The 57,671-nt window shown below is 55.5% G+C and carries 52 protein-coding genes (2 of these 52 only partly in view); 19 read left to right on the top strand and 33 right to left on the bottom strand.

Features of this window, described 5'->3' with window-relative positions:
• The 4 genes from IAE55_RS13220 to IAE55_RS13205 all read left to right on the top strand — a co-directional run.
• A protein-coding gene (locus IAE55_RS13220; protein WP_200632788.1) for a YheC/YheD family protein crosses the window boundary here: on the top strand, nt 1-189 show its final stretch. 570 nt of this gene lie to the left of the window's left edge; 189 of the gene's 759 nt are visible here — the last part of the coding sequence; the start codon falls outside the window, past its left edge; the stop codon is at nt 187-189.
• Nucleotides 190-362: 173 nt separating this feature from the next.
• Nucleotides 363-845, top strand: coding sequence for a DUF2975 domain-containing protein (locus tag IAE55_RS13215; RefSeq protein ID WP_200632786.1), 483 nt, complete (start codon nt 363-365; stop codon nt 843-845).
• A gap of 10 nt (nt 846-855) precedes the next feature.
• Nucleotides 856-1,080 carry a helix-turn-helix domain-containing protein gene (locus IAE55_RS13210; protein WP_105441995.1) on the top strand — a complete coding sequence of 75 codons (225 nt, stop codon included), beginning with the start codon at nt 856-858 and terminating at the stop codon, nt 1,078-1,080.
• Nucleotides 1,081-1,102: 22 nt separating this feature from the next.
• Nucleotides 1,103-1,873: a DUF817 domain-containing protein gene (locus tag IAE55_RS13205; protein WP_105442005.1), complete on the top strand. Its 771-nt coding sequence runs from the start codon at nt 1,103-1,105 to the stop codon at nt 1,871-1,873.
• A 122-nt stretch (nt 1,874-1,995) separates the two neighbouring features.
• Here IAE55_RS13205 and IAE55_RS13200 read toward each other — a convergent pair whose 3' ends face one another.
• The 6 genes from IAE55_RS13200 to IAE55_RS13175 form a co-directional block, all read right to left on the bottom strand.
• Nucleotides 1,996-2,409 carry a DUF6508 domain-containing protein gene (locus IAE55_RS13200; RefSeq protein WP_200632784.1) on the bottom strand — a complete coding sequence of 138 codons (414 nt, stop codon included), beginning with the start codon at nt 2,407-2,409 and terminating at the stop codon, nt 1,996-1,998.
• 138 nt (nt 2,410-2,547) lie between these two features.
• Nucleotides 2,548-3,672, bottom strand: a complete 1,125-nt coding sequence (locus IAE55_RS13195) for a response regulator (protein ID WP_200632782.1) — start codon at nt 3,670-3,672, stop codon at nt 2,548-2,550.
• Entirely contained in the window at nt 3,650-6,799 is a 3,150-nt protein-coding gene (locus IAE55_RS13190; protein WP_200632780.1) for a hybrid sensor histidine kinase/response regulator, read from the bottom strand. The genes IAE55_RS13195 and IAE55_RS13190 overlap by 23 nt, the downstream gene beginning before the upstream one ends.
• A gap of 346 nt (nt 6,800-7,145) precedes the next feature.
• Nucleotides 7,146-7,646, bottom strand: a complete 501-nt coding sequence (locus IAE55_RS13185) for a CYTH domain-containing protein (RefSeq protein WP_200632778.1) — start codon at nt 7,644-7,646, stop codon at nt 7,146-7,148.
• Nucleotides 7,647-7,941: 295 nt separating this feature from the next.
• Nucleotides 7,942-9,822: a cyclic nucleotide-binding domain-containing protein gene (locus IAE55_RS13180; protein ID WP_200632771.1), complete on the bottom strand. Its 1,881-nt coding sequence runs from the start codon at nt 9,820-9,822 to the stop codon at nt 7,942-7,944.
• A gap of 87 nt (nt 9,823-9,909) precedes the next feature.
• On the bottom strand, nt 9,910-10,512 hold the full coding sequence (locus tag IAE55_RS13175; protein WP_145164126.1) for a hypothetical protein: 603 nt from the start codon (nt 10,510-10,512) through the stop codon (nt 9,910-9,912).
• Nucleotides 10,513-10,826: 314 nt separating this feature from the next.
• Between IAE55_RS13175 and IAE55_RS13170 the strand changes: the two genes are divergently transcribed.
• Complete coding sequence (locus IAE55_RS13170) at nt 10,827-11,576, top strand: class I SAM-dependent methyltransferase (RefSeq protein ID WP_200632769.1); 750 nt, start codon at nt 10,827-10,829, stop codon at nt 11,574-11,576.
• A gap of 126 nt (nt 11,577-11,702) precedes the next feature.
• Here the strand turns inward: IAE55_RS13170 and IAE55_RS13165 are convergent, their stop codons facing one another.
• Nucleotides 11,703-12,296, bottom strand: coding sequence for a TetR/AcrR family transcriptional regulator (locus IAE55_RS13165; RefSeq protein ID WP_200632767.1), 594 nt, complete (start codon nt 12,294-12,296; stop codon nt 11,703-11,705).
• A 221-nt stretch (nt 12,297-12,517) separates the two neighbouring features.
• Between IAE55_RS13165 and IAE55_RS13160 the strand changes: the two genes are divergently transcribed.
• On the top strand, nt 12,518-13,393 hold the full coding sequence (locus IAE55_RS13160; RefSeq protein ID WP_200632765.1) for an NmrA family NAD(P)-binding protein: 876 nt from the start codon (nt 12,518-12,520) through the stop codon (nt 13,391-13,393).
• Between the two features lie 410 nt (nt 13,394-13,803).
• Nucleotides 13,804-14,781 (top strand): ring-cleaving dioxygenase, encoded by a 978-nt coding sequence (locus IAE55_RS13155; RefSeq protein WP_145164134.1) that lies wholly within the window; start codon nt 13,804-13,806, stop codon nt 14,779-14,781.
• Between the two features lie 34 nt (nt 14,782-14,815).
• On the opposite strand, the gene IAE55_RS13150 is transcribed toward IAE55_RS13155, so the two are convergent.
• Nucleotides 14,816-16,309, bottom strand: a complete 1,494-nt coding sequence (locus IAE55_RS13150; RefSeq protein WP_200632763.1) for an FGGY-family carbohydrate kinase — start codon at nt 16,307-16,309, stop codon at nt 14,816-14,818.
• A 185-nt stretch (nt 16,310-16,494) separates the two neighbouring features.
• Nucleotides 16,495-17,373: a hypothetical protein gene (locus IAE55_RS13145; protein ID WP_145164138.1), complete on the bottom strand. Its 879-nt coding sequence runs from the start codon at nt 17,371-17,373 to the stop codon at nt 16,495-16,497.
• 429 nt (nt 17,374-17,802) lie between these two features.
• On the opposite strand from IAE55_RS13145, the gene IAE55_RS13140 reads away from it, so the two are divergent.
• Nucleotides 17,803-18,228, top strand: coding sequence for an exosporium protein C (locus IAE55_RS13140; RefSeq protein ID WP_145164140.1), 426 nt, complete (start codon nt 17,803-17,805; stop codon nt 18,226-18,228).
• Nucleotides 18,229-18,318: 90 nt separating this feature from the next.
• On the opposite strand, the gene IAE55_RS13135 is transcribed toward IAE55_RS13140, so the two are convergent.
• From IAE55_RS13135 to IAE55_RS13065, 15 genes are all read right to left on the bottom strand, one after another.
• Nucleotides 18,319-20,490 (bottom strand): Sip1-related alpha-galactosidase, encoded by a 2,172-nt coding sequence (locus IAE55_RS13135; protein ID WP_200632761.1) that lies wholly within the window; start codon nt 20,488-20,490, stop codon nt 18,319-18,321.
• A gap of 178 nt (nt 20,491-20,668) precedes the next feature.
• Entirely contained in the window at nt 20,669-21,712 is a 1,044-nt protein-coding gene (locus IAE55_RS13130) for an ROK family protein (RefSeq protein WP_325168633.1), read from the bottom strand.
• The gene (locus IAE55_RS13125) at nt 21,679-22,308 is read right to left on the bottom strand and encodes a D-sedoheptulose-7-phosphate isomerase (protein WP_145164146.1); all 630 of its coding nucleotides are present in this window, start codon (nt 22,306-22,308) and stop codon (nt 21,679-21,681) included. The genes IAE55_RS13130 and IAE55_RS13125 overlap by 34 nt, the downstream gene beginning before the upstream one ends.
• Complete coding sequence (locus IAE55_RS13120) at nt 22,292-23,821, bottom strand: four-carbon acid sugar kinase family protein (RefSeq protein ID WP_200632759.1); 1,530 nt, start codon at nt 23,819-23,821, stop codon at nt 22,292-22,294. The genes IAE55_RS13125 and IAE55_RS13120 overlap by 17 nt, the downstream gene beginning before the upstream one ends.
• Complete coding sequence (locus IAE55_RS13115) at nt 23,818-24,483, bottom strand: class II aldolase/adducin family protein (RefSeq protein ID WP_105444279.1); 666 nt, start codon at nt 24,481-24,483, stop codon at nt 23,818-23,820. The genes IAE55_RS13120 and IAE55_RS13115 overlap by 4 nt, the downstream gene beginning before the upstream one ends.
• 1 nt (nt 24,484) lies before the next feature.
• Nucleotides 24,485-26,914 (bottom strand): alpha-mannosidase, encoded by a 2,430-nt coding sequence (locus IAE55_RS13110; protein ID WP_200632757.1) that lies wholly within the window; start codon nt 26,912-26,914, stop codon nt 24,485-24,487.
• A 51-nt stretch (nt 26,915-26,965) separates the two neighbouring features.
• Nucleotides 26,966-27,895 carry a class II fructose-bisphosphate aldolase gene (locus IAE55_RS13105; protein ID WP_200632755.1) on the bottom strand — a complete coding sequence of 310 codons (930 nt, stop codon included), beginning with the start codon at nt 27,893-27,895 and terminating at the stop codon, nt 26,966-26,968.
• 137 nt (nt 27,896-28,032) lie between these two features.
• The gene (locus IAE55_RS13100; protein ID WP_200632753.1) at nt 28,033-28,749 is read right to left on the bottom strand and encodes an aspartate/glutamate racemase family protein; all 717 of its coding nucleotides are present in this window, start codon (nt 28,747-28,749) and stop codon (nt 28,033-28,035) included.
• 7 nt (nt 28,750-28,756) lie between these two features.
• Nucleotides 28,757-30,145 (bottom strand): sedoheptulokinase, encoded by a 1,389-nt coding sequence (locus IAE55_RS13095; RefSeq protein ID WP_200632751.1) that lies wholly within the window; start codon nt 30,143-30,145, stop codon nt 28,757-28,759.
• A gap of 240 nt (nt 30,146-30,385) precedes the next feature.
• The gene (locus IAE55_RS13090; protein WP_200632749.1) at nt 30,386-32,437 is read right to left on the bottom strand and encodes a hypothetical protein; all 2,052 of its coding nucleotides are present in this window, start codon (nt 32,435-32,437) and stop codon (nt 30,386-30,388) included.
• Nucleotides 32,438-32,491: 54 nt separating this feature from the next.
• Nucleotides 32,492-33,745 carry an amidohydrolase family protein gene (locus IAE55_RS13085; protein WP_200632747.1) on the bottom strand — a complete coding sequence of 418 codons (1,254 nt, stop codon included), beginning with the start codon at nt 33,743-33,745 and terminating at the stop codon, nt 32,492-32,494.
• Between the two features lie 98 nt (nt 33,746-33,843).
• Nucleotides 33,844-35,151 carry an ABC transporter substrate-binding protein gene (locus tag IAE55_RS13080; protein WP_200632745.1) on the bottom strand — a complete coding sequence of 436 codons (1,308 nt, stop codon included), beginning with the start codon at nt 35,149-35,151 and terminating at the stop codon, nt 33,844-33,846.
• A 174-nt stretch (nt 35,152-35,325) separates the two neighbouring features.
• Nucleotides 35,326-36,147, bottom strand: a complete 822-nt coding sequence (locus tag IAE55_RS13075) for a carbohydrate ABC transporter permease (protein ID WP_145028812.1) — start codon at nt 36,145-36,147, stop codon at nt 35,326-35,328.
• A 14-nt stretch (nt 36,148-36,161) separates the two neighbouring features.
• Nucleotides 36,162-37,034, bottom strand: a complete 873-nt coding sequence (locus IAE55_RS13070) for a carbohydrate ABC transporter permease (protein WP_200632743.1) — start codon at nt 37,032-37,034, stop codon at nt 36,162-36,164.
• Nucleotides 37,035-37,056: 22 nt separating this feature from the next.
• On the bottom strand, nt 37,057-38,079 hold the full coding sequence (locus tag IAE55_RS13065) for a LacI family DNA-binding transcriptional regulator (protein WP_200632741.1): 1,023 nt from the start codon (nt 38,077-38,079) through the stop codon (nt 37,057-37,059).
• A gap of 647 nt (nt 38,080-38,726) precedes the next feature.
• Here IAE55_RS13065 and IAE55_RS13060 point away from each other — a divergent pair.
• Nucleotides 38,727-39,161: a ferritin family protein gene (locus IAE55_RS13060; RefSeq protein ID WP_105444268.1), complete on the top strand. Its 435-nt coding sequence runs from the start codon at nt 38,727-38,729 to the stop codon at nt 39,159-39,161.
• A gap of 35 nt (nt 39,162-39,196) precedes the next feature.
• Here the strand turns inward: IAE55_RS13060 and IAE55_RS13055 are convergent, their stop codons facing one another.
• Nucleotides 39,197-39,919 (bottom strand): SDR family oxidoreductase, encoded by a 723-nt coding sequence (locus tag IAE55_RS13055; protein WP_200632739.1) that lies wholly within the window; start codon nt 39,917-39,919, stop codon nt 39,197-39,199.
• A complete protein-coding gene (locus IAE55_RS13050) occupies nt 39,919-40,293 on the bottom strand; it encodes a MerR family transcriptional regulator (RefSeq protein WP_105444267.1) in 375 nt (124 codons plus the stop codon). Before IAE55_RS13050 ends, IAE55_RS13055 begins: the two co-directional genes overlap by 1 nt.
• 282 nt (nt 40,294-40,575) lie before the next feature.
• On the opposite strand from IAE55_RS13050, the gene IAE55_RS13045 reads away from it, so the two are divergent.
• The 3 genes from IAE55_RS13045 to IAE55_RS13035 all read left to right on the top strand — a co-directional run bounded on the left by IAE55_RS13045 (nt 40,576) and on the right by IAE55_RS13035 (nt 43,001).
• Entirely contained in the window at nt 40,576-41,508 is a 933-nt protein-coding gene (locus tag IAE55_RS13045) for a copper amine oxidase N-terminal domain-containing protein (protein ID WP_234489510.1), read from the top strand.
• A 98-nt stretch (nt 41,509-41,606) separates the two neighbouring features.
• A complete protein-coding gene (locus tag IAE55_RS13040; protein ID WP_200632737.1) occupies nt 41,607-42,155 on the top strand; it encodes an AAA family ATPase in 549 nt (182 codons plus the stop codon).
• Nucleotides 42,156-42,197: 42 nt separating this feature from the next.
• Nucleotides 42,198-43,001: a CPBP family intramembrane glutamic endopeptidase gene (locus tag IAE55_RS13035; RefSeq protein WP_200632735.1), complete on the top strand. Its 804-nt coding sequence runs from the start codon at nt 42,198-42,200 to the stop codon at nt 42,999-43,001.
• Nucleotides 43,002-43,118: 117 nt separating this feature from the next.
• On the opposite strand, the gene IAE55_RS13030 is transcribed toward IAE55_RS13035, so the two are convergent.
• From IAE55_RS13030 to IAE55_RS13020, 3 genes are all read right to left on the bottom strand, one after another.
• Nucleotides 43,119-43,487, bottom strand: coding sequence for a sensory rhodopsin transducer (locus tag IAE55_RS13030; protein ID WP_105444263.1), 369 nt, complete (start codon nt 43,485-43,487; stop codon nt 43,119-43,121).
• A 161-nt stretch (nt 43,488-43,648) separates the two neighbouring features.
• Nucleotides 43,649-44,809, bottom strand: a complete 1,161-nt coding sequence (locus IAE55_RS13025; protein ID WP_200632733.1) for an MFS transporter — start codon at nt 44,807-44,809, stop codon at nt 43,649-43,651.
• A gap of 122 nt (nt 44,810-44,931) precedes the next feature.
• Nucleotides 44,932-45,483, bottom strand: coding sequence for a PadR family transcriptional regulator (locus IAE55_RS13020; RefSeq protein ID WP_105444309.1), 552 nt, complete (start codon nt 45,481-45,483; stop codon nt 44,932-44,934).
• Between the two features lie 317 nt (nt 45,484-45,800).
• On the opposite strand from IAE55_RS13020, the gene IAE55_RS13015 reads away from it, so the two are divergent.
• The 5 genes from IAE55_RS13015 (at nt 45,801) to IAE55_RS12995 (ending at nt 52,517) form a co-directional block, all read left to right on the top strand.
• Nucleotides 45,801-47,549, top strand: a complete 1,749-nt coding sequence (locus IAE55_RS13015) for a cache domain-containing sensor histidine kinase (protein ID WP_200632731.1) — start codon at nt 45,801-45,803, stop codon at nt 47,547-47,549.
• A 1-nt stretch (nt 47,550) separates the two neighbouring features.
• The gene (locus IAE55_RS13010; protein ID WP_200632729.1) at nt 47,551-49,116 is read left to right on the top strand and encodes a response regulator; all 1,566 of its coding nucleotides are present in this window, start codon (nt 47,551-47,553) and stop codon (nt 49,114-49,116) included.
• A 118-nt stretch (nt 49,117-49,234) separates the two neighbouring features.
• Nucleotides 49,235-50,575 (top strand): ABC transporter substrate-binding protein, encoded by a 1,341-nt coding sequence (locus tag IAE55_RS13005; RefSeq protein WP_200632727.1) that lies wholly within the window; start codon nt 49,235-49,237, stop codon nt 50,573-50,575.
• A gap of 197 nt (nt 50,576-50,772) precedes the next feature.
• Nucleotides 50,773-51,672 (top strand): carbohydrate ABC transporter permease, encoded by a 900-nt coding sequence (locus IAE55_RS13000; protein WP_200632725.1) that lies wholly within the window; start codon nt 50,773-50,775, stop codon nt 51,670-51,672.
• A 5-nt stretch (nt 51,673-51,677) separates the two neighbouring features.
• The gene (locus IAE55_RS12995) at nt 51,678-52,517 is read left to right on the top strand and encodes a carbohydrate ABC transporter permease (RefSeq protein ID WP_397351520.1); all 840 of its coding nucleotides are present in this window, start codon (nt 51,678-51,680) and stop codon (nt 52,515-52,517) included.
• 90 nt (nt 52,518-52,607) lie between these two features.
• On the opposite strand, the gene IAE55_RS12990 is transcribed toward IAE55_RS12995, so the two are convergent.
• The gene (locus IAE55_RS12990) at nt 52,608-53,042 is read right to left on the bottom strand and encodes an Rrf2 family transcriptional regulator (RefSeq protein WP_200632723.1); all 435 of its coding nucleotides are present in this window, start codon (nt 53,040-53,042) and stop codon (nt 52,608-52,610) included.
• 174 nt (nt 53,043-53,216) lie between these two features.
• On the opposite strand from IAE55_RS12990, the gene IAE55_RS12985 reads away from it, so the two are divergent.
• Nucleotides 53,217-53,993 carry an alpha/beta fold hydrolase gene (locus tag IAE55_RS12985; RefSeq protein ID WP_200632721.1) on the top strand — a complete coding sequence of 259 codons (777 nt, stop codon included), beginning with the start codon at nt 53,217-53,219 and terminating at the stop codon, nt 53,991-53,993.
• Nucleotides 53,994-54,146: 153 nt separating this feature from the next.
• On the opposite strand, the gene IAE55_RS12980 is transcribed toward IAE55_RS12985, so the two are convergent.
• Both IAE55_RS12980 and IAE55_RS12975 read right to left on the bottom strand, forming a co-directional pair.
• A complete protein-coding gene (locus IAE55_RS12980) occupies nt 54,147-54,524 on the bottom strand; it encodes a hypothetical protein (protein ID WP_084204087.1) in 378 nt (125 codons plus the stop codon).
• A 582-nt stretch (nt 54,525-55,106) separates the two neighbouring features.
• Nucleotides 55,107-55,709 (bottom strand): hypothetical protein, encoded by a 603-nt coding sequence (locus tag IAE55_RS12975; RefSeq protein WP_234489508.1) that lies wholly within the window; start codon nt 55,707-55,709, stop codon nt 55,107-55,109.
• 279 nt (nt 55,710-55,988) lie between these two features.
• Between IAE55_RS12975 and IAE55_RS12970 the strand changes: the two genes are divergently transcribed.
• Entirely contained in the window at nt 55,989-56,435 is a 447-nt protein-coding gene (locus IAE55_RS12970; RefSeq protein ID WP_145948386.1) for a DUF6843 domain-containing protein, read from the top strand.
• Between the two features lie 212 nt (nt 56,436-56,647).
• Here the strand turns inward: IAE55_RS12970 and IAE55_RS12965 are convergent, their stop codons facing one another.
• On the bottom strand, nt 56,648-57,671 hold the 3' portion of the coding sequence (locus tag IAE55_RS12965; protein ID WP_200632719.1) for a DEAD/DEAH box helicase. The gene runs 470 nt beyond the window's last position; 1,024 of the gene's 1,494 nt are visible here — the last part of the coding sequence; the start codon falls outside the window, past its right edge; its stop codon occupies nt 56,648-56,650.

The following is a 57,671-nucleotide window of genomic DNA, read 5'->3' as shown; positions in this document are numbered from 1 at the left end:
AAAAATTTTGACCGCCATCTCAAAGGATTTCAGGAACTGGGTTTGGATGTAGCGGTGGACAACAAGGAGAAGCTGTGGATATTGGAGGTCAATACACGGCCCCAAATTTATCCGCTAAAACATTTAAAAGACAAAAAGTTATACCATCGAACCCTATCTTATGCAAAGCAATATGGGAGGCTCAAATAACCGCCAGCAAGACGCCATGAGCAAACATGGCTTTTTTTGTTATACATCAATCGTTCGAGGAGATCCTTAACTCGACTAACAACAAAATGATAATATTATTCATTAATTATTTATTGTAAAACGATAAATGATGTGCTAAATTCGAGGAACAATAATGATTAAGAGGTGTTTTTATGAAACGGGTGTCGACTCTCTTCTTAAAGGTGGCTGTGTTTCTGATCGGAATGCCGATCCTTGCTTTGTGCATCTTTGTGGTGCCCGGGATCGCGAATTTCGCAGCAGAATTGTATCCGGATCATGCCTATCTCAAATATCTCGTGTTTGTTGACTTGTATGCATCGGCGGTCCCTTTTTACCTCGCTCTGTATCAATCCTTTAGACTGTTGATTTATATCGACAGAAATGAAGCCTTCTCGGAGTTGTCCGTAAGTGCGCTAAAGAATATCAAATACTGTGCAGTCGCTATCAGTATTTTGTATGTGGCCGGCTTGCCCCTCCTATATCTGATTGCGGAGGCAGACGACGCTCCGGGTGTCATTTTAATCGGACTAGTCATTATTTTTGCATCCATGGTGATCGCTTTCTTTGCTGCTGTTCTTCAGAGGCTTTTGAAAGAAGCGATCGATATCAAATCGGAAAATGACTTAACGGTCTGAGGTGAAAACAATGGCTATCGTAATCAATATCGATGTAATGCTGGCAAAAAGAAAAATGAGCGTAACCGAGCTGTCGGAACGGGTAGGAATCACCATGGCTAACCTGTCTATATTGAAGAACGGGAAGGCGAAAGCGATTCGATTATCGACGTTAGAGGCGATTTGTAAGGCGTTGGATTGCCAACCCGGAGACATTTTAGAGTATCGGAGTGATGAAGAACATGATGGATCATAGCCGAATGATGGAGTCACCGGTCATCAGAGCGTTCAAGCAGCTCGTTCGATTCGGTTGGGAGCAGGCTTTATCCTGTTTGTTCCCGGTCGTGATTTTTGCCTCCTTGGCTTTGACGAAAATCATCCCCCTCCCCTTTCTGCCCAGGTATGATTGGCTGCTGATCATTTGCCTCCTGATGCAGTGGTGGATGGTTCGCTCCGGACTCGAAACACGGGACGAACTCAAGGTGATCACGATGTTCCATCTGATCGGGCTGGCTCTTGAACTTTTCAAGGTACATATGGGCTCTTGGTCATACCCGGGAGAAGGATATTTTAAAATATTCGGAGTCCCTTTATACAGCGGGTTCATGTATGCCAGCGTAGCGAGTTATCTTTGCCAGGCGTGGAGAAGACTCAAGGTTGAACTGGTGAATTGGCCGCCGTTTGCGGTCGTTGTCCCCCTTGCGGCTGCGATCTACTTGAATTTTTTCATACACCATTTCTGGATTGATGTCCGTTGGTGGTTGTCCGGGCTTGTCATCCTTGTCTTTTGGCGGTCCTGGGTTCAATATGAGGTGAACGGAACGCGTTACCGTATGCCGCTTGCCCTGTCCTTTGTACTTATCGGATTTTTTATTTGGATCGCAGAAAATATCGCCACGTTCTTTGGCGCTTGGCAATACCCTAACCAGGCCGAGGCCTGGAGTCTCGTTCATCTTGGAAAAGTAAGTTCATGGCTCTTGTTGGTAATCGTCAGTTTTCTGATCGTAGCGACGTTAAAGCAGGTAAAAGGAAAAATCCCATCGGAGTAGACCGAGGACATTTAAGCGATGATTATCGCAAGCCCGGAAGTGAGTTTAAAAAAGAAAGGCGGCCGGATGGGCCGCTTTTTCTATTCCAGCGTATGTTTTTCGGATAGTCCCGTCGTTCCCCATTAGGTTCCCGGCCTTGATCCCCGCTCAGCCTCCCGCAGCTTATACAAAATGCTCAGGAAAATGCCTTCCCGGATCGCCTTCTCCCATAACCCGTCGCAAAAGCGTTCCTGCCGGACGAAATAGGTCAGCGCCGCCCGCAGCAATTCCATATCCCGGGGCATCGTAAGTCCACTGATCGCTTCCGGCGCAAGAGCATCCCCCTTCTCAAGCTGCTGCAAATAATCCTGCATCATCAGTCCACTGCCGCTGACGGCTGCGATGAAGCGCTGAACACCGGCATCGTATACCGGATAAGGCATCGTCATCACGCCTGCCTCGCTTTGGGTGCCTCCGTCCCATGTGCAGAAGGACGTGTTTTTATTTTCAAAATAACGGATCCATTCCTGCAGCTCCTGCTCCTGAAAACCCACCATTGCCGATCCCTCCTTGGTTCTAACATATCACAGCTGCCGTAAGCTGCGCTTCCCGAAAAGGACATTCGATTGGGCGATTCATACAACCTGGTCATTGGGTGCGCCTATATCGGTCCGACGTGAGGTGTACCTGTACGGCTAGAAAATTTGCTCCGCCAGCATCACCGTCTCCAGCTCCGGCTCAGCGTCCAGCTCCTCGGACAGGACCCGTACAAACGCATCGTAATGCCTCTGTGCCTCGCCTGTTTCGCCGGCCTGAAGGTAACTGAGCAGAACTTTCCGGCATACCTCATCCGAAAAAGGCTCGACGCTCTGCAGGCCCAGCAGCCGGTCCAGGGCCCTGCGCGCCTGTCCGACGGCTTGTTCATATTCGGCGGCCAGCAGGCTGGAACGCACAAATTGGCGCCGAAGCTCCTCGCGGGCCGACATCGCCCAGCCGTAATCATGCTCCTCAAGATAGTCGCCCTGATATTGGGCCAGTCCGCTCTGCAGGCGCTGCAAGTCGCGCAGGTCACGGATTTCTTCCATGGCGGTATCCCTCAAGAACCGGTCCACGTCCACCTCGACTTCCCGCTGAACCAGACAATAGCTCTCATGGGAATAATCCACGGTGGAGCCCAGTCCCCAGGCTTTCAGCATTTTGCGGACCTGGTACACGGAAGTATGCAGCTGGGTCACCGCCTTATCGGCAGAGAGTTCCGGCCATAGGGTCATCAAAATCTGGTCCTTCGCGATCCACCGGTTGCGGTGATGCACCAGCAGGGCGAACAGCTCCTGCGCTTTCTGCGTCCGCCATTTGAGCCGGCTGCCGCTCCCCGTGCCATCCAATACCTCAATCCGCTTAAAGCAAATGATTTGGGGATCCTGCCGGATAAGGACAGGTGCCGCCGTCTGCTGCTGGGGCGCCAAACGCGCCTCGAGCCGGCTCACGGTTTTGGCAAACCGTTCGGGATCGACCGGCTTCAGCAGATAGTCGATCGCGTTTACCTCGAACGCTTCAATCGCGTACTGATTGTACGCCGTCACGAACACCACCTGAATGCCAGGATGCATAGCGTGCAGGCGTTCCGCCGCCTCCAGCCCGTTCAGACCGGGCATCTCGATATCCAGAAACGCGATGTCAACCGGAACCCCCTCGACATGCTCCAGTGCCGCCCGGACCTGCGTAAATTTGCCGGTGATCTCGATTCGCCCGTCCCCTTGAGTCAGCCGCGCCAACTGAAGCAGCGCCGGATTTTCGTCATCGACCAATATCGCTCTCATGCCTGTCCTCCTCTTGTGTCATCCGAGAGTCACGCTGCTTCTGCTTCGGCACATGGAACCGGACCACGGTTCCCCGCTCCGGATCCCTGTCGATCATAAGCTCTGTGCCAAAAAGCGTCAGCAGGCGGGCGTTAATATTTTTCAGCCCTACACCGTTCCCGGCTCTGCCTTCCCGTACAGCTTCCATCCGCTCCGGGGTCATGCCTGTCCCATTGTCCTCGACTGTTATCTCCAGCCGTTCCTCCAGCTCCTGCACCGATATCCGAACCCTGCCGCCCTCTTCCTTACGCATGATCCCGTGCCTGACCGCATTCTCAACGATCGGCTGGATCGTGAGCGGGGGCACCAGACGATTCATATCCGCCTGAATGTCGTAGTCGACCTGCATCCGGTCCTCAAACCGGGCCTTCTCCAGGTTTAAATAGGACGTAACCAAGGCCATCTCCTGACGAAGGACGGTCAGCTGGTCCCGGTTGCGGAAATCGAAGCTCCCCCGCAAGTATCGACTGAGCTCGTGCAGCAATTCCGACGTCTTCTCCGGGTCGATAGGCAGCAGGGCGATCATCGTATTCAGCGCATTATACAGAAAATGCGGCTTAATCTGGGCCTGCAGAAAGGCCATTTCCGCCGAAATGGCGTTCCGGACCGACCTGCGCAGCTCCAGCAGCGTTCTGACCCTGGCCCGCAGCTCTTCGGCATCAACCGGCTTGCGGAGAAAATCGTTCGCTCCGGCCGACAGCCCGATGCGAACATCCTCCGGCAGGCTTCTGGCCGTCAGAAGAAGAATGGGAAGGGCCGACAGGGAAAACTGCCGTCGCACGCTTCGGCACAGGTCGAGGCCCGACATACCCGGCATCATCCAATCGGCAATGACCAGATCGATCGACTGCCCGGACTGGATCTTAGCCAGCGCCTCCTGCCCATTGCTGGCCGTCATCAACCGGTAGCCCTCGAGTGCCAGCAGATTACGCAGCACCTGAAGATTAACGGGATCGTCGTCCACCATCAGGACAGTTGCGCGTTCCACCCCGGGATCAGGCATCTGCGGATCGGCAGGCGCCAGCGCCGCAGCCGTTTCCTCGCGGATGCGTTCCGAAGAGATGCCGGCTGCTGCGCGATCTGCCGTTTTTGGTCTTGGACCGGCGGCGGGAACGGTGAAGTGAAAGGTTGAGCCCCGTCCCAGCTGCGATTCGACCCAAATGCGGCCGCCGCTCAGCTCAACGAGCCTTTTGGTAATGCTGAGCCCAAGGCCGGTGCCGGAAGATTCGCCGGCCTCCAGCGTGTCCAGTTGATCGAACGGGGTAAAAATAGCCTCCAGCCGCTCCGCCGCAATGCCAATCCCGGTGTCGGCCACTGAGATATGCACGGCGTCGCCCCGTTTACCGGCCGCAATCCGGATGCTTCCGCTGGAAGTATTCTTCACCGCATTGCCAAGGAGATTAAACAAAATCTGCTGAAGACGGTCCTCGTCCGTCAGCAGGAAAGGCAGATCCTCCGGCAGGCTTTCCTCCAGCATGATTCGTTTGCTCCCCGCGAGATTGCGGATGATCTCCAGCACGGAACCGGTCACCGAAGCCAAATCGACGGGCTGCCTCCTCATGACGATCTCCCCGTTCTTCAGCTTGGCAAAATCCAAAATATCGTTGATCAGGAGCGTCAGCCGCTTCCCTGTCGTCATGATCAGCTTGAGATTGCCGCGCTGCTCCCGGTTCAGTTCCCCGGAGGCCCCTTCCAGCAAGGATTGGGCCATGTTGACCATTCCGTGCACGGGTGTCCGCAGCTCATGGGAGGTGTTCGCCATAAACTCATCCTTTAAACCATCCAGGGTCAGGAGCCTGCGGGACAGCTGCTCCACTTCATTAAACGTCCGGTCATAGCGCCGGGCGAGCAGGGCCGACTGAGTCACGACGAAGATCAGCATTTCTACGGGAGTAAAAACCATGCCTTCGTAGACCCCGATTAACGGGAGCAGGTTGGTGATAATAACCATGAGGATGCTGATGATGCCGAGAATCGTCAGCAGGTATTCTCCCGAATTTCGCCGCCGGCGGAGGTCCCGCAGCATGATGCCGATAATGTAGGTGATGCACAATGCTGAGAAGGCAACCAGCAAAGGTTCGATTTTGGAGAACAAAATACTGGGAAAAATAATTGCAACCGCGATGGATGCCCCGCCGAGAAACGCGTAGGAACGCATAACGATGGGATGAACACCGCCTCGTACTGAAGCGGACACAAACTTTAATAAAAAATAGTAGATCAGTGCGGATATTATCAGCTGGCTCTTCAAGACCCACTCATAAGATAGGCCCGGCCAAAAGCCTGAGATCAGCTTCTCCCCGTGCAGCAGGACATAACCAATCGCCGTCAGACAAAACAACCCCAGATGCAGGGAGGCCGGCTCCTTCTTGCGGATTTGCTGAAATCCGAGAAAATATATGGCGGCTGTAAAAAATCCGGCGATCGTCATCCAGTCGGCGAACAAATACATCTCCTTGCTCTGCATAATCGCGTGCTGCTCCCCGAACAGGATCGGTGTAAATACGCCGCCGGTGGTATACAAGTAATTGGCGACCTGAACGATAATTTCTATTCGTCCGCCTGAAAGGGTGGCAAAACCCAAGAAGGGAACGTTATTCTGAACGCCGTCATCGGAGGTACGCCCAGGATTTCCGCTGGCTCCAATCTCGTAACCGCCCATAAACACCCGGCTGGCGGAACGGATATTGTTGGTCTGCAGGCCGTACGTCAGCGCTTGCCCCGGCTTGACCTGAACGATCAGGCGAAACGTCCCGTAGCCCGCGGCCATTCGCTGTCCGTCCTCCGCAATATAATCGTTCCAGGCGCCCGGCAGGCGTGCCATCCCGGACAGCCTTGGACGCTCGTCTTCCTTCACGGTGATGCTGCGGTCAAAATCTTTTGGGGTCAGCAGCTGGCTCCGGTAAAATTCCCATTCCCCGTTCAAGCTGATCGCTCCATGATGCCCGAGGTCCAGCTTACTGAGGTCAAGGACCCCTTCCACCGCCGAAGGCTGCCTGTCCATCACGAACTGCTGCCAAACGGCGTACACCGGCAGAAACAGCACCAGCAGCATGCCGATGATAAAAATAATCCATTGCCTTTTCATCCCAACGCTCCCCGGGCTTTACGCAGGGTAAAGCCTATATTCAAACCGCTTTTCGCGCGCTTTATTCCGTCAAAGCAACCGCTATACTTTATGTCGGCGTCGTGAGCCCAAAACGTAATAAAAAGCCCCCCTCCAAAAAACATTTTTTTAACCATCAAAAAGTAAAAAACGTCTATAGGCGTCATTCAAGGAAGCCAAACCGTTGTACTATGGCAGCTTTTCTTGCGATATAAGGAATCCAGGTCTCGAAGCATCACATCCTTGGATCAAAAAAAGAGACCTTTCGGTCTCTTGATTCCCGGCCTCAGCTTGATCCGTCCCGTGGCCAATCGGGCTTCATCATTCCCTAACTTCGCCGGGACTGAAGCTCACGCCAAACCTTCTTGTTGCTGTATTCCTTATCCGTGCTGATGTCCTGCCCGAACCATGCCGGGGGAACGAAGCTTTCGGCCTCCTCCTCCGAGCCGAACTCCACCTCCAGCACCATCAGCTGGATTTGATCGTACTCATCGATCTCCACCTGCAGGCCATCCCACAGCGCCGTAGAGCGCTTTTTGATCAAAGGGACGGCACCATGGGCCTGAATCATCTGATCATACAAGCCGCCGGCGATGGATACCTCCACCTCTTCCCGGGCGATGCCGAACCCCCTCTTGAACGTATGCGTATACTCTACGTCCCCGCTGACGGCGTCGATTATTTTCCGAACCCTCAGTTCCTGATCTTCATACAGCGCAAGATACGTCTGCTCGATCAGCTGCTCTTTGACGATCCGCAGTTTTCCTTCCTTAACCTGAGCCGCCGGGAATTCCGGCAGCAAAAATTTGCGTTCAATTTCTAGCGGCACCCGCTGTTCCCCCTTGAAAATGGATAAGCCGATACCCGGCTCTTTCCATCCATTCATTTTGGCTTAAGACTTACCCCTTACACTTCATCCACAACATAGCATTACCCATTATACGAACGAAAGCATAGGAGGACAATCATTTGAACTGGATTGGCAGGGAGAACATCAACTTTACCACGAAACCAGTAAAATGCTGGGAAACAGCAGACAAGGGTTAAGCAAACGTCACTGCTTAACCCTTGTCTTTCTCAATAACGAATAATCAAAGTGATGTCATAGCCATTCAAGCCATCTCCTACAGCTTCAGCGCCTGCCCGCATCGGCCGCAGTATCTGGACCCCGGCGGGGATACCGTTTTGCAGGCCTCGCATACAAGCGTCTGGCCCGGAACCGCGGACGCCCCGTCCTGAACGGCTGCGCTGAGCAGCCGTTCCTCGATCTGCTGCTCCGGGTTGACCGCCTGAAGCATGGACTGCTCCTCCCTGGAACCCCTCCGGACCAGCCAATAGAGAAGCCCGATCCCGATCACGCCGACGGCAACCATCCCGATCAGCTTCGAGAGCGCGGTATCGTAGCGGTAATCCCATACCGCATGGAGCACTATGCTGGCCAGCAGCAGGGCCGCCATCACCAGCAGGCTGCGGGGCGAAATGCCCCGCCGGCCTGCATGGCCGGCGCCGCGCCCCATGCCATACCATACTCCTGCCGCCGCAATTGCGGTCCAGGTACCGTGTCCGAAAGGAGACAGGAGCGCCCGAACCCACAGCACGGCCAGCATCCCGGTGGTGGCATGGGATTGCAGATAAGTGAGGCCGTACAATATGCTTTCGATCGCCGCGAATCCCATACCCACGCTGGCCCCGAACACGATGGCGTCCATCAGAAACCGCTGCCGGCGGCTCCGCAAGAAAATCAAGCAGACGAGCAGCTTCGCCGCCTCCTCGATCACCGCTACAAGCGCGGCCGCTTTCAAGTGGTCCGAGGCGCCGGCATCCACGCCATAATGCACCAGCCAACGCTGCTCCAGGAGCCAGGCGATGGGCAGGGCAATGACGGCCGAGGAGGCAAACACCAGGGCCAGCCGCATGGGGCGAAAGCCGAGAAGCTGCGAGCTGCGCAGGTAGGAGACGAACGATACCGGCCCGACGAACCCGCCCGCCACCAGCGCCGCATCAATCCACAGCGGCTGCTTGAGCCATGCGGCCAGAATCGTTAATAAGACGAAAAGCCCTCCAAGGATGAGGACGACATCCATCCAGCGCTCCTTTTTCACCTGAACAGGGCTTCCGGCAGATTCCGCAAGCGCACCCGTACCGGTTCCGGCTGGATCGGCCGCCGCCGCAACCTCCGAAAACTGCAGCTTGGCGCTGACCGCCTCGTTCAGCAGGTCCGGCCTGCGAATTCGCAGCACCTCGTAAAACTGCCGCCTCACCGGCTCATACTGCTGCAGGACAAAATGAAACTCGTCCCGGCCCATGACCATCAGCTCGCCGTTTTCCAGCGCGGTCACCATGCCCGTGTGCGCCTCACCGCTTAAAAGGTCCATCTCGCCGAAATAATCGCCAGCTTCATAGACCGCCTTCCTGCGCCGCCCGTTTCGGACTTCAAACCGCCCCTCGGCGATCATGTAAAACCGGTCGGACAGCGTTCCTTCCGCCAAAATCACGTCGCCCTTGTACACCTTCCGGCGGACGGTGACTTCCGCCAGTCCGCGAAGCTCCGCATTCGGTATCGCCGCCCAGATCGTCGCCTTGCTGAGCATGGCGTGCATCGTGCGGATCCGCGCCGAGAAGGATAAGCTCTCGTGAAACATCGGGCTCGCCGCCGCAAGGCGGCTGAAGGCGTTCTGCTCGAGCCGCAGGGCGGTCACGTCACCGATGGCCTGAACGCCGGAGGTCCTTTTTTCCTCCAAAAACAAGGCCACTTCCCCGATCAGCGCGCCTTCGCCCAGCACGTCCAGCGTCACCGTCTGCCCCACCAAATTCCGCGATACCACCTGTACCTGTCCGCTCATAATGAAATAGCATGAATTGCCGTAGCTCCCCTCCACGATCAGGCTGTCGCCGGCGTGAAAGCTCTCCTCATGCATCGAAAGGGCCACCCCTTCCAGCTCGGGAACCGGGACGCCGCGAAAAAGCGGGTGGCTGCGCAAAAAATCGACCGCCATCGTTGTCATTTCCATCGCTCCATACACGAAAAGAACCCGCCCTGCGGCAGATTCCTCTCCTGATTTATTGATTGTCTTTCTTCAAGTTCGAAGGGATCATCTCATGTTGCCTAAAATGCTGTTTCTCGCGTCTTCCATCTTCTTTATGTAGTCGCTCATCACGTCCATCGCTTCATTCCGCTTATTGTTAAGCTCTTGAAGGCGAAGCATGTCCATCTGTTGGGAATTGCTCATATTATCGATATAGCTCTTGATCTTCTGGATCAGCTGATCCACATCGTTGGCAGAATAATCGGTCTTCGATGCATCGGCCAATCCCATGCCCGAAAGCGTGGATAACGTTCCTTCCGATACCTTATAATTACCGTCCGCGCTTTGTCCGCGAAGGGTGCTGAGCTCGCCCAAGATGTTGTTCAACTGGGCAATCTCTTCATTTCTTTTCTGAACGTTTGCTACTTGATCCTTTAATTGGTCTTCTAATGCCTGAGCGCGCTGCTGCTGCACCGCCTGAAGGGCGGATTCGATATCCATACTGGCCAGATCAATGTTCCCTACATTCGCCAGGGAATTGTTCGTAGCGCTGCCGCCTACGGCTTGCTTCACGGAAGTGTAAGCCTGGTCGTTCATCATTATTCCGGTTCCTGCGACGACACCGACAAGCAGCGATGCGGCGGTCGTCAAAATCATTTTACGATTCATGCACTCGACCTCGATCCATTCATTCTATCATTCTACTACAAGAAGAATAGCAAAAACAGGAAATGAGCACAATCCAAAATATGACAAATTACCCTTGTATTCTGGGATTTAGGCCTTTTATAATGTAACTATTCTTTCAAAGGGGTGAAGCGGATCGTGGCACTGCATTTCGTTCGAGGTATTTAGCTTCCGGGCTGGGTCAAAACGCGTACCAGCTATCAAGGGACACGTCTGTCCTTTGATCCATTTGGAAACGAACCGGCAACGTCTGCATGCGTCACTATTCTCTTACTTTTTGAAAGGTGGAATCATCTATGGATTCTTTTGATTATAAAAAATTTTACAATGAGGTCGGCCAAATGAACAGCTGGGATTTCAGCCGATTGAGCGTGACTGTTGAGAATGCCCTGTGGAATTTTTGGAGCGAAGTTTCCTCCCGCTGTAAGGCCGGAGATATTTTACTGGATATCGGCACCGGAGGCGGCGAGTCTCTGCTGCGCATGGCGGATGCGGCCCTGCTTCTGATCGGCATCGACCATTCGGAAGCCATGATTCACACCGCCAACCGGAACCGGGAACAATCCGGCAGGGCCAACATCCGCTTCTTGCCCATGGAGGCGTCCGAGCTCCATTTTCCTGAACGATTCTTTCAGGTGATCAGCTGCAGGCATTCGGAGTTCAATGCGGCCGAAGTCGCCAGGGTGCTGACCGATGACGGTGTGTTCCTCACCCAGCAGGTCGGCGAAAGCGATAAACGCAATCTGGCGCAAGCTTTCGGCAGACGCCAGTCCGGGAATGCCAAGCGGGGAACGCTTATGGAGCGGTATGCCGCCGAACTGAAGGAAGTCGGATTCCGGCTGATCGATTGCCGGCAATACGATGCGGTGGAGTATTACGCGACGGCCGAAGACTTGATATTTTTGCTGAAGCACACCCCGATCATCCCCGGCTTTGGACAGACGGAGTCGGATTTTCAGACGCTGCACCGCTTTATTGCCGATCATCAGACGTCGAAAGGAATCCAGACGAATGCCGACCGGTTTATGATCATTGCTTATAAATGAAAGTTTATGGCTAGAATCCGTTTCTTCATCTTCATAGCCTCCTTAGCGCACAGACAGCAGCTGATCTTTAGGGTCGGCTGCTGTCTTTTAACATCGTATTCATGCCCTCCGTTAACGATCATCCTTTTAAGATTGTTCCAAAACGGGAGCCAATCCCGCCGCCACGACCACCAGCATCTCCTGCACCATCTCCTCTGACGGGCGATGCTCAGGGTCTCTGCTCCACTGAATGGCTGTCCCCAATATGCCCCAGCTTATGAGGAGAGCCGTGGATTCCACAGCTTTTTTTGCCTCCGGCGCCTTCGCTTCTTCGCTCAGCCATGTGAACAGGAGTTGATAGAGTTCTTTATGAATGGCGCTTTCAAACAGCGGTTCATACGGACTGTTCTCCGGAGTACGAATCATATATTGCCGGGTCAGGGCAAGAAAATCAAAAACGATTTGAATCAAAGACCGCAAGCTGCTCATATTGGATATGGAATGATTAGGTAATTCCCTCTCCAGTTTCTTTTGGAATTTTTGCCTCATCCAACACTCCAGGAAAGCATACTTATCTTCGAAATGCGCATAAAATGTGGCCCGATTAACCGTCGCGCGATCGGTAATGTCCTGCACGGAAATGGAGTAAATATTTTTCTTTTGCTCGATCAGCTCCATAAAGGATTGCAGTAATAACTGACGCGTGCGCTTGACGCGGGGATCGTTTGGGTTTACTGGCATGCTATCACTCCTTGTACTTGTAACCTAATAAACAACAAAATCGTGCAGTTGTTGCCTACACAACGAAAACGGCTCCCTGCTGATTGCCTGCATGGCTGAACCAAACTAATATCATGTATACAGTATAGTTTAGCCGAAAATGACGCTTAAACAACACTGTTAATTAGCTGCTCTCTCTTATAAGTTGGGCCAGCGATAACCTATGAAAGGATGAATTGTTCATGATAGTTATTACGACTCCCACCGGTCAAATCGGCCAGCAAGTCCTTGAACGCATCGTTGATAGCGGAAAGCCGATCCGTGTCATTGCCCGGGACCCTTCCCGGCTGCCGCAGCGGGTGCGCGACCGTGTCGAAGTCTTTCAGGGATCACACGATGACATGAATATCGTCTCGAAAGCATTCGCAGGCGCAGAGAGTGTTCTTTGGCTGGTGCCTCCGAATCCTCAATCGGGGAACTCCACGGAATACTATTTGAATTTCACCAGACCGGCTTGCCAAGCCATCCAGAGCCTTGGAGTGAAAAGAGTTGTGGGCGTGTCCAGCTTGGGGCGTGGCTTCGGCAGGCATGCCGGGATATTAACCGCAGCGTTTGAGATGGACGCTCTCATCGAAAGCACAGGTGTAAGCTATCGTTCACTGCGTATGCCGTACTTTATGGAAAATATGTTTCATGATCTGGAATCCATCAAAAGCCACGGAACGTTCTATATGCCAATGGCTGGAGATCAGGTGCTCCCGCTCTGTGCAACCCGGGATGTCGCCTCGATAGCAGCATCACTCTTGCTCGATGAATCCTGGAGCGGTCAAGACAGTGTCCCGGTAGTCAGCCCCGATTCTTTAACACCCAATGAAATGGCGCATGTCTTGTCTGAAGTGCTCGAGCGTCCGATTCGCTTTCAGCAGGTTTCCATTGCTGAGTATAAAGCTACCCTATCTCGGTTTGGAACGGAGGCTTGGGTCAAGGACTACATGGATATGGTCATTGCCCAAAATGAAGGCATCTACGACGACGATTTACAAAAGGCACAGCCTTCTGACACCAGCTTCCGCACATGGTGTGAAGAAGTGTTCAAGCCGGTTGTACTAGCCCCCTGATGTCCCTTGAAAAATGACCAAAAGAAATCTATGCATGCGAAACCCGGCGTCCAGTGATACCGGGTTTTTATTATGATTATAGAATTTATAAATTTCAGCGAAGCTGAACCATTTTATAATCGCAAGAAAACCTTCAGCTACACGCAGTCTGTCTTCTTTGAAGGTACGTCGATAGACGTTTTTCTTATGGGTTCGGGTGGACGAATTTGTTCAGGCCCCATACTTTATCCCGATATTTGCCATAGATCTCTAGAGTTTTTGCCGATGGATCGCCAAACGTTTGACACATTATAAACAACGTGCTATATTTATCTTAAATTAAAGATTCTTTATATCATGAAATTGGCGCAAGCCATTTCATTCATGGAAAAACAGTTTTGAGGGAAGCTTAATTATAAGGAGGAATTATGATGAACGGATTAAAAGGAATTCACCACGTGACTGCGATTACGAGCAGCGCGGAAAAAAACTATCAGTTTTTCACCTATGTGCTGGGCATGCGCCTGGTCAAAAAAACGGTAAACCAGGACGACATCCAGACTTACCATTTGTTCTTTGCCGATGACAAAGGAAGCGCGGGAACCGACATGACATTCTTTGATTTTCCCGGCATTCCGAAAGGCGTTCACGGCACCAACGAAATCGCCAAAACGTCGTTCCGCGTTCCGAGCGATGCGGCACTGAGCTATTGGGTGAAGCGCTTTGACCGCCTGAACGTGCAGCATTACGGCATTAAAGAGATGTTTGGTAAAAAGACGCTCTCCTTCGTCGACTTCGACGACCAGCAGTACCAGCTCATTTCCGACGAGCAGAACGAGGGTGTTCCTTCCGGAACGCCGTGGGAAAAAGGGCCGATTCCGCTGGAGTACGCCATCACGGGCTTGGGCCCGGTCTTTGTGAGAATCGCCAATTTCGATTACTTCAAAGAAATGCTGGAGAAAGTATTCGAGTTCAAAGAAATCGGCCAGGAAGGCTCCTACCACCTCTTTGAAGTCGGTGAAGGCGGCAATGGGGCTCAGGTCTTCGTGGAATATAATGCGGTGCTGCCGCCGGCCCGCCAAGGCTTCGGTACGGTGCATCACGCGGCATTCCGCGTCGAGGACCGCTCCGTGCTGGAACAATGGATTACCCGCCTGGACGAATTCGGGTTCTCGACTTCAGGTTACGTGAATCGTCACTTCTTCGAGTCGCTGTATGCCCGGGTGGCACCGCAAATTCTGTTCGAGCTGGCGACCGACGGCCCTGGCTTTATGGGCGATGAGCCTTACGAAACGCTGGGCGAAAAGCTGTCCCTGCCTCCATTCCTGGAGCCGAAACGCGAGCAGATCGAAAAGCTGGTGCGTCCGATTGACACCGTGCGCAGCACGATTGAATTTACAAAAGAATAAGGCGTTAGTTAAAAAAAGCAGCTCCTGATTTCGGTCAGGAGCTGCTTTTGTAATAGGACAGCAAGGGCTGAAGCAGGCCAAGAAAGCCTTGCTCGTACAGCTTCCGGTACATCAGATGGCGTTCCGAATCAGGTTCGTACACCTTCGCCTCGGGGTAGGTTACGGCAGCAGCCGCTTCGCGGAAGGACGGGTACAGACCGGCCCCGACGGCGGCGGCCAGGGCAGCCCCGAGCAGCGAGGCCTCCGCTGCGCCGGTCATGGTCAGGCGGACGCCCGATACATCGGCCTTGATCTGCAGCCAGTGGCTGTTCCGGGCTCCGCCGCCGACCACGTGCATCCGCCGGATCGGACTGCCGCCGACCCGTTCGGCGCGCTTCCGCAGCAGCTCCAGCTGATAGGCGTTTCCTTCCAGCACCGCCCGGATCAGGTCCCCCTTCTTATGCTTGGCGTCCAAGCCGATAAAAGCGGCCCGGGCACCGGGCACGGGATGCGGGGCGCCGCTTCCGGTCAAATACGGATAATACAAAATGCCGGTGGGCTGCCCGCCCGCCTCATCCAGCAGCCGCATCATATCCGGGTAGGACATGCCGGCATCCGATAAGGCTTCGCGAGCCCACTCCACCGAACCGCCGGACGAAGAATGTCCTCCCATCCAGTACATGCGGCCCGGAACCGGATGAATGCCGAAAGACAAGCCCGATGCATCGTCGGCATCCCCGAGGGGACGCAGCGGGAACGTCCCGACCAGCGTTTCGGCGGTCCCCATCGAATTGTACGTGCTGTCCGGGCCATCCGGGCAGGCCAGCGAGGCGCACACATGGTCATGTCCGGCCAGGATGACCGGCGCTTTGCCGAGGCCGAGGCCTTCCATGGCCGGCAGCACCGTGCCCACCGGCGTTCCCGCCGGCTGAATGGGCGGAAACAGCTGCGGATCCAGCCCGAAGCTGCGGATCAGCGGCTCATTCCAGGCGCGGCTGTCAATCCGGTATGCGTAGGTTCTGGCCGCCAGCGTCTCATCCTCGGCGATCCTGCCGGTCAGCCGATAAGCGATGTATGACGCGGCGGACAGCCATACGCTGCCGTCAAAGGCGTCCGGGTACGCTTCCCGCAGCCACAGCAGCTTCGGCAGGCCGTGTTTGAACGACGGGCGCAGTCCGGTCATGCGGAAGAGCTCCCGCTCATCCACCTCCTGCCTGATCCGCTCCGCCTGCGGTGCCGAGCAGGTTTCGAACCAGGGCAGCATCGGAGTGCGCGCTCTCCCATCCGCTGGATTCAGCAGCAGGCCGCTCTCCGCCATGCTCGTAATCCCGACGGCATCGATCGCTTCGTCCCGCTCTCCAAGACGCTCTACCGCCTGCTGGATCAAACCGGCCGCGGTCTCCCACAGCACATCCGGGTCATAGACAGTGGTACCGGAGGGGCCCTGCGCCTTCGGGTTCGGTGCCGAGACGACGGCCATTTCCGAGCCGTCGTTCCCGAACACCCCTGCTTTGATATGAGTCGTGCCGATATCCAAAGAAAGCAGCATCCCGATTCCTCCTCTCCAAAAAGGGCTCCTCTATGGGAGCCTTATGTATATTTTTTTATACCCCAATCGTAGCATGTAGGATTTCAAGATAACACCCTCCCAGCCCGGAACGTGCATCACATTGCCCCACGCCCCCAACAGCATACGCTGCCGGGGTATCCAGCATCCGCCGGGGAGAGCAGTCCTTACCAGGACGAGAGTTCCGTCCGCTTCCAGTTGTCTTGGGCAACGCACACATATACGTACTGGTCGTCCCAGGCCATTTGTCCCTGACTGCAGGGCTCGGTGGATGATTTCGGCGTATGCTTCTCACGGATGCGGAGCTTGTCTCCGTTCACATCCAGCTTGGTGTCCGGTTCGTCCGTGCCGATTCCGACATTGCCGTCGCTCCGCTGCATCGTCAGCGGGGAATCGACCACTTCGCCGTCGTCGCCATAGCGGACGAATTGGAGGTCGGACCCTGTGTTGCCGCCCTTCTCTTTCGTGCTGTCCGCCCGAACGGCCCATCTCGGCGTCGTTTTGTTGTCTTCGCCGGCAACGCTGAACTGGAGGTCCCGGTTTGAACCGGTTTCCCCTGCAACCCGGAGGATGCCGTTCATCACATTAAAATTGGATGATTGGGTCCGGATTTCGCTGACGTCCATGTCGTAGGGAATTTCCAGCCGCGTGAACAGCTGGTCCGCATATTGACCGTCCGGCGACATCGTCGTCTCAAACGAGAGGTGTTTATGGTCATGCTGCTCGGGATTATTTGCTTTGTCGTGGGAGATGATGGCGGTCTTGTCCTTCCCTTTTTCGTCGGCCCAGGCAATCGCGGGCTTGGCGCGGTCGGCCGTCCACTGCAGCCGGATCAGGTCGGACTGATGCCCTTCCTCATTAATCCACTTCTTGTCGGTGGACAAAAACAAGCGCTCATTATGCGGAACGACGATTTCGCTGCCGTTCTGTTTCGTTTGATCCAACACGCCATCTGCCGAGCTCAATGTTCGGTCGGTGCATCCGATGCCTACCAAGCAGACGCCCCCAAGTATTATCTTTGCGATCATCGACTTCGATATTTTCATTGCTATCCCTCCGTTATCATTTCATTCGACTTTATTCATGGAATCAGCCAAAAGCTCCGTTTGATCGTATACTAGACCGCACACTGCGTACATCCATTTCATCAAATTTCCCGGAAAAATGATTCTTTTCGTCTATAAAATTTTAAATCCGATGTGCCGACAGCGGTTTTCAAAATAGGTCTTGCTGGTAGTATTTTTCTAAAAATACCAACACGCCGCGTATTCCCGAAGCGCCTCCTATTTATATGAATTTGTACCTATACGGCAGTCAACGAGTGCAGCGGAGGGTGATCCATAAATCCGGAAGATAAGGAGGCAAGGAAAATACCAATATATTTGCATCAACTTAAATTCTCCATATTCATCGTCCAGTCGTTCTCTCATTGTTCAACATATCGTAGAACTATCAAACCAAAGGAGTTGATATGATTGGCACGTATTCTCGATAAAGCCACCTCTCAGCCGCGCCGCAGATTCAGTCTGACAAACGCTTTTACGATTCGGCGTTCACCGGCAAGATCTCGGCTTGCTTCGATCACGTTACGGATTCCGGCGAACGCTCAACCTAATAGGGTAGATTTAGTAGCAACCGTAGGCGTTCGGGGTGTCACAGGTATTGCACAAGTTCTGTTTAGAGTCTTCCGCGATGGAAGAGAGATTTTCAATACGCTGCAAGGCATTGAATCAGCCGGCTCTGAACAAAACTATGTTGTGACGTTCCAAGCGGAAGATCGAAATGTAAGATCGGGTTCCCATGTGTACACGGTTACCGCCGAAAATACAACGGCAAATACAAGAGTCGATGTTGTAGGGCCGATATCGTTCAGCGGTTTAGCCGTTAAAACTAGAACTTAATATCGCAGCGAAAATAGCAAAAGCAGCTCGTTCATCCTCCGTTGAACTGCTGCCTTTGCTATTTTTTTCATTAAAGCCTTCACGCGGCTTTTACGCCGAGACGATTTCGATCTGCACCGGTTGACCGGGCTCCCCGCAAAGAACCTCATAAAAATCGCCGGGTTCGCCCCCGATCAGAGATGCCTCGACCATCAGGCCGTTTGCGGTAACGCTTAAAGGCGCCGTTTGGGAGGCAAACACGAACCGGCCGCCTTCCCGCAAGCTGACGTTGGTCACCTTGCCTACCTCAGTACACCCGGCAACCGCCGCCGGCGAAATGTATTTGTCGGCCAGCCCAACCGGGGTAACGCTGCCCGTAACCGGGACGACCGCATAGAGGGCGCAGCCTCCTTCCTCCAGGCGGATCGGGGTCTGCTCGTCGGCGCGCATCAGCCAGCCCTTGCCGGCAAAATGGTCGTACACGGCGAATTCCAAGCCGCCGAGTCCCGGCACATCAGCCGGTCCGATCGAACCCATAACCTGAGCAGAATCCCCACTGATATGAAAGGCAGCCACAACCCCTGCGCTGCCCGCCCGGTTCCATAGTTTAAGAGGAACGTGCTCTTCGGCCGGATTCAGCAGCAGGCAGTCCGGGGTCGGATTGGCCGTCTCGTCGCAGCGGATGACGGTGCCGTCTGCATAGATCAAAGGCCAGATGCGCGACGGATCGGTATTTCCCGGAGCGTCGCTGATATAGACCGGACCTCCGCTTACCGCGCGCAGCACCGCGCTCTGCACGTCGTCGTGGTTTTTGGACCAGTACATATCCCAGTCTCCCCAGTAAAAGGCCCCGTGGTAAAAGGAATTGTAGCCGTTCTGCAGCGCATGCTCCGGAAAGCCGCGCTTCTCCTGGGGCACAAAATCGTCGCTGTTGCGCGAAACGGCCGACTTCGGCCGGTGCCATATATTTTCGGACGCCATGCCCATGCAGTTGATGATCGTCCCGTCAAAATGCAGCGCAACCGAAGCCTCCAGCGCCTCGTGCGCAGCGGCAGCAGCCTGGCCTATGGGCATGCGTCCCTGCAGGTAGTTCAGAACCGCGCTTTGGCTGTCCACCTTGACGAAATCGACGCCCTGGCGGCGCAAAAATCCGTGCCAGGCATGCCAGAAGGCAAAGCCTTTGCCGGCTTCCGGATAAGGGATGAGATTGCCCCGGGGCACCTGGTACAGATGGTCCGCATACGTTCTGGCGATCGGGCTGTCCTCCAGAATGCCGCCCCAGTAACCGGCGATGGTGTGCCATACCCCGACGTGGCGGATGCCATACCGTTCCTTCAGTGCATGCACGGCACGCTTCAAACCGCCGGGAAATTTGACGGGATCCGCTTCAAAGGAAGACAGCTTGCCCGCAGAAACATCGGACCAGCCGTCGTCGATCATCACCCAGCCGATCGGCAGCCCAAGCTGCTGCAGCTCGGCGGCTTTGGCCAGCAGCCCTTCTTCGCTGACCTGGTGGTAAAAAGCATCCCAGCTGCACCAACCGAGCTTGTCCAACATCGCCGGAAACGGCTTCTGTTCCCTCGGCAGCGTCGGATAATCCAGCTCTTTCAGCGCGGAAGCTACATTGCGCTTGACGAGATCGTATGGATCGCTCCCGGCCGCAAAGGCAAACACCAGCGCTTCACAGCGGGTATGCCCTTCCTCATAAGCGGATAATCGAAGCGTAATCCCTTCCTCGGATCCGGCGGCATCCGCACGCCACACCGGTCCCGTCACCGGCAGCAGGTGGCCGTATCCTTCTGCCGTCTTCCACAGCACCGACTGCATTTTCTCCGGCAAACCGGCCAGATCGGTGCCAAAATGAGGGCGGGTCCACCAGTCCTTATGCTGGTAGTTGGCCATCAGCCCCTCGATCTGCCCAACGGGCCGCAGCGTCAGCATGACCGCATGCTCTCCTGCGAACGAGCGCTGCTTGCCGAAATCATTTTCATTGGTGATGCCGGCTTCCACGGATACCAGCATCGTGCCGCCTGCCTTCTCCCGCACAAAAATCCGGGCCTGAATGGACTCATCTTCGCTTCGGTAGTGAAACCGTGTCTCTTCAAAAATCCCCTGTTCCGTCGAACCTTTCTCTGTGTCTGACCCTGTCAGCTGCAGCCGAACCGCTTCCGTCCCCGACTGAAGCCGAACGGAAAGGCCAAACGGCCAGAGCAGAGCTCTCACCACGCCGTCCGCCCCGAGGTTTTCACTGGAATGAAACGCACCTTGCCCTTCGATACTCATCAACGATTCCCCCTGCTGCTCCCAAAATGACGAACATGCCAACTTCCAACTATCCATACGACAAAGGCCTGAGGGCTCTGCACTTCCATGCCTCAGGCCGCGAACCTGTATCACAACGTTATGATGAACCTGTTATCATCTGTTAAAAGTTCGCCGGATCCACCTTCGGTTTCCCGGATCAGTTATTCCCTCGTTCATGCTCCCCCAGCGCATGCAGCGCAACGGACAAGCTGGCCGCATCCCCGACATGCTCGCCGAGCTCCGACGGCAGAATCCGGCAGGCCGCAAGCGTCCCCGGCAGCGCTTCACGCCGCAGCTCCTCCAGCACGAGCGGCCGGAGCACCTGCTCCTGGCGCGCATAAATGCTGCCGATTACGATCCGCTCCGGATTGAGCGTATCGACGAGGACGGCCAGGCCCCGGCCGAGCTTGCGGCCGATGACGCCCACCGCATGGCGCGCCAGCGCGTCCCCGGCGGCGGCCGCCTCAAACACGTCCTTCGCCGTCCATGCAGCCTCCCCGCTCCCTCCGGATTGCGGGGCCATCCCTCCAGCGCCGGCGGAGGATCGCGCGGCAGTCTCTGCCGCCGCTTCCTTCAAACCGGCAAACAGGCGGGCGATGCCCCCGCCGCTGCAAAAGCCCTCAAAAGAGCCGGCCTTGCCGTAGCCGACCGGCCCCTCCTCCGCCAGGCGGATATGGCCGACCTCACCGGCCATGTCACTTGCGCCGGCATACAGCGCTCCGTTCAGGATCAGACCCGCACCCATTCCTGTCCCGAAGGTCAGGAAGATCATGCTGGACGCCCCGCGCCCGGCCCCCCACCGCCATTCGGCGAGGGCGCAGGCGTTGGCGTCGTTTTGGAGCGCGGCGGGTACGCCGAAGCGCTCCCCGAGCGGCGTGAGGACGTCGATGCCGTCCCAGCCGGGCAGGTTCGGCGGGGAGAGAATTAGTCCCCGCCGGCTATCAAGCGGGCCGCCGCAGCTGACGCCGACGGCCGCAAGCGGCTCGCCCCCGCCGGCCGAAGCGGCCAGGCCGGCCAGCTCGTCGCACAGCGACGCCAGCGCTTCCTCCGGCGTGTCCGGCGTCGGGAAGCTGCGCTTGCCCACGATTTCGATCCGGTCGCCTTCCGCCCTGCCAAGCACGGCTGCGCACTTCGTTCCGCCGATATCGAGGCCTCCCAGCAGCGTGCTCATGCGAAAAATGCCTCCTCCAGCATCATGCACAGTGTATGGTAAATCGGCAGATGCCTTTCCTGGATATCCGGCGTACCGTCGTAAGGAACGCAGACGGCAATGTCGCACAGCTGCTTCAGGCGTCCGCCGGTGCGGCCGGTCAGGCCGATCGTGGTCATCCCGAGGGATTTGGCCACCTGAACGGCACGAACCACATTCGCCGAGTTGCCGGACGTGCTGAACACGACCAGCGTATCCTCCGGCCGGCCATAGCCGTACACCTGCTGGGCCACCGCCATATCGGCGGCAACGTCGTTGATGAACGCGGTCGACAGGCCGCTCTGGCTGACGAGGGAGATGGCCGGCAGCGCACCCTGCAGCCGGTCGGCGATATAAGTGCCTTCCTCGCCGTGAATGAGCATCTTATCGCGTTCGGCCGGCGGCAAAGTCCGCTTCAGCATAAAGCCCTTCATCAGCTCGCCCACGACATGCTCGCAGTCGGCGGCGCTGCCGCCGTTGCCGGCGAGGAGCATTTTGCCTCCCCGGCGAAAAGAAGCCTCCATCGCCTCGTACGCCTGCCAAACCGCGTCCCGGCACGGCTGAAGATCCGGATATTTCGCAAACAGCTGCTCAAAGATCGCGCTCATCGCAGTCACTCTCCCCATGGATGTTCATTCCCTTCAAATGTTCGATGGCTTTGACGATAAACTCCGGGCTGCCGAAGCTGCCCGATTTCAACACCAGCAGACGCGCCTTGCCGTCCAGCGACATGCAGGAGGGCAGCCCCGGCTCAATCTCTTCCAGCACCCGCAGCCCGGTGACGCCCAGCCGGCCGCATACGGCAGCAGAGGTTTCCCCGCCGGCGATGACGACCCGGCGCTGACCGGTACGCACCGCGACATCGGCTACCGCGCCGGCCAGCTCATCCGAGACGATGCGCGAGAGCACCGTACCCGATAGGCCGAGCTCCTCCGCCCGCTTGCGGGTCGCTGCCAGCTTGCCGGCATCGTTCGATGCATGGATCAGCACATCGCGTCCGGATGCTAGCTTCGCGCCGGCCCGCCGCACGACATCGGCGATGTGCCCGTTCTTGCGTGCCGGTTCCAGCAGGAGCAAGGAATCGAGCTCGATGATCGTAACACCCGCCTCCCGGGCGCAAGCAATTTGTGTCGCGGTTTGCGGCATCAGGCTGCCCGCCGCGAGCAGCACCCCTTCGCCCGGGGTGGCATTACCGGCTGAGCCTGCGTTGTCCTGCGAGGCGTCTTCATCTTTGCTCAGTGACCCGCTATTTTCAATAAAATCAGCAGCCGCCCTATCAACTTGCCCGCCATCCGGCCCGGTCCCGGCAGAGGCCAAGTTCTTCCCTGTTCGTTCTCCTTCATCTGCTCCCAGGTAAGCCCTACTATAAAGGGCCGCATTCTCCTCTGGCCCGGCGGCAGATCGATCTGAGCTTTCCGGGTCCGCATCCGCACGCTTCAATAGCGGCGCGAGCTCCTCATAGAGGCCGGAACTGCCGCACAGCAGCGGCTCATCCAGTACCGCCTCGGCGATGATCCGCAGCGACTGCTGATCGCGGACGTCGAGAATCAGGTAGGCACATTCGCCCCGCATCCGGTTGATTTCCCCGCGTAGAACCTCGGCGCCCTGCTCCACCACGCCGATCGGCAGCATCGCCACCTTACGCTCCGTCTGCGCCTGCAGGATCGCCGTCAGCTCCGACTCCTGCATCGGATGCACCGGATCATGCCGGAATTCGGATTCGGCCAGCGGCTTGCCGTGAACATAATGGATGCCGTCCAGCGTAACGCGGCCGTTCTTCGGAAATCCGAGCACGACGACCGCGAACGCAGCGGGTACCTCATCCAGCATGGCGTCGAATTCCGCTCCGATGTTGCCGCGGAAGACCGAACACGTTTTGTTGACCAGCCGTGTGCATCCGGCGGCACGCAGGGCGACGGTAGCCGTGTACACCTTGGCGTAAGCCTCATCCGCGGTATCGAGCCGCGAGTTCGTGTCCACCACGAGCACATCCGGCTGCGGTTCCGGCAGACCGCGCCGGAGCTCATCCGCCGGATACACATGCGTCGTCAAGCCCGCCTTGGCGAACATGATGCCGATGTCGTTCGCCCCGGTAATGTCGTCGGCAATGACGCCGATCATCCGTCCCACCTCCTCCGCGGCCGGTAGCCGGAGCGCTCCAGGAAGTCCTCCCGGACCGGATCCGGCAGCTCCTGCAGACGTACGCCCGCGCTCCCGGATTCAATCACCATCCGGCAGGCCATTTCGAGCGTTTGCAGCGCCATCCGCGCTTCCTTGATGCTGGTGTCATAGACCAGCACCCCGTGGTGCTCCAGCAGCAGTACGTTGGCCTGTTTCGCCTTCTCCCTGACCGCTTCCCCCAGATCCAGCGAGCCGGGATGGGCGTACCGGACGCGTTCCACACGCTCCAGGTAGTACATCGTCTCCACAAACAAGCCGGAGGGAAGCGAAATATCGGCACAGGCGAACAGTGTGCTGTAAAAAGGCGACGCATGCAGCACTGCCCCCACGTCAGGCCGCAGGTCATACACGGCCTGGTGCATCGGCACTTCCTTGGACGGCTTGGGCCCGGCAGCTGCCGGCGCCTCTCTGCCGTCCAGAACGCACTCGGCGAAATCTCCTTCGCCCAGTTCTCCCAGAAACGTCCCCGTGGCCGTGATCAGGAAGCTTGAATCATCCAGCCTGGCGCTGATGTTGCCCGCATTGCCCCAGGCGAGCCCCGTGTCCATCATAAATTTCCCGGCCGCCCGCAGCTCGGCAGCCGTCTCTTCGCGGCGGCCCATGTTACAGATCCCACTCCAGGAGGCTGGTTTCTGTCACGGGAAGGCTTTTGTCCGCCGGCACGCGGAACGTTTTGATTTCCGAGGGCTTGAAATCGGCACGGATGCTGCGCTCCCATTTCGGGAGACTGATTTCGGCCGTCGTCGCCTTTTTATCCGTCTCATACACGCGCAGGATCAGATCGTCGTTATCCTCCGCTCTTTTCACCGCACTAACGATGATATTGTCCCGGTCCACCGACAGGTACGAATCCGTCTGCGGCAGCTTTCCTTCGTGATACGTTTCGATGATGGCTACCGGCTTGCAGTTCAGCTCCGCGGCCCGGCGCACGGTGCCTGCCTGCTCCCAGCCCTCTTCATGAGGAAGAAGTGAATAGTTGAACTGCTGAATGCCCTGGTCGGTAAAGGCATACTCACCGTCCGCCTCCGGCACGTAAGGATCGTGATGGGCGTAAATCGGGCTGCGCAGCACGGTCAGGGCCAGCTCCTTGTTGTGGATGCTGTAGCTGTACTTGGCGTCATTCATCAGGCTCAGCCCGTACACGCGGTTCGATCCCGGAACGATCCCCGTATAGTCCACCCAGCTCTGACCAGGCTCTTCCTCGCCGTTATGCTCGCGCTCGATCGTTCCGTAAGGAATTTCGTACGTATGCCGGCTGAAGACGCAGTTGACCGGGAAGACGAGCTTCAGCATTTTGAACTTTTCCCGCCAGTCCACGGTCACGCGAACGTCGATTTGGTCCCGGTCCGGATACATCGCAAAATCCTGCACCAGCCGCGAGCTGCCGTATTCGCTTACTACGCGGATGACCGATTTGACCGGCCCGTGCTCGATGCGCTGCACTCTCACCGCCTTAAACTGCCCTGCCGTCCGGTTAAAATGCAGAACGTCGTGGCTCCACGTATCCGAGGTGTCGTCGATGACGACCGGCCGTGCCCCTTCGCCCCGCAGCACTTCATGATCCAGCTTCTTGTCCCGCAGGCTTTTGATAAAGCCCGTGTCCTTGTCGAACTCCAGCCGCAGCCGGCTGTTTTCCAAGACGAGATCACTGGCCGTGATCGGCTCCCCGACCGGCTTCAGCGAAGCCGATTCCAGGAACAGCTTGTAGACCCGGTATCCGAGCGGCGGCAGTTCGGCCATAAAGCTCAGACGGTAGCGGCCTCTGGCTGCGGCCTGCGACTTGACGGTTTGGAACGGCACCGGTTTGCCGGTATCGTCGACCAGCACGCTGTTGTCCTTGATTCCGCCAATCTCCAGCTCGACGTTCACTTTGCTGGACCAGGCGTGCGGGTTAAACACGACGATCGGGCGCATCGTTTCATCCTGCTCGATGCCGATGTTCCAGGACAGCGACTGCACCGCATAGTTCAGCGAGCGGTCGGCGATCGCCATCGCCTCTCCGAACAAATATCTCGCGTCCTCATACGCCGGCTCCAGGCTCGTTCCGGCCAGGATGTCATGGAACTGGTTGAACAGCACGTTTTTCCAGGCGCGCGTGAATTCCTCAGGATACGGTTGCCCGGTGATCCATGAAGCGAGCGCGGAGAACTTCTCCGCCGCAATCAGCCGGTTCTCCGCCTGGCGGTTCCACTGCTTGATGCCGGAATGCGCGGCATAGCAGCCGCTGGCGTGATGCTGCAGGTCGTCGTGCACAACCGGAAAATCAAGTCCGGAAGCTTCCATGTCCTTGAAGTACCGGTCAGGCGTAGCGAACTCGAGCTTCGGCAGATCGGGCTCCTCGTTCAGGCGCCGAATGCTCTCGATATTTTCCTTGGTCGGTCCGCCCCCGTGGTTGCCCACGCCGTAGAACAGCATCAAGTCGTTCAGCGGTTCTTTGAACTCGCCGAGGCAGCGGCGTACGTGATTTTCCAGATCTTTGCCCCAGGACAGGTACTCGAACATAATGCGGAACGTCAGCACCTTGGACCCGTCGTCGGACTGCCACCAGAAGAGCCGGCTGGGCAGGCCTTTTTCGTTAGGCATAGGGCGCATCATAACGTAGTAGTCCATCCCGCTCTTTTTTAAAATTTGCGGGAGCATGGCGTTGTGGCCAAAGCTGTCGACGTTGTAGCCGACTTTGGCGGTCACCCCGAACTTTTCTTTAAAATAACGCTGGCCGTACAAGCCCTGGCGGACAAAGGATTCGCCCCCCGGAATGTTGCAGTCAGGCTGGATCCACCAGCCGCCGACGATGTTCCACCGGCCTTCCTTGACGCGTGCGCGGATTTCCTCGAACATGGCTGGCTCGTTGTTTTCGATCCACTCGTACATGGCCGCCGAGCTGGACGTAAAAATAAAATCCTCCGATTCCTTCATCCGGTCGAGGGCCGAGCGGAAGGTTGCTTTTGCTTCCTGGAAGCCCTCCTGCCACTGCCACAGCCACACCGGGTCGAGATGCGCATTGCCGATCATGTACAGCTTTTTGTCCTTCATACGTGGTTCAGCTCCAATCCATGGTTACTTGGGTGTAAGGATGAATCCGGTTTATTGGAAAAAGCGTCCGGCCTTTCCGGCGCTCAGCACGAAATCCTTCATCTTTTTCATGACCGTCTGCTTGACGGCTTCGCTGCCGGCAGCCAGCTGATCCGGCGCCAGTGCCCGGCACTCCGCGTCCGTCATCCGCTCTTCCCGGCCCAGTGCTGCCAGCAGCGACAATTCTAGGTCGGTCGCGATATTCACTTTGCTGACGCCGCCCCCGTTCAGGGTGAACGCCTGCTGCATCATGTCGGCCGGAACGCCCGAACCGCCGTGCAGCACCAGATGCACCGGGGTCAGTGCCCGGATCGCCTCCAGGCGCGCATAGTCGACCTTCGGCTGCTTCACGTTGTAGACGCCATGCGCGGTGCCGCACGATACCGCCAGCGCGTCCACGCCGGTCAGCCGAACGAACTCCGCCGCCTCATCGGGATCGGTGTACAGCTCTTCGTCGGTTTCCGTCTCGACGAAATCGGTCGTACCGATCATGCCGAGCTCAGCTTCAACCGAGACGCCTCTGGCATGGGCGTAGTCGGCCGCTTCTTTGGACTCGCGGACGTTGTCCTCGAACGGCTTTTCCGACGCGTCGATCATGACGGAGGTAAAGCCCGCTTCGATGGCCTCGGCGATGACCGCCATGTCCTTCGTGTGGTCCAGGTGAAGCACCACCGGAACGGTGATCTGCTGCTCCTCCAGCTGGCGGTAGAATTCCTCCGCAAATGCCTTCGGTGTAATGCCGTACCGGATCAGCTCCTTCTGAGAAATCTGGACGATCAGCGGCGAATCCGCCTCCTGCCCTGCCGCCAGAACGGCGGCGATCATGGACGTATAGCGCGGTGAAAACGAACCGATCGCGTACTTTCCGGCTTCGGCGGCTTCAAGGGCCTGCTTCAGCGTCAGGACGTTGGAACGTCCCGCAGCTCCTGCTTGGGTCGTCATAGGGTAAAAACTCCTCTCGCTACTCTCTTGTAAATCTGAAAAATGGACCTTGTTTCCGTCCATTAAGTCTGTTGTTCTGTTAAATTTGTTCTATAGTTAAATCTGTTCTTTAGTGAAGTCTGTTCAGTGAAGTCTGCTCAGTTCTTCGCCGACAATTGCTCACGCACGCGCCCCATTCCGAAGGCAGGGCTGGTCAGAAAGCGGCTCCGTTCCTCCGGGGGCAGGCCTTCCACCGCCCGCGCCATCGATGCCTGGGCCAATACGACGATGTCCGCCGTACCGGCCATCCGGGCCAGCGCCTCGGCCAGCACTTCGTCATGGCCCTGCCGGTCGCCGGCCAGCAGGCGCTCGTACGCGGAAGAGATCACCTCCGGCACCAGCCGGACTCCTCTTTCTAGCCGCTCCGCCTGCTGCTGCAGCAGCCGCTGCGTCGGCCCAAGCGTCGTCGCCAGCGTGGCCGCCACGCCGATGGTGCCGGCGGAGCGCACCGCATGCTCCGCCATCGCTTCGTCGATGCGCACGATCGGCACCGCGATCTCCGGCTGTACGGCAGCGCACAGCTCTCCGATAGAGGAGCAGGCGTTCAGGATGCAGTCCGCGCCCTGCTGCTCCGCAATGTGCGCATACTGCCTCCACCGCCCGGCGATGGCTTCGACGTCCCCGCCGTTCTCCGCAAGCTCCGGCAGGATCGAGTCGTCCACCAGATTGATGACGCGGAGGCCGGGCATCAACTGCTGTGCCAGGTCCCTTAAAGGATCGACCGTGACCGGGGTCGTATGAATGACCGCCAGTTTGAAGCGCCCCCATTCCTGCGGCTGGCGCGTTGTACTTGTTTCGGCTGTATCCATGTCCATCGCAAGTTCACCCTTTCCTCATTTCGCTAAGCGCCGACCGGACATCGGAATAATATCCGGCCGCCGCTGCGCTGTACACGGCCGCTCCATAAGCCGCTTCCTCCTCCCCAGGCGGAAGCTCAAGCGCCAGCCCGAGCTTCGCTTCCAGCATCTCTCGAAGGAGAGGGTTCCGGCGGATGCCGTTGCCCGAACCCGCCGCAGCCGAGATGCTGCCGCGCAGCCCCGCCGGCAGCGCGCCGACGTACTGCATCAGCTCGTCGGCCATGCCCTGCAGGAAGCCTGCGGCCAGATGGCCGGGCGTGAAATTGTCCGGCCCGATGCCGCGGATGGCCCCCCGAAGGCCCGGATCCTGCCGGGTTCCGTAAAACTGGGTCTGCACCTGAAGCGGTGCATCCCCGCGCCGAATTGCCTCCCAGGCCCATTCATTCATCCGCGCGTAAATCTCGCCTTCATCCGGAGACGTGCCGAAGGCTCTGCCCACCTCTTGAAAGAACGCCAGCAGCATGGCGTAGGACTTGCCCCCGCTAAGGGGGGCGCCTACCAGCAGCGAGCCGCCTCCCGGAAACGGCCGGACTTCAAGACCGGCCGCGGCATCCAACTCCTCCGGAGACACGTCGTTGTCCGTGTAAATGGAAATTTGCGAGCCGGTTCCGACATTGACGAGCAGCGTCCGCTCCAGCTGCGATACCGAACCGAGGAAACTCGCCTGGTTGTCGCCAATCGCGCATGCTACGGGCTTGCCATCCGGCGTTCTACCGGCCGGCTCCGTGCCCTGGCAAACGGGCGGCAGGATGGATGCATCCATCCCGGCCCGCCGCAGCGCTTCTTCATCAAAGCAGTGCCGGCTCGCCGAGAAAAATCCGATCCCGGCCGCGTTGGATGGATCCATGAGCGGTTTGGTGGCGCCCGTCAGCTGCATAGCCACGTAATCGCCGATCGTACATAAGTAAACCGCATCTTTGGGAACGTTCCCGTTTTTCATATGATGAAAGTGGGTCACCAGTCCATAGCCGCTGGCTGCCGGATAACCCGTACGTTCCCGAAGATACCGTGCGTAAGAAACATCCCGGTCCTCCATCCGCTCGTCTCCCCGCCCGTCCTGCCAGGTATAGAGCGGGCTGACGCTTTGGCCATCTCCGTTGACATAAAGAATGCCGTGCATCTGGCAGGAAATTCCGACCGCGGCAACGTCCGGCCATTCCTCTTGGCATTCCGCAAGCAGCCCACGAACTCGCTCCATAATCCGCTGCGGATCCTGCAGCCGTTCCCAGCTGTGCTCCCCACGAACCGAAGCATCGTTCGCACAAGTTGCCACGCGGACCGCCCGGCCTGACGCATCCGAAATCAGCACGGCGCTGATCGATGTCGTTCCGATATCAATTCCTGCAAATAACATCCATTGTCCCCTCCCGTATTCGTCCTGCATCTCATCTCGCCTAAGCGATTTTATGGATTTCCTTATTCTTTTTCGCGGGCATAAAGCTAGGCACCTTCAAGCCATCCGCTTTTGGGTTATGAAATCCTTGTCTCGCTGGAAGGCGGTTTCGATAGGATGAAGAACGTCTACCGGCGTATTTTCATAAGGAACAGACAGCGTTTTTTTGTCTCAAGCTACCAGCTTTCGGTTTCCGATCCTTCAGCCTTCGATCAGCTCGCTCAGCCCCAGCTCCGCTGCATATTCCGCCGCCTCCTGGGACGCGTACAGAATCAAGCCGATGCACCAGGAGTGCGAGAGGGTCAGCATCATTCCTTTGGGCTGGAAGCAGTTCGTGTTGTAATAACGCTCGGTGACCATGCCTTTATAGGCGTTGAAGTCCCCGTCCTCCCGCGCGATAAACTGCAGGAAGCAGGCGATATGGTCGCGGGTGCGGTCCAGGTAATACCGGTCGCCGGTATGCTTCCACAGCCGCAGCATTTCCGGAACGCAGAACAGGCCGTAGTTGTGCAGATGCTGGTTCGACGTGGACGCCTGATCCGCGCCGCGCGAACGAAAATCGTACTGCGCCAGCAGGGTATGGCGCGGGAAGCACAGATTATACGTCCAGCGGAACGTCATCATCCAGTCCGCCGCGCTGGATGCGAGCTCCAGCCACTTCGGCTGCCGGTTATACTCGTACAGCAGCACATAGGCAGCGATGGCGTTATAGGCGTCTTCCGAGGTCGGCGTCAGATGCACGTCCTCCGGAGCGCCGTATATATATTCATCCCTGATAAACTTCTCGTAATAGCTGCCAGCACGCACGGCGGCTTCCGCAAACCGCGGTTCCCCGAACAAGGCCGCGCCTTCGAGCAGCGCCGCGATCCACAGCATGCCGCCGGCACCGTCCCATTCTTCGACCTCTCCGGTCTCCGCATGGTAATAGGAGCCGAAATTGCCGTCGCTTCGCTGACAGGAAGCCGCAAAGTTCAAGTTCGACAGGACCGCCGCTTCCCAGTCCGGATGGGATGCCCCCTGTTCGCGCTCAAAATCCAACGCCCGGACCATGAACAGCGTTGCCTCGGCCGCCGTTCTCGCCTGCAGCCAATCGGGCTTCGGATTCCAGCCGGCGTTCCAGCCCCGGCCCTCGATCCAGGACGCCCAGAAAATGCCGCTCGGCGACAAGCCTTCGGCGATTTTGCTCAGCACGTCCATGCCGGCCGCCGTGTACTCGGCTATCTCCTGCCTGCGTCCGTACTGCAGCAGCGCATGCGCGTAAGGCGCTCCGCTGACCCAGCCTACGTGCATATGGGGGCGGTCCCCCTGTCCTTTAACGTTGTTGTTCAGCTCGCGGTCAAACGCCGCCGTTTCGTACAATATGCGGTGCTCCGGACGATAATGCCACGTATACAGGCCGTGGGCGGTCAGCTGCGCCGCCTCATCCAGATCCATCCAAGGCCGGAGCGGGTAGGCCTCGGCATGCAGCCGGTACATCCGGCGCACGAACGGATCGTACGCGTGGGGATCGCCGGCCGCCGTATACACCTGGTAGCGCAGCGTTACCTGCTGCCCCGGCTCAAACCGTGCGGACGCCAGATCCGCCGGCGCCGGAACCGGCTCGCCGACGAACGTCACCGGCTCCTCCCGGTAAGGAAAGTTCAGCCAGACCGCCGTTCCGTCCGCGTTGCCCCGGAAACCGATGCCCGTCAGGCCCAGCTCCGACATTTCTTCCGTGCAGAGAGCCCCGCACAGCGCGTCATTCCAGGCAAACACTACCGGCAGCGCCGCCCGGTCCGAGCGGAAGGACCAATAATTCGATACCATCTGCTCCGGATCTCCGCCCCGGTAGTCATAGCGGGGATAGCGCCGCAAATTTTTCTCAAAGCGGTTTTCCTTGTAGAAGGCTCCGGGGATCATCCAGTCCGGCTTCCCCGAACCGATTACCTCTGCCCGCAGCGTCAGCCCCATATTTTTGGGAACGTTCCCGTTATACGTTAAATGAAGGGTGACGTCGTAGCCGCCACAGCTGTCCTTCACCGCTTCCCATTTCGCTTCGGCAGCAAATTCGCCCGAAGAGCCAGACATCGCCAGCCCACCATCCGTCAAGGCATCCACCCTTTCGATCGGAACCTCTAGGGTCGCCCCGTCCAGCGGGCTCCATGCTTCGATCAAATGACCGAACCGCAGCGAAGCCTCCCCCTGTTCCTCACCGGGCCGATACACGTTCAGTACGTAACGCTCACCACCGTCTGCCTCTGCCTTCCATCCCACGATTGACTCCCGCCTTTCTTCCAATAGCCTGCTTTTTCCGGAAACTTTTCTACATTACATATCCAGCTGGTATATCTCGATCAGGTTGTCCCGGAAAATGCGCTTGGCGAATTCCATCGCTGCCTTTTCCGTCATGCTGCCCTCCTGAACTTTCTCGGTTAACACGTCGCCCACTAGGTTCCGTACAAGCTTCAGGTGCGCATAGGTTCCTTCGATATGGTTGTAGTCGCCGCCGAATCCCTGGATCTTCGACTGCGGCACCATCTCGATCATTTGATGCAGAATCTGCTTGCCGATCGTCGGCGAGATGATATGCACCCAGGTAAAGTCGGTGTAAACGTTCGGATAATTTTTCGCAATGCTCAAATACGATTGATGGTAAGGAAAACCGCAGTGCAGCAGGACGAATTTGGCGTCCCGGTACTGCGCCAGCAGCGGCAGCAGCAGCTCCGCGTTCGAGTTGGTCAGGATGTTGCCGTTGCCGGACACGCTCGATTCATGATGGCCGGTGTGAATCTGGATCGGCAGCTCATAGGCGATGGAACGCTGGATGATGAAATGAATGAGGTAGTCCTGCAGCGCCATCGTCTCTTCCTTCGACAGCCCGTCTTGCAGCGTATAGCCCAGCAGCCGGTTGAAGACGATCTCCGCTTCGTGGAACGTCGGCTTGGTGCTGGCGAGGCTCCGCCAATACGCATGGCCCAGCTTCGTTGCGACCATTCCTTCCTGTTTGTATCTATGCAATAAGGCATCCACTGCTTCGAGATAGCCCGGGAACGAATGCACATGCACCCCTGCGGCGTTCTCCACGTCGTGAATATCCTTGAGTGTTCGAAGTTTAAAGGTAAAATCCATAAACATGATCGGCCGGAACAATTCGTAATCCAATTGCGTGGTTTGGATCAGCGTGAACGCCAGGTCAATTTTTGAGCGTTCGTACAGCACCTCCCGGTACCAGTCCGGGTTATTCGTCGCCGCCTTAACTTTATCATTAACCTCCAGAATGCCTTGGACCGTCCAATCTTCAAAGCCGTACAGGTCCTTCATGGCCGTCCGGAACATGTTCGCGTACGTGGTGTTGTTTGCGCGCTGCCAGTACTGCAGGAAGGTAGCCGCTTTCTCTTCGTCACTGCGCAGCCGGCTGCTTAAAGCCCCGCGCTGCATCCCTGCCGTAATGAAGTCGGAATCAAGGTAATGCATCAGGGAGAAAAAATCCTGCTGCTCTCTTTGTCTGATCTGCGGAGTTGCCAAATGCTCGTGTCCGTCGATGATCCGTAGTTCGCTGATATAATCATGTATGCTGCTCATCGGGCCTTTCTCCTTCCAAAAATGGAGCGGCTGCTCCTCTTCTCATCCGAACAGCAGCCGCGTCTATTTATCTGTCGTTTCTGCCCCTGACCGGGCGATCAGTCCACATTCAGCTCAGGGAAAGCGTTCTTCACTTCTTTTTTAAAGTCTGTCACGACGTCGTCAAAGTTGCGGTTGTTGGTGACACCGTCGCCTGCAACCTTTCTCCACTTGCTCATGATGTCTTCGCCGTATTTATCCGGTTTCGTTGCCGGGATTTTCACGACGGTTTCGTAATAAGGCTTCAGGACATTTTCGTCGCCGAACAGCGGAGATTTGTACGTATCCAGGTTGGCCTCGTACACTTTGCCGTTACCCGGCATGTTGCCCGTTTTCTCCAGGTTGTGCTGCTGCCACTCTTCCCCGGCGATATATTTGATGAACTCATACGCCAGATCCTTGTTCTTGGATTTTTCGTAGATGCCGCGGTACGTTCCGCCAGAGTAGAAGCCTTCCGGCGTTTTGGCTACACCGTACTTGCCTTTGGCCTTGTCGTCCTTGTTATCGACCATAAACCCGGCCCATGCCGGCATCGAAGTCAGCACGACGCTGCCGTCGTTCAGCGCGTTGCCCCAGCCCGCCGACATGAACGGAAGCTTGGCGTCCACGTTGTTTTTACGGATATCCAGCTGCGTCTGATAGATCGTCTGCCATTTCGGATCGATGTTCAGCTTGCCGTCCTTCACCCACGGCTGGGTGTTGTAGGCTTCAATATCGAACAGGTCGCCGGCGTTTTGGATCAGATGCACTTTGCCGCCGCTGTCCGCTGCCACCTTTTTGCCGAGCTCAATGATTTTGTCCCACGAGCTGACCATATCGCTGACCTTGTCGGGATCATCCGTACCAAGGTACTTCTTGGCTGTATCGCGCAGATACCAGAAGCCGCCCGGAGAAGAGTGGTCGGAAATCGCCCGCAGCTTGCCGTCCTGGGAGCGTCCCAGCTCTTGAACGTAAGGGATGTAATCTTTCACCAGATCCTCGGCGCCCATCGCAGACAGGTCCGTCAAAAACTTCGAATCGATGAATTTGCCGATATATCCGCGCTCCAAGTCGAAAATATCGGGAACGTCGCGGCCGGACTGCAGCGCGGTCAGCAGCTTCGTCTGGTATTGGTCGCCCGGGAACATTTTGACGTCTACCGTGACGCCGGGATTTTTCGCCTGAAACTGGTCGGCCATGTCCTTCACCTGGTCAAAGAACGTCCAGATGACCAAGTGGCCCTTGAGCTCGCCGGATTCGGCGGCTTTGCCGGAGTCGTCTCCGCTTGCCGTACTGCTGCTGTCCGAAGCCTTGCTTCCGCATCCGGCCAGCATGCTGCCGACCAGCAGAACGGACAGCACCATCATCAGCCATTTCTTCGTTTTCAAAACCGATCTCCCCTTTTGGTCGTGATTGAAGTGCATGCGTAACATGTGCCCGCAATTTGTAGAACGCTTTCAACTGACTGTGTTATCATGGCGGTCACTGCGCCGTTTCCCGGTCATCACCTCTTTCCCTGGAGTCTGAAAGTCAAACCGGCGTGGATAGCCTGCTCCGACCGGTCAGCCTTTGACCGCTCCCGCCGCCACGCCGTCGATAATCCGTTTGGACATGAACGAGAAGAAGACGAGGATCGGCACGACCGCAATCACGATGCCCACATACTGTGCGCCAAAGTCTGATGTAAACTGGGATTTCAGGCTCGCGATCATGACCGGCAGCGTCTGCAGGTTGTTGTCGAAGAGGACGATCATCGGCGTGAGAAAATCGTTCCATTTGCCGATAAAAGCAAAGATCCCCAGCGTGGCAAGCCCCGGACTCATAATCGGCAGCACGATCCGGTTGAAAATCTGCCACTCGCCATACCCGTCCATTCGGCCCGATTCAATGATTTCCGTCGGCACCGAGGAATCCGCGAACTGCCGCATCAGGAAAATCCCGAAAGCGTTGTGGATCGACGGCAAAATGAGCGGCCAGTACGTGTTCAGCATGTTCAGCGAATCCATCAGCTTGAAGAAACCGATGATGCCGAGTTGGCCCGGAATCATCATCGTGCCGAGCACAAACAGGAACAGTACGTTTTTGTACTTAAAGTTGTATTTCGAGAAGCCGTACCCGGCCAGTGCCGCAAAGTACACGTTAATGATCGTCGATGTGACGGTGATCAGGACGGTGTTCCCGAAGCCCCGCCAAATGTTGACCGTGTCCTTCAGCCTCGCGTAGTTGTCGAGGAACTGGTCTCCCGGAATGAGCAGCAGCTTGCGCGCGATATCCGAGTTGGCATGGGTCGACGTTATGATCATGCTGTAGAAGGGCAGCAGGCATGTCGCCGCCACGGCGATGAGAAAGAGGTACAGAATGCCTCGGGTAAGTATTTTAGCCATGAAGGTGGACCTCCTTAATCCTTCAGCTTCGACGCTTTGGCCGTAATGGCCGTAAAGAACATGACCACAAAGAAAATTCCGTAGGCGACCGCCGCCCCGTAGCTGTAATCAAAGTTTTTGAAAGCCGTTTCATATAAGTACATGACCATCGTTCTGGAGGAGTTGCCCGGCCCGTCTCCGAGCATGAGCGGCGCATCGAACAGCTGCAGGCCGCCAATGACCGACGTAATGAACACGAACAGGAATACCGGGCGGAGCAGCGGCAGCGTAATGTGCATCGCCGTCTGCTTTTTGCTCGCCCCATCCACTTCCGCGGCTTCATACACTTCTCTCGGAATGCCCTGAAGTCCGGCGATAAAGACGATCATGTTAAACCCGAAGTACTGCCAGCAGATGACCCCCGATGCGATGATTCTGGACCACCATGGGCTGTTAAACCAGTTGACCGGATCGTGAATGATCCCCAGACTCATGAGCAGCTTGTTGATCGTCCCGGTCTGCCAGTCGAACATGAGGGAGAAGATGACCCCCAGTGTGACCGGCGTAATGATGTGAGGAAAGAAATAGACCGCCCGGAAGAAATGCTTGCCCCGGATAAAGCGCTCGTTCAGCACCAGCGCGAGCAGCACCGATAAGATGAGCTGGGGAACATTGGATAGAATCCAGATAATAAGCGTGTTGCCTATCGTCTGATAAAAGAAGCTGTCGTGCAGCAGGCGTGAATAATTCGCCAGCCCCACATAGACCGGATCCGAAAATCCGTCCCATTTCATGAAGCTGAGGTAGAGCGTGTACAGAATCGGCATCAGCCCGAATACGGCAAAGCCGATGAAGAAAGGCGCCACAAAGATGTAACCGTAAAATGACCTGTTGACCTTGGAGCCCATCGTATTCACCCCTTTTTACACTTTACTTGGTTCCGCAAGAGTCCCGGACGATGAGCTTCGGCTTCAGCAGATGGATCGCTTCCTCACTCTTGTCCTGGACGCCTTCAATTTGCTGAAACAATCCTTCCGCCGCTTTTCGGCCGATGGCTTCAAAGGGCTGGCGCACCGTCGTCAGCGACGGGTACACCCATTCCGAGATCGAAATGTCGTCATACCCGACGACCGACATCTGCTTGGGCACGTTCAGCCCGTGCTCCTGGATGGCCCGCAGCGCCCCGGTTGCCGCTTCGTCGTTGGAGCCGATAACGGCCGAGAAGCCTTTGCCCTCCAGCAGCTGCTGCATGGCCTGATATCCGCCTTGGCTGCTCCAGTCCGACTCCACCACCCATTCCGGACGGTAGGTTAACCCAAGCGTTTCCATCGCCTGCAAATAACCGTTAAAACGGTGCTGGTTCGCTGCGGCATGCTGCGGTCCGGAAATGTATGCGATCTCCCGGTGGCCCAGGCTGTGCAAGTATCCGACGATATCGTAGACCCCCGCCGCATTGTCCACGTCGACCGCGAAGATGCCGTCCTTGCCGCCGTGATCCCCGATCAGCGCGATCGGATACTGCGAGTCCCTGATTCTCTCCAGGTCTTCATCTTTGCGCTTTTGGAAGCTCACCAGGATCACTCCGTCGACCTGCCCTTCGTACAGAAGGTTGAGAAAGGATATTTCTTCGGCATAGTTGGAAGTCCAGCTCAGGAAGGTGCAATTGTATCCCTTCAGATTGGCTACTCCCTCAATGCCCCGGATGATGCCGGAATAGAAAATATTCGAAATGTTGTCGACGACGACCGCGATGCTGTTCGTCCGGTCAAGCACCAGCCTGCGGGCATTGGCGTTGCGGTGGAAATTCAGCTCCTTGATGGCTTTATCCAGCGCTTCCTGCGTTGCTTTTTTAACCTGCTGCCCGTTCAGGTAACGGGACACGGTGCTTTTGCTTGTTCCTGCCAATCTGGCGACATCGTGAATGGTTGGACCCACTGTTATCACTCTCTCCATGTATCGTTTCCCATGTTTCGGCCCCTTCACTTGCCTATCCCGCTGATGCGGAATCGATGGCAAGATACAGCACGAATACCATTTTTGGGAACGTTCCCATTTTACCAGACAGCCTAGGTCCAAGAAAAGGACTTGTTTGGCAGAAGCCGCCATTTCTTTACCGGAAGGATTCACGGCACTAGCAGTTGGTTGTCTGTCCCCCGTCTTAGAGCTATCCATACAGCCTCTATGAGGTTCCCGTCTTGACAAGTTTCCGTCACGGCCCTCCAATCACCCGCTGCCAACTCCAATTTGGGAACGTTCCCAAAATGGAGGAAATGCCTCTCCCAGCTTTGCTTCGTCAGAGTTCATGTGGACGGGAAAGGATCCAACAGGAAGCCGAATGACCGGATCAAACCGATGGAAATTTTGGGAACGTTCCCGTTTTGGTGCAATAACTTGATTAAGATGGGTCTATAATAGCGCTTCCAGGATGGGGTGTCAACGGGTATTTCAAAAATAAAAAATAACCATTTTATGGGTTGCGTTTATGGGTAGCGGCTTATCTTTGTCCCTCCCAACTATTTTTTCCTAAATGAATGACATTTGCCCAAGAAGCTGAATAGGGTGAAGAAAAGCCTATATTTGCGAAGGGAGATACACCAAGGATGTATTACTATACGTGGGACTATCGGGCTCCGGCCTCATCCATCGCCGATCTCGAGAAAGCCATCAACGGAGAATACTCCGCCATCGCCTGCTATGAACGGCTGGCGGGTGCGGCGCCAAGCGAAGAAGAACGCACACAGATCATGGAGATCCGTAAAGACGAAATCAGACACTATCAAACGTTTGCCGGGCTGTACACGTCCCTGACCGGAAGACAGCCGGCACCTGTCATCAATGAGCCCTGTCCCTCCGTCTACCGGGATGGCCTCCACTTTGCCTTCAAGGATGAACAGAACACGGTGGACTTCTACCATGAAGCCGCCGAACGGGCATCCGATCCGGCCGTGAAGCAGGCCTTCCTCAGGGCAGCCGCCGATGAGCAGAACCATGCCGTTTGGTTTTTGTACTTTCTTACAAAGCAGGCCAGGGAGTAACCCCTGGCTATTCATTTTTGGGAAACTCTCTCCGTTCACCAGGCAATAGCCCGCCGTTCCCGGAAATATCCACCGCTGGGGCCGTCCTCTCCCGCAGTGGCCAGCCACACGGCCGTATCGGCCCCCTCCGCCACCGAGTGCGGAGCGTCCGACCCGCCCATATCGGTCCGCACTCTGCCGGGGCAGACTGCATTCGTTTGAATGCCGTATGCCGCGGTTTCCTGGTCCACCAGCACCGTCAGCGCATTCAGCATCGTTTTGGAAATCCGGTATGCGGAGGAAGAACCCTTAAGTCCGAGGAGACCCTGCATTACCTCAAAGGAACCGAGACCGGACGACATGTTGACGATCCGCCCGTACCCTTGCTCCTTCATCAGCGGCACCACCGCCTGGATCATGCGCAGCGCGCCGAAGAAGTTGGTCTCCAGCGTTTCTGTCATCACATCCTCCTCCACGTCCAGGACGGATACGCCCCGATCCAGAATGATGCCCGCGTTGTTAACAAGGACGTCCAGCCTGCCGTGCTCCTGCCGGATTCGATCCATCATCGCATCAATGCTTCCCGGATCTTGCAGATCCACTGCCTGGACCTCCAGCTCAAGCCCTTCCGAGCGCAGTTCGGAAACGGCTTGCCACCCCCTCTCTTCGCTCCTGCAGCCGATGATCACATGCAGCCCTTTGTGCGCCAACTGTCTGGCGATTTCTTTGCCGATACCGCGATTCCCGCCGGTGACCAGCACTACCCGCTTGCTGCTCATCAGTGATCGCCTCCTTCCTTCAGTTGACGTCTCCAAGCGGTTAGGCATTCCCGCAAATGGTCTTCCGCTTTTCGAAGCGTGTCGATCCGCTCCCCAATCTCCGCCAGCTTGGCTTCCCCCACCCGGATTGCTCCGGGCAAACATTCCCGCCGAACCTCCTCCGATCCCGCGCACGGATAGGCATCGCTGATTTCTTTGGCGCTTAGTCCAAGGCTGAAGTACAGCTGAATGATCCGGACTCGCTCAACATCGGACAAGCTGTACTCCCGGTATCCGTTATCCAGCCGGACGGGATGAAGCAGCTCCTTCTCCTCGTAATACCGCAGTGAGCGCAGGCTGACGCCCGTCGCGCGGGACAGCTCGCTGATATGCATTTATCGTCACTCCTTTTTATCGGCCATACAGCCGGTTCATCGATGTAACGCAAGTGTAATCCCTCACATCATGTGAAGGTCAAGCGGTGATTTGCCGGGTAGATTTATCATCAACTCTGATCGATGGGCTGTCCGGTAAATTTTCTGGTAAGTGCACTGGAAAACGGGGCTGGTTGAGGCCATGACCTCGGTCTTTGTGGGGCGCTGGTTAAGATGTAATGAAGTCATACTTTCTCGTTTTTAGGACGTCTATATATAGGAATATCTAAACAGGAGGGACGAATGATGAAGAAAATCACCATGGCCTCGATTTCATTTCTCTGCGCAGCAGCTATCTTGCTGCCGGATCACAGCATCGGTACAGCAGCAGCAAGAACCAATAGTGGAACTCATGTCATCATCAATAATCAAGATCTGGCACCAAAAGATGTCCTTATAAAAAACAACCAAATATTTATTAGCTTCACTGAAGCTAAAGCGCTAGATAATATAACTTTCCAATGGAATCATGCTGCAAAACAAGTGACCGCAAAAGGCAAGGATACCAACCTATTGCTCACCATCAACAGAACAACCGCCCTGAAAAACGGAAAAGCTGTGAAGTTAAACACGGCTCCGTTTATCTATGATGGAAAAACGATGATCCCCCTGCGATTTGTCACTGAAACCATGGGCGGCTCTGTTACCTGGAATCCATCCACTCAGACAGTATACATCGCAAAGGCAAGCTCATATTTAGCCAGTGATCTCAAGAGTGATGAGTTAAGCGTTGCAAGGAATGCAGCGATCAATCTTCCAAGAGTGTCACTGCTGCCTAAAATAAATACTCCCACTTACGAGACTTCAAGTATCCAGTATTATTTTCCTGAAAAAGTGCACGATCAATTTTTCGAAAAAAACAACAATGCCATCAGTTATTTTGAAATTTCTGGTCATACCGCTTATTTGAAATGGCAAGGTCTAATCACCAATACAGCAAGTACTCAAAAGCAGCTGTATTTTATTAACGGAACGATAACCAACGAAATTGGAACACGGCCTTCCGTTAAAGACTCCACATTCGCCGCCTTCCGTTGGATGCCGCATATCGGATCGACCGGCTATAGCTTGATTCATAAGGACAATTGGAACGATGTTGTTTACAAGGAAACGGAAGTGGAATCAAATAACGCAAAACCAAACTATATTATTGTTCAAATTCCTGAAGAAGAATAGATACTAGCCTAGTAACCCGGTGGATCGAAATGTTGGACTGATCAGGCAGGATCTCCCTTCCGGAGAATCGAATTTATCGTTAACGGGAGGCGAGGATCATGGCAGTTTATAGACCGGACAGTGCGAAGACACCGGACAAAATTCGCATTATCGGCTCGGTCGGCAGCGGCAAATCGACTTTGGCAAGAGCGTTGTCCGACCAATTGGGCATCCCTTATTATGAATTGGATAATATGGTGTGGAGGCGCACGGACCATGGAGACGTGAAGAACAGCTTCGAGGAAAGAGACCGCATCCTGAACGGGATTCTCGAGCAGAACCGGTGGATTATCGAGGGCGTCCATTATCAGTGGGTGCAGCGGAGCTTCGCGGACGCGGACCTGATCGTTTACGTCGATACGCCGATCTGGGTCCGCAATTACCGCATACTGAAGCGTTTTACCGTGCAAAAGCTGGGGCTGGAGCAAGGAAACTACAAGCAGTCGTTTGACATGCTCCGCAAAATGTACAAATGGAATTACCAGCATGCGAAAAAGGAAAAGCCGGAAATTATGCAGATCGTGGAGCCATACCGCGGAAAGCTGCGGATGATCCGCAATTCGTCTGTGCGGCAAGCTTTAATGCTGCCCGAAAAGGCCCGGCCCTGAATGGCCGGCAAGTCACAATAACGTAATGAGGTAATATTCTTTATGAAAAATTTCACATCTCATCATTCTTCTCCTTCAATTTGGATCTATTTTGGTTTGGTTTTTGTCTTATCTATTCCGTTTTGGTTATTAGGTATGGCGGCCACCATACAAAAGGACATACCGATCAACCTCCCCATCAGCGCTTTGATGTTTGTATGTCCTATGATTGCTGCTTTGATCCTGGTTTATCAGAAAGATCGAACTCAAGGTATTAAAGATTTATGCAGGAAAATACTTCGCATTAAAATAGAGCGCAAAAGCTGGTATATTCCGGTTTTTCTTTCCATGCCGCTGATCATGGTTATTTCTTACGGAGTTATGAAGAGCCTGCTACCGTCCGTACCCCCACTGTCATTTTCTCCTCTAACAGTCGTTGGTTTGTTTTTGCTTTTTATTGTTCCTGGGCTATGTGAAGAGATTGGTTGGCAAGGATATGTATATGACAAGCTTGAAAATCGATGGAACGCATGGACTGCTAGTGTAATGCTAGGGGTCATTTGGCAAGTATGGCACGTCATTCCGCATCTTCAAACGGACCATTCTGCAATGTGGATCGTATGGCAATGTGCAAGCTCCGTCTTATTACGGGTTTTGATTGTTTGGGTCTATAAAAACACAGATAAAAATATCATTGCGGCAGTTATTGTTCATACGATGAATAATGTTTGTTCCTTCCTGCTTCCTAATTATGATTCGAGCTACGCTACTTTTTCCGTTTTTCTTGTAACAGCCTTAGTGGTTATGCTGATCACTTTTTTATGGGGAAAAACATTAACACAGTATAGATTTCATTCCAAGGCGTGAGTCCCTAAATGTAACATAAATACCCCAGCCTCTTCTAAGAAGTGGCCAGGGCATGGCTGCCGGCTTATTTAAAGCCCTTTACCTCGAACAGCACCCGTGCTCCCTCCCGGCGCAGTTTTACTCCTTCACCGGATAGGCCATGACGCTCATCAGCGCGTTCTCGGCCTGCGTAGAATCCAGCCGGCTGTACTGCACAAAAATCGGCGCGCTGCCGGTGACCTCCATGGCATAAGGAACCCCTTTCGGTATGTACTTCCCTTCCACGTTCAGATGGGCCGTGCGGATATGATGCGTCCGCTGCCCCCCCACAGTCGCCGTCATGCCCAAGAGCGGTTCCCGGTCTTCGAAAAAAGCGTTGACCGTCACCGTCACTTCTTCTCCGCTTAAGTTCAGCACGCAAATCGATTCGTGGCTTTCCAGCTGGCCGCTGCTCGTCGGTGGAATGTACCCGTCGGGAATAATCCACTGTAACTGACCTTTGGACATTCGAATCCCTCTTTTCGAAAAAAGTTTTGCCGTGCCTCCTTAGCTAAGGCCATAGGACGGAGACGCGGCTTTTTTCCATTATAAACCTCTCAGGGAAGCGATTACATCCAATATTCCTTTCTTATTGGTTAAAAAACAGGGCGCGCTGCTAACCGTTCTTATTATTCCACGGCCGCCTGCTCCACCTGCCGCTTCGCCAGCGGTTTGCGGACGAACGCCAGAAAGATCAGCGCTGATACGGCGACGGACCCGGCGCAGACGCCGAACAGCGTATTGTACCCCGTATACTGCGACACCCAGCCCAGCAGGATGGAACCCAGGCCGATGCCGAGGTCGAAGGCGGTCATGTACGAAGCGCTGGCCGCGCCCCGCCGCTCCGGATCCGCAAGCCGCAGGTTCACCGCCTGCATGGCCGGCTGAGCCGAGCCGAAGCCGATGCCGTACAGCACGGCGGCGGTGATGACGCCGGCAAGCCCGCCGGCGAAGGCAAGGGCGAGCAGCCCCGCCGCCGTAACGGCCAGCGCCGGCACGATCACGTAAGCTTCGCCGAGCCGGTCGGCCAGCTTGCCGGCCACCGGCCGCGCCAGCGTCAGCGCCAGGGCGTAGACGAGAAAGAAGGTGCCGGCGTTCACCCGGACCGATTCGGCAAAGAGCGGCAGAAACGTTGTGATCCCGCCGTAAGCCGCCGACAGGAAAAACAGCGACGAGGTGACGGGAAGCACCGATTTTTCGAAAAAGACGATTTTCCGCCGCTCCGCCTTGACCTGAGACGGAATTCGGGTCAGAAAGACGAGAATGAAGGCCGCGGCGGACAAGCCGGTCGCCAGCAGAAACAAATCGTGAAATGAGCCGCTCTGGTGCACCCAGGTCCCGAGCATCGGTCCGACCGCCATGGCGATCGTCATCGCCAGGCCAAACCAGCCCATACCTTCACCGCGCCGCTGAACGGGAATAATGTCGGTGACCGACGTGCTGACCGCCGTGGTAGAGAGCGCCCAACTGGCTCCATGAAGGATCCGCAGTCCGAGAAGAACGGCGATCCCCCCAACCCAGTCATACAGATACATGGATAATACGAAGAACAGTAATCCCCAAATCATAAAGGGCCTTCGGCCGTAACGGTCGAGCAGCCCGCCGACAATGGGACGAAACAGGACCGCGCTCAGCGTGAACACGCCGGTCACGAGCCCGACTTGGGATTCGTCCCCGCCCATCTCCTTGATAAAGAGCGGCATCGTCGGCAAAAGCAGGTAAAACCCGGTGAAGAGCACCAGCATGCCGGCCGTGATTTGAATAAAAGACCTCGTCCAGAGCCTTTCCATGGATGAATTCCTCCCTAACCATAAATTAAAGTGGTTTCATGCGCTCCAAATCTTCTGGAATCATAGTGCTGGTTCAATCCCTATGGCGATATTCCTGATCGTCATCTTTCACGACATTTCCATCAATCTTCCTCGGCCTGGATCCGCTCGATCTCTGCCGTGATCCAGGCTTCATCCGCCTCTCCCAGCCGTTTGCGGTAATCAAACATCCGGAGCAGCTGTTTCCGCTGCTTGGCAGGTTCCGGCTGCTGAGATTGCAGATACGCCTCAAACCGGGACACATACTCCCGGCTTCTTCGAATGATCTGCAGGTAATCCTCCAGACAGGCCAGGCGGACCTCCTTGGTCACGTAGCCGAAATACACCATTTTGAACCTGAAAATCAGCGCGGCCTCTGCTTCCGGGTTCGGCTCAAGCGTCTCCTTCATCAGCTCTTCAAAGCGCTGCCGGCCGGCATCGGTAATCGCGTATATTTTCCGGGTTCGCCCGCCCTTCGTCTCTTCTTCGATCCGCAGATGAATCCACCCGGCCTCCGTCATCCGCGACAAAAGCGGGTACAGCGTGCCGGAGCTGATTTTACGGCCGAGTCCCACCGCGTTATTCAAGACGTCCTGGAGCATATATCCGTGCTTCTCACCTGTCATCAGCTCGCCCAGAACGAACAGTTCGTACACCCCTCTCACCTCCGTTATATATGTCGTTTCGATATATATTATATGTCGGATCGACATATTTGCAAGCCCCTATTTTGAAAAGTTCCCCACCTTTTTTAAATAGAAAAAGGCGGTCTCTGCAGAGGATCCCATATGAGGCTTCGGTCTAATAAACATGCAAAATCACGACACCAGGCCATCCCAATACCGATATCCCAAAGGTATCCGAATCGTCCCTAGGTCCCGGTCCTAGGCCTCTCCTGCCTGTTGACAGCGTTTCCAAAGCGATGACATAATGTTGTACAAAAATCCCGCCTAGGCGGGCGGAGGGAGTAGCCGTGCAGACTTGGAAGAGCCGATTCAGGCATATGAAAATCAAGAACAAGCTGTCCATCCTGATCGCATTTATCGTTGCCATGACCTTTGCCTTTGCCCTGATCGTGCAGCAGTACGCCTTCTCGGTGTACGACGAGCAGCTGTACGTGAAGTCCTCCCGCGTGCTGTACCTGTCGTCTTCTGCGATCGAAAAAGAGCTCGAACGCCTCGAGCAGCTGTCATTCAACATCATCACCGACACGCAGATCCAGTCCCAGCTCAAATCCATCGCCCAAAGCGACTCCGATTACGATCGCCTGACCCTGCGCAAGCACATGGTCGACAGGCTCCTCACCTATGTCGGGTCCGAGCCCTCCCTCTACTCGATCCACATGGTCGATGCGGCCGGAGCACAGCAGGATGTAGGCAGCCTGGTTCCCATCCAGGCCGGAAAGCGGGACGTGATCCTCAGGCTGGCGGACAACGCCGAAGGCCAGGCGCGCTGGACCTTCCCCGACGCATCCGATCCGGCCCTGATCCTGGCCCGTCAAGTCCGTTCCTACTCGGGCACCATGTTCGACCTGCAGGATATCGGCACCATTTTCATGCGGATCAACATGGAGCGGATCGTGCACGAGCTTGGCGCCGGGGAAGGCGACCTCATCGTGACCTCCGGGCCAGACGTCATTTATCCCTCGCAGCCGCATTTCGATCCCGCCCTCATCCAGAGCTCCATCACATCCGAGACCGGATATTTTATCAAGGAAGTTCAGGGAAAAACGTACTTTGTCGCCTACAACCGTTCCACCGCAACCGGGTGGACCTATTTGAACGTGACCCCGTTCAACCAAATTTTCCGGCAGATCGTCCTGATCAAGGAAATCGTTATCGGTGTCTTCATTCTGATTTTCGCCTTCGCCATTCTGTGGGGCATCCGTTTCTCCCGGGGACTGACCCGTCCGATCGAGAATCTAATCGCCCGCATGAAGCTCGCAGAGAAGGGGAACTTCGCCGAAGCGAACATTCTTGCCGGCGACCAGGAGCCGCCCGCGATGGACGAACTCGGCCTGCTGCACCGGACGTTCCGCCTTATGGTGGAGAGGATCAACGATCTGATCACTGAAAATTACGCCAGCCGCCTCCTGATCAAGGAGACCGAGTTCAAGGCGCTGCAGGCGCAGATCAACCCGCATTTTCTGTACAACACGCTGGAGTCCATCAACTGGATGGCCAAAATCAACAAACAGACGCAAATTTCGCAAATGGTGCAGGCGCTGGCGTTTCTGCTCCGCAATTCGGTCAGCCTGAAGGAGCCGATCCTGACGCTGAAGGATGAGCTGGAAATGGTGCAGCATTACATCACGATCCAGAAATTCCGGTTTGAAGAACGCCTGTCCTTCCACATGGACGTTCCCGAACGGGAGCACTTCCGGAAAATTCCGAAGCTGACGCTCCAGCCCCTGCTCGAAAACGCGATTCATTATGCGCTGGAGCCTTCCGTCGGCACGTGCACCATTTCCTTGACCAGCCGGGAGGAAGCGGACGCGTTTATCCTCATCGTCGAAGACGACGGCCCGGGCATGGCGTCAGATACGCTCGAGCTGCTGCGGGAAGGCAGGCTGACCACGGCGGGGAACGGCATCGGCCTGCTTAACATCGACGAGCGAATCCGCTTTGCGTTCGGCGAGAATTACGGACTTTTCATCGACAGCATCCCCGGTCAGGGGACCCGCATTCATATCAGGTTACCGAAAGAAACGGAGGGATCCTAACATGTATAAAGTGCTTTTGGTGGATGACGAACGCATCATATTGGACGGCATTTCGCAAATGGTCGACTGGCAGGCCTTCGGGACAGAGCTGATGGGAACGGCCCAGAACGGATTGCAGGCTTTCGACCTGATCGCAGCTGATCCGCCGGACATCGTCATCAGCGACATCCGGATGCCCGGACTCGACGGGCTTGGGCTGGTCGCCCAAACCTATGCCACCCACCCGAACGTCAAATTTGTGCTGCTGTCCGGATTCGGGGAGTTCGAGTACGCCAACCGGGCCATGCAGTACGGGGTCAAGCACTACCTCCTTAAGCCGACCGACGAGACCAAAATCGCCGAGGCGCTGAAGGAAGTGACGGCCGAGCTGGATCAGGAACGCCGGCGGGAAGCTTTTACCCTGGACATGAAACGCCGCTTTGAAAAAGTCATCCCCCACGTCAAAGAACAGGTCCTCCGCGAGTTCGTCACTAATAAAACCTACGGACGGCGGGATCTCGAGGAATACCGCAGCCTGCTTCCCTGCGACTTCGGACGTCCCGTCCGGCTGCTGCTCTGCCACATTGAGGGCGAAGCCGATTACGAGCACCAATTTGCCGTCAAAAATATCGCCGAAGACCTGCTGCAAACGACGCTGATGAGCACGACACTGGGCGACCACGCGCTGATCCTCATCTCAGGCCCTGAGGACCAGGAGCTGCTTCACAGCCAACTGCAGGATATCCGCCGCGCCTTTCGGCTGTATTACAAAATGAACGTGACCGTCGCCGTCAGCGATCCCGGTCCGATTACATCCGCGCGGAAGCTGTACCGTGAAACGCTGCAGTGCCTGAACTACCGCTTCTATCTGGACGAGAGCGGGATCATTACACGGAAGGACACGTTTGTGCCCGACGGCGGCGTCAGCGAGTTCGCCTTTGACGAAGAGCGCCTGATGCTGCCGGTGCGCTCGGGTGACCGCGAGGAGGCCTCGCTTGCCCTGGCCGAGTTCATCGCCGAGCTCAAGCGAGCCCAGCTCAGCATTGAAATGACGAAGTCGTACGCGATTTCGATGTACGCCGCGCTGGTGCGCCTGGACGGACCGGAACGGATGGCGGAGGCCTACAAGCGGATCTCCGAGATCGCCGACATGGGCTCGCTGCAGGCGATTCAGTCGTTCCTGGAGGAGACGGTCCGGGATATGACCGGGCGCAACTACGAACGGAACGCGTTCAAATACAACGCCATCGTGCGGAAGGTGATTGACATCGTAGAGGAGCAGATCGGCAACGCCTCCCTGTCGCTGAACCTCGTCGCGCACGAAATGCTGTACATGAACGCCGACTATCTAGGCAAGCTGTTCAAAAAGGAGACCGGCGAGAAGTTCTCCAACTACGTCATGCGCATCCGTATCCAGCGGGCGACCGAGCTGATGGCCGAAAACCCCGATGCCAAAATATTCGAGATGGCCGAGCAGCTCGGCTTCGGCGACAACCCGCAGTATTTCAGCCAGGTGTTCAAAAAACAGATGGGCTGTACGCCGTCGGAGTATATCCGGAAGCTGACGGGCGGCATCTCTGCTTTTTAAACAAACAGGTCGGTTTTTTTCCTTACCCAGATCGCCGCAAGCGTTGATAATTGGAAATGTAAGCAGTATCAGATAAAGCACACCAATATACCGTTAATCCTATGGGGGAGGAAATGACATGAGAAAAGCGTTAAGCGCCGTTCTTCTTTTTTCCTTAATCACCGGCCTGATCGGCTGTTCCGCCGGGGGCAGCAGCGACAAATCGGCCAGCGGAGGCGACGCCGCTCCTGCGACGACTACATCGGCAGGCGAGAGCAAAGATCCGGTCAAGCTTCGCATCGCCTGGTGGGGCGGCCAATCCAGACATGATTACACCCTGAAAGTGATCGAAATGTACGAGAAGCAGCATCCAAACGTCACGATCGAGCCCGAATACGCGCCGTTCGACGACTATTGGAAGAAGCTCGCGCCGCAAGCCGTCGCCGGCGGGCTGCCGGACATCATCCAGATGGACATTTCGTATTTGAGCCAGTACGCCAGCCGCAACCAGCTGGCCGACCTGAAGCCGTTTACTGACAGCGGCACGCTGAATGTCGCCGACGTCAGCGAGAACGCCCTGAAGGGCGGCGAGGTTGACGGCAAGCTCGTCGCCATGAACCTCGGGGTCAATGCCCTGCAGACGACCTTCGATGTCGAGACGATGAAGAAGAACGGCATCGACATCCCGTCCAAAGACTGGACCTGGGACGATATGGGCAAGCTTGGGGAGCAAGCCAAGGCCAAAGGCTTCCAGATCGGCGGATTCGCCTATCATCACGAGGTGTTCTTCCCGTATTACCTGAGAACGATCGGCCAGAAAATGTACAGCGACGACGGCAAAACGATCGGTTATGCCGACGACCAGGCTTTTATCGATTATTTCACGCGATATCAGCAATGGTATGACAAGGGCTACATCCTCTCCCTCGACAAAGAAGCGCAGAAGAAGGGCGTCGCCGAAGAGGACGAAATCGTTCTCGGCCACTCCATCTCCGGCATCGGCTGGTCCAACCAGTTCCTTGCCGTGGCGAATCTGGTCAAGGACCGTCCGCTCGAGCTGAATCCAATGCCGGGTCCAGGCACGAAGGAAGGGCTGTTCCTGAAGCCTTCCATGTACTTCTCCATCGCGGAATCGTCCAAGCAGAAGGAGGAAGCGGCCAAGTTCATCAGCTTCTTCATCAACGACATCGAAGCCAACAAGCTGATCAAGGGCGAACGCGGGGTGCCGGTATCCTCCAAAGTGAAGGATGCGCTGAAGCCGATCCTGACCGAGAACGAAGCGAAAATCTTTGATTATGTCACCTGGGCCGAATCGAACAGCAGCCCCGCTGACCCGCCGAACCCGATCGGATCGGTGGAAGTCGAGAAGCTTCTGCGGGATTTGAGCGAAAAGATTCTGTTCAAGAAAATTCCGATCGACCAGGCGGCGGCGGAATTCCGCAAAGAGGCCAATGCCATCCTGGCCCGCAGCCAGAAATAACCTGAAGGGGAATCCTCATACTGCCTGAAGGAGCCGGGCCCCGGTCGGGTTCGGCTCCTTCCTTTTGGCTTAGATGAGAGAACGTGCCCTATAAACTCTCTAGTTCCAGAGGAAAAGCCGTAGTTTCTTCAACAATGGGCTACTTTCGTTCTCAATACCGTACGTATCCAATTTTGTAAGCTTAGGGGTTGACGATAATGAAAAGGCTGCGGGATAACGAGCACCTCACCGGTTACGTATTCACGTCTCCGTTCGTGCTGGGCTTTCTGATCTTTACGCTGTATCCGGTGCTGTCTTCGCTGTATTATTCCTTCACCGACTACAATCTGATGGAGGCGTCGAACTGGCTCGGCTTGGACAACTACAAGCGGATGTTCATGGAAGACGATAAAATCGGCAAATCGTTTCAGGTCACCTTTACGTATGTGCTGGCCAGCGTGCCGCTCCGTCTGATCTTTGCCCTGTTCGTCGCCATGATCCTGAACGTGGCTACGAAAGCGGTGGGGCTGTACCGCTCCGCCTTCTACCTGCCGTCCCTGATCGGCGGCAGCGTCGCGGTGTCGATCATGTGGCAGCAGATCTTCGGGGATCAGGGGCTGGTGAATTCCTTCCTGAACCTGATCGGCATCCACACCTCGACCTCGTGGATCGGCAATCCGAGCACCGCGCTGTGGACCTTGATCGCCCTGTCCACGTGGCAGTTCGGCTCGTCGATGATCATTTTCCTGGCGGGGCTGAAAAATATACCGAAAGACTACTATGAGGCAGCGGGCGTGGACGGCGCCAATGCCATCCGGCGGTTCTTCAACATCACGCTGCCGATGCTGAGCCCGATCATCCTGTTCAACCTGACGCTGCAGACGATCTCGGCATTTATGACGTTTACGCCGGCCTACATTATTTCCCGCGGGGAAGGCGGTCCGCTCGACCAGACGCTGCTCTATTCGCTGTATCTGTACCGCAAGGCGTTCTCGCACTTTGAGATGGGCTACGCTTCGGCGCTCGCCTGGGTAATGCTGCTCATCGTCGGGTTCCTGACCCTGCTCATCTTCAAATCCTCGACCCGCTGGGTTCACTACGAGACGAAGGGAGACTAACGGCCATGACCATGTCCATACCCAAGCGCGTCCTGTACCATGTACTGGTCGGCGTCTTCGCCCTGCTCATGATCTATCCGATCCTGTGGTTGGCGGCCAGCTCCCTGAAGCCGAACGACGAAATTTTCTCGACCGCGTACAGCCTCATTCCGAGCCGGCTGGAATTCGCCAACTACGTCTCGGGCTTCAAGGGATTCGGCGGCACGTCGTTTGCGACCTTTTTCAAAAATTCCTTCATCATCGTCATTCTGTCGACGATCGGTGCCGTCGCCTCTTCGGCTCTCGTGGCCTTCGGGCTGGCGCGGACGAAATTTTTCGGCCAGAAGTTCTGGTTCGCCGCCATGATGGCCACGATGATGCTGCCCCAGGACGTTGTCCTCGTACCGCAGTACGTCATGTTCGCCAAGTTCGGCTGGCTCTCTTCCTTCAAGCCGCTCATCGTCCCGCATTTCTTCGGCACGCCGTTTTTCATCTTTCTGATCATGCAGTTTATCCGCACCATTCCGGGCGAGCTGGACGAAGCCGCGAAAATCGACGGCTGCAGCAAATACGGCGTGTTCTACCGGGTGGTCCTGCCGCTCATCGGACCGGCCTTGATCACCAGCGCGATTTTCTCTTTTTACTGGAGATGGGACGACTTCATCAATCCGCTCATCTATTTGAACAGCCCGGAGAAATTCCCGGTATCCCTCGCGCTGAAGCTGTTCCTGGACGGCGAATCGCTGAACAACTGGGGCGGTATGTTCGCTATGGCCACACTGTCGCTTCTGCCGGTCGTGATCGTGTTTTTCATTTTCCAAAAATACATCGTCGAAGGCATTAGCACTACCGGTTTGAAAGGATAACAATAATGTTTCCATAAGCTTGCCGTCCACGGTGCTCAATATAAAACAAAGACCGGATTCCTTAAGTAAGGAAATCCGGTCTTTTTCATGTTAACTTTCAATTCCTATGATTCCACTCTTCACCATAGAATCAATCGTAATGCCCGACAATTCGTTCTCCATCGTCGTTTGGACTTTCGTGTAAACTCCGTCTAATAAATACGGCATTTTACTTCCTACCGGACAAGTCGGGTTGGTATCCCGGTGAATCATAAAGATCTCCTGGTTATCTTCCATCGTAGCACGGAATACATCCAGCAGCGTGATTTGATCCGCCTTTTTGGCCAGGCTTATCGCGGCATTCGTTCCAAGAGTCGATGTAATAAGACCGGCTTTCGTAAGCTTTCTCATGATTCTTCTAATCACCGCCGGATTGGCGTTCACACTCATGGCAAGCAATTCGGACGTGGTCCGGCCTTTTTTATTAAATTCAAGAAAGCATAAAATATGAACTGCTACAGAGAACTGTTGGCTTCGATTTCCCATTTTTGCAAGGTCCTTCTTTCCGGTTAAAGCTTATGTTTAGTGTATTGATTTTTGAAAAGCAAATCAAACTTAAAATAATGAATCAAAGCATCAACTTGACTTCTTAAGGATGAATCGTTATTTTAGTATATGTAACAGTAACTGTTACTGATACTATTAATGGGAGTGGATCATATGAATTATCATGTTAACGGCGTTGAACTTCATGTGGAGCAGCAGGGACAAGGAGATACGGCACTTGTGTTTTTGCACTTTTACGGCGGGTCAGCACGAACCTGGACTAAAATTGTTGACGTTCTTAAGGAGGATTACCTTTGTATAACCTATGACCACCGCGGATGGGGAGACTCAGATAAGTCAGCTTCATCTTATACCATTCAGGATTTGGCCGATGATGCGCATGCGCTGATCCAAGCACTTGGTTTAAAGCGTTATGTGCTCGTGGGTCATTCTATGGGCGCTAAAACGGCGCAATTGTTGGCTTCACGTCATCCGGCCGGTTTAGAAGCTTTGGTCTTAGTTGCACCATCTCCCCCGACACCTCAAGATATGCCGCAAGAAATGAGAAATGCCATGGTTCATTTTTATGATTCGCGTGAAGGAGCGGAAATCGCTTTGGGCAATATCGCCCTGCTTCCTCTTGAAGAACATATCCGCGAAATGGTGCTTGAGGATATGCAAAGGAGCGCACCTTTAGCCCGTGCGGCATGGCCTGAAGCCGCAATGCTTGAGGATATATCCGCAGAAGTGAACAACATCCATGTTCCCACCCTTGTGCTAGCCGGGGAATCTGACCCGGTAGACCGGTTGGAAACACTAAAAAGCGAGCTGCTGCCGCGCATACCACATGCAGAGCTGCACATCATTCCCCAGACCGGCCACCTTTCTCCCTTAGAAGCACCCGGCGATATCTCAGAAGGAATCTCACACTTTTTGGCCAAGCAGAAATGAGGTAATGGCGAGTGATAATGGAAAACGGCAGGTCAGCTGTAAGCTGAATCCCTGCCGTTTTTTTGCGCTTACAATCCTTGTAACGGAAAAGCAGAAGCTGCGCATTTATCATGCTGTTGTATGGTATGAGGTGCCTCTGCCGAGGCCTGCCGTTTACTTTTTCTCGAACAGACCGAGACGGTTGTTGGGCCGGCCGTTCAACCGGATCCCATCGCCATTCTTGCTGTTCTTGCGCTTGGTACCGTTCAGGCGGTCTGTCAATTCGTTAAACCAGGCTTCGTCATAGGTGGCCAGTGCTATGTCAATCAGGCTTTCGACGTTGTTCTTATCTGCAAGCGGGTTGACCGGCAACGATCTCAGCCAGGATTCACGTACACCGATCACGCGTCCGACTGCTTCCTCGTTGTCGGACTGAACGACGCGTACTCTCGCGATGCCTTTCTGAGCGTCCACCGTCTCAATGTATCCGTGAATAAACTCACCGTCTACCGTCTTCCCTTGGACCCAATCGCTAACTTCGAATCTCATCATTCCACCGCCCATCTTTAAGTATATACAAACTGTAACCAGAAAAATCACAAAATGAATATACTGTAATGATACTAAACACAGTTGGGAATGTCAAATCCGCCAACGACCATTTCGCAAACGACCGATTACATGGATGAGAAGCCACCTGCCGCCATAACCCCCATCTATAGTGTATGCAGCTAGCGGGCGATAGGTTCGTTACTGCCTTTGGAATGCGACCTTTAAACCTAGTCCGATATACAGCGCTCCTACAACTTTGCCGCTAAGTCGGCCCAAACGACGGATCCATGCCGCCCGCCGTACCATCCTTCCGAGAGCAGACACACTTAATACAATTATGGTTGTATATAGTGCACTTAATACCACAAAAATGAGTCCGAGGATCAAAAACTGCCGCACCTCCACTGGGGCTGTCATCGTACGGCCGAACGGGTACATGCTCCAATCCATGAAGAAAGAACAGCCGCAAAACGCCGCCCACCTGAAAGCCGTCCTTGCAGGCTGACCTGTGGAACACACCGGACTGATGCACGCTGACTGCCAAACCTGACGGATCCAATGTGTGCATGAGCTCTCTGTTTTTTAATGAAGATCATCGCTGCGGCTCTGCAGCCATTGCTGGAATTCGGCGGGGGTACCCACATTATCATCCAATACGGCCGAATAAATATCGAAGCTTTTCACTTGATTTCCATATTCGGCCCGCTTTGCCCATTCGGTTTTGATGCTTAATATAGCAGCGGTCTTGGCAGGAGTAAGGCGTGCGGGCATCGTCTGAATATGCAGCAAATCAGGCTGTTTGTCAGGCTCGTCTACAAACCAGATATCCAGCTCCCACCGGTGGCCGTTTGCGGACCCGTAGGTCAATCCAAGAAAATAACCGTCTGGGTAAGCCGGATCGGTGTTCCATTGGCCCGTATCGTTAATAAATTTCATCTCCCGTACTCCCGGATTGGACATCAGCTGCAAAGCAATTCCAGAGACCGCAGCCATATCCAGTTTGGAGCAGACCACCGTCACATCCAAGTCTCTCCAAGCCATTAAACCTAGCGCAGCGCTCCCTACGATTACGGGCTTACCGGCTGCTGCCAGCAATGGCAGCAGGTTCATTTCTTCAGCAACCGCACCCGCTTCAACCTGCAGCTGCTTTTGGCGGGCAAGCAAATCCTCTTGGTTCATCATCATCCCTGCACCCTTTCTATATCCGCTAAACTTGTCCTATTTCCTCCGGCTGTCAAATTCGCCGCTTCCAGCAGCATCGTGTTCTTCGTCCTCTCAGGAAAAGAGAGCCGGGTATCCTCCAAAATGTTCTCTTAGCATCATTATAATGTTTTTGGAGGAATTTTTAGAGGAAATCGATAGATGAACTGCATGATTTGGTGAGCACGAAATGTGGGAGGATTATGGAAAGCTGTTGTAATATAATGTAAGTACCTTAATGAACGAATCAAAGGCGGTGAAGATTTGAAAGGTCTGATTAGAGTATATAAGGTATTCATTGCCGTGTTTGCCGTCATTGTGGTTGCTGCCATTGTGATTGGGACGAGGGGTCTGAATGGGCAGGAAAATCATACTTATGTGCTGCCTGCCGGGTACACAGGATGGGTAGCGGTCATTTACAATCAAAAGGGTTATCCCGAGCTCCCGAAAGAGGGAGACGCCATTGTAAACCGCATTCCGAAAAACGGAGTTTTGAAGACGTCAAGCGCACCGACAGCCGGCGGGATGACATTTTTTTATGCAGATGATCAAGGTCAACGGACTGAAGTGGGGATGGGAATGATTCAAGGCCAGCACATGGGCACGGATACGATCCCGCGTCCGGACGGTACGAAAGAAGAAAAAACGATCAATGCGTTTTATGTCGGCACCGAGCAGCAGTATTACGCTCATTTACAGGAGCAGCCATGATAGATCAAACTTAAAGCCACACTGCTGTTATCCTCCAATCATCCACCATGAAGAGCAGCTGTAGCGCCCCGTCCACTGAACCCCTCCCTCAGACTCCTTCTTTTATGGAAAATACAAATAACCCACAGGAGGGTCACGGGCAACGTGTCCTTCCTGTGGGTCACAGATCACAGATCATCTGCGGTCAACGCGTAAAACGTCTAAACTCCATGTTAATGAGACGAACTTACCTTATTTCTAGGGTCCGCCCCGCTTTGTTTCGGTCTGCGGTTCGTGCGTCCATTGGAATTTCCATTTCCATGCCCCTTGGACTTGTCGTTCGCATTTCCCTTCGAATGGCCTCCCGCATCACGCTTCAAGCTGCTGTTCGCGTTCCGATCAGGTTTGCGGGCACCGCTCACCGCCGCCTTTGGGGCACGATCCTGCTTCGGTTTGCCCCGCTGCTGCCCATCGTCCGTCCGCCCTTTACGGGCATCTCCAGCCTGCGGCCTGCGGGAATGGCCAGCTTGCGTCTTACCTGGCCGGTTTGCCGTGGAATTCCCCAATGGACGATTTGCTGCCGCTTGGGGCTCCATCGGATAGTCATGCCCCTTCACTTCGGGAATGGCCTTGCCGATCAGCTTTTCGATGTCCTTCAGGTACGGCAGCTCGTCTGCTTCGCAGAAAGAGATTGCAGACCCGCTCATCCCCGCCCGGCCCGTGCGGCCGATACGGTGAACGTACGTCTCCGGGATATTCGGCAGATTAAAGTTAATGACATACGGAAGCTCGTCAATATCGATACCCCTGGCAGCAATGTCGGTCGCCACCAAAATGCGCGTCGTCCCGTTTTTGAAATGGTTCAGGGCGTTCTGCCGGCTGTTTTGCGATTTGTCGCCATGGATCGCCTCCGCCGTAATATTCGCTTTCTTCAGCGCGCGAGCCACCCGGTCGGCTCCCCGTTTGGTGCGGGTAAACACCAGGGCCGACTCGATCGACGGATCCTGCAGCAGCTGGTTGAGCATCTGCAGCTTGCTTCCTGCCGCCAGCAAATAAACCGACTGCTCGATCCGCTCGGCCGTTGAGGAGACCGGCGTCACTTCCACTTTCACCGGATTGACGAGCAGCGTTTGGATCAAACCGTTGATTTCCGGAGGCATCGTCGCGGAAAAGAACAGCGTTTGCTTCCGCTTCGGCAAGACGGCGATGATCCGCTTCACATCATGGATAAAGCCCATGTCCAGCATCCGGTCGGCT

Origin of the sequence: Paenibacillus sp. S28 (assembly GCF_016624415.1) — a bacterium.
Taxonomy (GTDB): domain Bacteria; phylum Bacillota; class Bacilli; order Paenibacillales; family Paenibacillaceae; genus Paenibacillus_AQ; species Paenibacillus_AQ favisporus.
This window is presented reverse-complemented; position numbering and strand designations above follow the sequence as displayed.

Coding starts and splice junctions, on each gene's coding strand:
- IAE55_RS13215 (WP_200632786.1), top strand. CDS start 363: ATGAAACGGGTGTCGACTCTCTTCTTAAAGGTGGCTGTGTTTCTGATC.
- IAE55_RS13210 (WP_105441995.1), top strand. CDS start 856: ATGGCTATCGTAATCAATATCGATGTAATGCTGGCAAAAAGAAAAATG.
- IAE55_RS13200 (WP_200632784.1), bottom strand. CDS start 2,409: ATGGTGGGTTTTCAGGAGCAGGAGCTGCAGGAATGGATCCGTTATTTT.
- IAE55_RS13195 (WP_200632782.1), bottom strand. CDS start 3,672: ATGAGAGCGATATTGGTCGATGACGAAAATCCGGCGCTGCTTCAGTTG.
- IAE55_RS13190 (WP_200632780.1), bottom strand. CDS start 6,799: ATGAAAAGGCAATGGATTATTTTTATCATCGGCATGCTGCTGGTGCTG.
- IAE55_RS13180 (WP_200632771.1), bottom strand. CDS start 9,822: ATGACAACGATGGCGGTCGATTTTTTGCGCAGCCACCCGCTTTTTCGC.
- IAE55_RS13175 (WP_145164126.1), bottom strand. CDS start 10,512: ATGAATCGTAAAATGATTTTGACGACCGCCGCATCGCTGCTTGTCGGT.
- IAE55_RS13170 (WP_200632769.1), top strand. CDS start 10,827: ATGGATTCTTTTGATTATAAAAAATTTTACAATGAGGTCGGCCAAATG.
- IAE55_RS13165 (WP_200632767.1), bottom strand. CDS start 12,296: ATGCCAGTAAACCCAAACGATCCCCGCGTCAAGCGCACGCGTCAGTTA.
- IAE55_RS13160 (WP_200632765.1), top strand. CDS start 12,518: ATGATAGTTATTACGACTCCCACCGGTCAAATCGGCCAGCAAGTCCTT.
- IAE55_RS13155 (WP_145164134.1), top strand. CDS start 13,804: ATGAACGGATTAAAAGGAATTCACCACGTGACTGCGATTACGAGCAGC.
- IAE55_RS13150 (WP_200632763.1), bottom strand. CDS start 16,309: ATGCTGCTTTCTTTGGATATCGGCACGACTCATATCAAAGCAGGGGTG.
- IAE55_RS13145 (WP_145164138.1), bottom strand. CDS start 17,373: ATGAAAATATCGAAGTCGATGATCGCAAAGATAATACTTGGGGGCGTC.
- IAE55_RS13135 (WP_200632761.1), bottom strand. CDS start 20,490: ATGAGTATCGAAGGGCAAGGTGCGTTTCATTCCAGTGAAAACCTCGGG.
- IAE55_RS13125 (WP_145164146.1), bottom strand. CDS start 22,308: ATGAGCGCGATCTTTGAGCAGCTGTTTGCGAAATATCCGGATCTTCAG.
- IAE55_RS13120 (WP_200632759.1), bottom strand. CDS start 23,821: ATGATCGGCGTCATTGCCGACGACATTACCGGGGCGAACGACATCGGC.
- IAE55_RS13115 (WP_105444279.1), bottom strand. CDS start 24,483: ATGGGCCGCCGCGAAGAGACGGCTGCCGAGCTGCGGGCGGCCGGGAAA.
- IAE55_RS13110 (WP_200632757.1), bottom strand. CDS start 26,914: ATGAAGGACAAAAAGCTGTACATGATCGGCAATGCGCATCTCGACCCG.
- IAE55_RS13105 (WP_200632755.1), bottom strand. CDS start 27,895: ATGACGACCCAAGCAGGAGCTGCGGGACGTTCCAACGTCCTGACGCTG.
- IAE55_RS13100 (WP_200632753.1), bottom strand. CDS start 28,749: ATGGACATGGATACAGCCGAAACAAGTACAACGCGCCAGCCGCAGGAA.
- IAE55_RS13095 (WP_200632751.1), bottom strand. CDS start 30,145: ATGTTATTTGCAGGAATTGATATCGGAACGACATCGATCAGCGCCGTG.
- IAE55_RS13085 (WP_200632747.1), bottom strand. CDS start 33,745: ATGAGCAGCATACATGATTATATCAGCGAACTACGGATCATCGACGGA.
- IAE55_RS13075 (WP_145028812.1), bottom strand. CDS start 36,147: ATGGCTAAAATACTTACCCGAGGCATTCTGTACCTCTTTCTCATCGCC.
- IAE55_RS13070 (WP_200632743.1), bottom strand. CDS start 37,034: ATGGGCTCCAAGGTCAACAGGTCATTTTACGGTTACATCTTTGTGGCG.
- IAE55_RS13065 (WP_200632741.1), bottom strand. CDS start 38,079: ATGGAGAGAGTGATAACAGTGGGTCCAACCATTCACGATGTCGCCAGA.
- IAE55_RS13060 (WP_105444268.1), top strand. CDS start 38,727: ATGTATTACTATACGTGGGACTATCGGGCTCCGGCCTCATCCATCGCC.
- IAE55_RS13055 (WP_200632739.1), bottom strand. CDS start 39,919: ATGAGCAGCAAGCGGGTAGTGCTGGTCACCGGCGGGAATCGCGGTATC.
- IAE55_RS13050 (WP_105444267.1), bottom strand. CDS start 40,293: ATGCATATCAGCGAGCTGTCCCGCGCGACGGGCGTCAGCCTGCGCTCA.
- IAE55_RS13045 (WP_234489510.1), top strand. CDS start 40,576: ATGATGAAGAAAATCACCATGGCCTCGATTTCATTTCTCTGCGCAGCA.
- IAE55_RS13040 (WP_200632737.1), top strand. CDS start 41,607: ATGGCAGTTTATAGACCGGACAGTGCGAAGACACCGGACAAAATTCGC.
- IAE55_RS13035 (WP_200632735.1), top strand. CDS start 42,198: ATGAAAAATTTCACATCTCATCATTCTTCTCCTTCAATTTGGATCTAT.
- IAE55_RS13030 (WP_105444263.1), bottom strand. CDS start 43,487: ATGTCCAAAGGTCAGTTACAGTGGATTATTCCCGACGGGTACATTCCA.
- IAE55_RS13025 (WP_200632733.1), bottom strand. CDS start 44,809: ATGGAAAGGCTCTGGACGAGGTCTTTTATTCAAATCACGGCCGGCATG.
- IAE55_RS13010 (WP_200632729.1), top strand. CDS start 47,551: ATGTATAAAGTGCTTTTGGTGGATGACGAACGCATCATATTGGACGGC.
- IAE55_RS13005 (WP_200632727.1), top strand. CDS start 49,235: ATGAGAAAAGCGTTAAGCGCCGTTCTTCTTTTTTCCTTAATCACCGGC.
- IAE55_RS13000 (WP_200632725.1), top strand. CDS start 50,773: ATGAAAAGGCTGCGGGATAACGAGCACCTCACCGGTTACGTATTCACG.
- IAE55_RS12995 (WP_397351520.1), top strand. CDS start 51,678: ATGACCATGTCCATACCCAAGCGCGTCCTGTACCATGTACTGGTCGGC.
- IAE55_RS12990 (WP_200632723.1), bottom strand. CDS start 53,042: ATGGGAAATCGAAGCCAACAGTTCTCTGTAGCAGTTCATATTTTATGC.
- IAE55_RS12985 (WP_200632721.1), top strand. CDS start 53,217: ATGAATTATCATGTTAACGGCGTTGAACTTCATGTGGAGCAGCAGGGA.
- IAE55_RS12980 (WP_084204087.1), bottom strand. CDS start 54,524: ATGATGAGATTCGAAGTTAGCGATTGGGTCCAAGGGAAGACGGTAGAC.
- IAE55_RS12975 (WP_234489508.1), bottom strand. CDS start 55,709: ATGATGATGAACCAAGAGGATTTGCTTGCCCGCCAAAAGCAGCTGCAG.